The sequence below is a fragment of the Clostridium drakei genome (assembly GCF_000633595.2).
Taxonomy (GTDB): Bacteria; Bacillota; Clostridia; order Clostridiales; family Clostridiaceae; genus Clostridium_AM; species Clostridium_AM drakei.
Window position 1 is genome coordinate 1 of sequence record NZ_JIBU02000055.1, and the last position, 44316, is coordinate 44316.

A 44316-nucleotide genomic window follows, 5' to 3' on the forward strand; every position below is an offset into this window, starting at 1 on the left:
AAAAAATACAATTCCAGTAAAAATAAAATTTTAACTGGAATTTATGTGCTAAATCTCTGTAATTTAATAAGATATATTGACAATAAAATATATAAATGCTACAATGAACATTACATAGTATATCATTTTAATCATATCATATTTAAAACAAAAAGTCAATACTTTTTTGAAAGGAAGTTTTGGAAATGAAAAATTCTATTGATTTATTTCAAAATGAATTATTAGAAAAGCAAGTTTTTAGTGACATAATTCAGTGTAACGAATTTACAAAAGAATATGGATTAAAATTTTCTTGTGAAGATGTTAAAGAAATTATGAACACAAGAAATATAGCACTTGAAAAAAGTGGAAGAATAGAATTCAATGGTCAAATTATAAGCAAAATTATTGAAGCTTTTTGTGATTCACCATATATATCTCAGTATAACTACAGTGATACAATAAATGAACTTGTAGAAATTTTTTATAATTATAAAAATGAAACTTTAGATTGTATAAGTGATGATGAGTTAATAGAAATTATGGAGGACAAATTTGATAATTATTGTCAGGGCTCATTGGAACTTTTAGAAGGAAGGGTATTATATAAAATTGCTGACAATATAAGAAATGGTTTTAAAGATTATACAAATCTTGATAATGAAAAGGATTGATGAACTATGGGTAAAAGTAATAGTATTGAAAAATATGGTTATTTTTTAGGAGAGAACGTTGATGAAGAAAGTTTTTTAAAAGAAATTTTAGCAATTTGTTATAAGAAAAAATTACTAAATGATAACGACTTAAAAAAAGTATATTATGAAAGAATGGAGCTTTTGAAAGAGAAATTAAAATATTACACAAAGGATGAAAGCAGCTCAGTTAGGGTAGAGATAGTTGAAAGCATCTTGAAATGTATTGATTATACTATAAGCATATATTTGAAGAGCTTTAATAATATGGATCTTGTAATAAGAGAAATAAAAAATACTTGTTTATTCGAAATATTGAGTAAAGGACAGGATTTAATTAGTGAAAAAGTATTATATAGCAAGAAGCTATTATGTCAAATTAGCAAAAATAAACTTAAAGTTGATAATTATTCCTATAATGATACTATAGATTATGGAATTCCATTGTTTTTTAAAGAATATAATAGTTTTTTTGCAGCTCATGAAGGTTCTGGGGCAATAGATTATCAGCTTTACATTGATAACATGAACTATACAGGTATTGAATATATATATAATTATTTAGAGACTTTAAGTTTAGAAAATGAGTTTTGTCATAAATTTTATATTAGTGAAATTAATAACTTGTTAAAAGCTTATAGCAAAAACTGTGAATTGTTGTTAATAAATATATTTGAATTGGTGTTCATTAATTCAATAGGAATGATTATTTGTGGCAAACAGCTAAATAGTCTTAATATTACTGGCTTAGATAGGAAATGTATAAAAAATAAGTTAGAAAAATTATCTTTAGAAGAATTAAAATTAGAATTATTAAAGTGTGTAGAAAAATGTTGCAAAATTTTCTGTATTAAAAATGAGGCATTGGTAGCTTATATGAAAAAGTCTGCATTAAAAGCAGCTTTATTGATAAACGAAAGGATAAGAATAAATAAATTAGAATCAATATTCTTATCCTTCGATGAAGATAGTATGGACGAAATGATTCAATATAATGATGGTGAAAGTATGTCAGATTCTAAATTTAAAAAATTAAGTGAAGAAATTAGAGATTGTTCCTTAGTGGAGGATAAAATAAAGTTAATTAAAGATAAGATTAATAGTTTGAAAGATTTATTCGATATATTAAGTGCTGACTGTCTATTTGAAGATGAATATATTATGTATTTTAAAAGTTTATCTCAAATGGAAGTAGTTCTTTTATCAAGATATATATATGATCTAAGTCTTGAAAATGAATATGAAAAGGAATGGTATAGTGAATTTAATAAGTACATTTCTGGATTAAGTGAAAAAGAACAAAATAAAATAAAAAAACTTATGGAGAGAATACAGTTGTAAATAGTAAATGAATAGAAGTTTTTCAAAATGATTCTAACAAAATAAACTATTTGTATAATAAAAAAATGTGAGTATTGGGAATATAAATAAATTCTTATATAATTTGAAATTATTTATATTCCCCAATTGTTAGTCGTGCATATAAAATCACCCTTTGTTTTTTAAATTTAAAATATACTTTTGTACATAATATAGTATTGCCACATTTTATGTTACTATATAACTATAAATTTAAAAAAATTATGATTTTGGTATATTCCATCGTAATGAATAGACTAATAACATTGGAGGATTTGATATTTCCCAATCTATTACTCCATTATTATCAAAACTTTTTTCATATTTATCTAAGGCAATACGACTATCTATAATTGGAAATATTTCAGCATTTGCAGAACCTTCTCTATAGTTTTTGGATATTTTAATTCTTAATCTAAGATATTTTGTTGGTTCTACTATAGTTGAAGATATAACTGGGTTAGCTTTATTTTCATTGTCTCGTAATTCAAAAGTTAAATGAAGGTTTATTATATCACCTTTCTTATAGATTTTGCCAAAATGAACTTCAAATTGTTGAAAAGAGTCTCGTTTGGTTGTCAATATAATTGTATGATCTTTATTAGCACTACTAATCTTAGTTTTATCGCTGCCAGTCCAATTATATTTATCATAGTATCTATCAATGCTTTTACATAGGACTTTAATCTTAATCTGCTTTTGGTATATTATGTGGTGCATATCTATATATTCATAAGAACATTCTTTTTCTAAAAATATATATTTAAAGTCGGTTTTAGTATATACATTATATATAGGACTGTATTTTTTATATAGAAATAATCCAAACAACCCCACAGTTGCTGCAGTAATAATGGCTATCATGATTGAATAAGGTACCAAATAATCAATGTTAGAAACAACAATATGCGTCGCTAACCCTGTTATTCCAGTGAGCACTATGAAGATTAAATACTTAATAATGTCATAAATTCCTTTACTTAAAACACTTTCTAATATTTTTTTAATACTTCCTGGCATTTTACAACCCCCGGAAATGTAGAGCTTTCACCATATAATATTCTTACTAATTTTTAAATATGACATTAGGGTAAAAAAACATATTTTTTAATATCACAGCTACACTATTTAATATTTAAAATTAAGATTATTTAAATGCACCGTATTTTACTAAGATGTTCTCGATTTTTTCATTTTTACAAAGAGCTAGTGGTGTTAAACCTAAATGATTTCTTGAATTTATATCAAAACCCAAATTTAATAATGTTTTTAAAAATTCTTCAAAATGTTCATCAAGGCAACTTACATAGTCATCATGAAGAAGTGTATTTTGATACTTATCTTTTATGTTTATATCGGCTCCATATTTTGTAAGAAGATTCAATAATTCTACAGAATAACTAAAATTGCAGTAAAATACAGGAGTTTTACCAGATATATTGACAGCATTAACTTCAGCATCTTTTTGTAATAGTATAGTTATTATATCAATATGAGGGGTTGCTCTTGCACAAAGTCTATGAAGAGGAGTTTCTAAAAATTTGCTATGATGGCTGTTGATATCAATGCCGCTATTTATTAATAATATAATTGTTTCAAAATAATTATTTTCACAGTTATCAATGGCATAGTGAAGTATACTTTGAAGTTGAAAATCGGAATTATAATTGTTGGATTCATTTATGTAATTCCTTATTTCATCTATGTTTCCTTTTCTGATAGATGAATAAATTGATTTGTTGTTTAAAGAAAATATATTGCTTAATATACCCAAATCGATTACCTCCTAAAAATAAAATAATTTACAATACATAAAAAATTAGTATTTGTAAACTTGTATAGTAATATTTTAACTTAATTATGTTTGTTCAGTATTAAATTTATCTATTGTTGCTTGGATATTGTTAATCAACTTGCTCACATGGTATCCATCAGCTGCTGCATGTGATATTGTAACTGTAAAAGGCATTAACCATTTTTCATTTTCTTTATGATATTTTCCGTATGTTATAATTGGCATTAGTGATGGAGTAGAACCATTACTATATGTGGAATATCCCGTAAAATTTAACCATGGTACACATGATATACAATAAAAGTTTTCAGGTTGATTTGGTTTAATTTTTATGCCTTTAACATTTGAATATTTTTCAATATCATTTTTATAATTATCATAAAATTTATAAAAATCATCTGTATATTCTGACCAAATATCTGAGAAGGTATGATCATCTTCATGAAAAATGGTATAGCTTGGATGGACAATATCATATACAATTAACTGATTATTTTCTCTAAATCTAATGCGAAATTCTGGCATTAAGTTTATGTTATAAGTAACACAATATATAAATGAAGGGTAAAATTTTAGATTATTCTTTTTTAATGATTCTTTAAACAAAGTAACATCAAGATTTGAAGTTATACTATAACCACACTTAATTTGTTCAGTGTAGTACTTAAAGTGATCTTTTCTTTCCCATTTTTCAAAATCAACTATATGAAACATAAATTAATTCCTCCTTAATATAAAATATTAGTTTCTACATATATAATAATTATATCAATACAATATGTTATATGTAAAATTTGATCATTAGGAGGGTGATCATGTTAAGACAAAATTAAAATCAAGTGATTCATTTTGATTTTACATGGAACTTATAGTAATTAGCTCTGAATCTATGTTATCGTTATCTATATTTAATATTGCCATACTTATAGGTAAATTGAATCTTTTAGGACCAGCGCTTCCTGGATTTAAAAATAATACATTATTGTGTTTTACTTTTACTGGTTTGTGAGAATGACCACTTATAACAACATCAATACCTGCTGCTTGTAAATCTATATCTAGCATTTCAATATCATGAAGTACATATATTAGTCTATTTCCCACTTCTACTATTTCTGTTTTGTTTAATTCATATGCAAAATTACTTTTGTCACAATTACCTCGTACGGCAGTGATAGGAGCAATTTTCTTCAGTTTCTTTAATATGTTGGGATCTACTACATCACCAGCATGTATAATTAAATCACATCCTTTTAGAATTTCTAGAACTTCTTCTCTTAAAAGACCGTGGGTATCAGAAATTACTCCAATTTTATATTTCTTCATAAAAATCTCTCCTTAGTGCATTATATTAATTTTTTGTTGGCTTCATATGTTTTACATTATTAAGAAAGTTAAATTTTTATATTAACTTCAAAAATATATATTTAGAAGATTTTACATTTTAAAATATTATACTACATTTATGTTTATATTGAATAGCTAGCAAAATGTTAGAAAATTATAAATGTGTATTTTTAATATCTCATTTAATTAGAAATTTAAAATTTTTTTATTGAAAAAATTCATTTAAGTCATGAAAACAAAAGATTAGAAAATAAACTATTATAATCCAGATGATTTATTTATTGGTTATTATTCCAAAAAAATTTTAAAATGGGTTGTAATAATTATTATCAAGTAGTATAATAAATTATATAAATATTAAAAGTAAATAATAAAAATTACTTGTTAAATATTGCTCGAAATATTTTGAGATAGCGAATATATTTGTTAGATGACTTTTAAGAGGAGGGAATTAAAGGAGTCACCTGAATTTAAGAAGCTTTCATTGATACAGTTCATTATAAGGGAGACATTCATGAAAATGTTTTGATTTTGGGGAGGTATATTTATGTTTTTTAAAACTACAGAGCAGCATGAAAATTTGAGAACAAAAATTAGGCAATTTGCTGAAGAGGAAGTTAAGCCTATTGCATTTGCATTAGATCAGGAAAATAAATTTCCTTCAGAAGTAATTAAAAAGTTAGCTGATATGGGAACACTTGGAATTCCATATGTAAAAGAGTATGGTGGAGCAGGTTTAGATGTAATCAGCTATGCCATTGCTGTTGAGGAACTATCAAGAGTAGATGGTGGTACAGGTGTAATTCTTTCTGCACATACATCTTTAGGCACATATCCAATTTCTGCTTATGGAACAGAAGATCAGAAGCAAAAATATTTAATTCCACTGGCAAAGGGAGAAAAGCTTGGTGCATTTGGGCTTACTGAAGAAAATGCTGGTAGTGATGCTGGTGGTACTGAAACTACTGCTGTTTTAGAAGGTGATTACTATATTCTAAATGGAGAAAAGATATTTATAACCAATGGAGGCGAAGCTGATACTTATATAATTTTTGCAGTTACTACTCCTAATATAGGGACACATGGAATCAGTGCATTTATTGTAGAGAAAGGCTGGGAAGGTTTTAGTTTTGGGCAACATTATGATAAGATGGGTATTCGTTCTTCTGTAACGGCAGAACTTATTTTCAATAATGTTAAGGTTCCTAAGGAAAACCTATTAGGAAAAGAGGGGGATGGCTTCAAGATTGCCATGTCAACCTTAGATGGTGGTCGTATTGGTATAGCAGCGCAAGCTCTTGGTATAGCTCAAGGAGCTTATGAAAATGCATTAGAATATTCAAAAGAAAGAATTCAATTTGGTAAACCTATTTGTAGACAACAAGCTGTTGCTTTTAAATTAGCAGACATGGCTACAAAGCTCAGATCAGCTAGGTTACTTATTTACAGTGCAGCAGAATTAAAGGAAAATCATGAGCACTACAGCATGGAATCTGCTATGGCAAAACAGTATGCTTCAGATGTTTGTCTTGAAATTGTAAATGATGCTCTTCAGATATTTGGAGGAAGTGGTTATCTTAAGGGTATGGAAGTTGAACGTGCTTATAGAGATGCTAAGATTTGTACAATATATGAAGGAACTAATGAAATTCAACGTGTAGTTATTGCAGCCAGTATTCTTGGTAAAATACCCAAAAGCGATCACACGGCTAGAGTCCCACATGAATCTGGTACAGGTTATCGTAAGAAAATTATTTACAAAGATGGGACTGCTGAAGAAAAAGTAAGTGCTCTTGTGGAAGTTCTTAAGAAGGATGGTTATGATTTTACAATTGGAATTCCTACAGATACTCCTATTAGTAAGGCAGAAAGAGTAGTTAGTGCAGGTAGAGGTATAGGTGAAAGAGAAAACATGAAACTCATAGAAGATTTTGCAGTTCAGGCAGGTGCTGCTATAGGTTCTTCACGTCCAGTAGCTGAAACTCTTAAATATGTGCCAATGGATCGTTATGTAGGAATGTCTGGCCAAAAATTCAAGGGAAATCTTTACATTGCTTGTGGAATTTCTGGTGCAAGTCAGCACTTAAAAGGCATAAAAGATGCTAGTACCATTGTTGCTATAAATATAGATGCTAATGCAAAAATTTTCAAGAATGCAGATTACGGTATTGTTGGAGATTTAATGGAGATATTACCTCTTCTTACTGCAGCTCTAGATAATGGAGAAGCAAAGAAAGAGGCTCCACCAATGAAGAAGATGAAGAGAGATGTTCCAAAGAAAGTTGTTCCAACTTGGAAGCATTATGTATGTAATGGATGCGGTTATGAATATGATCCTAGCATTGGTGATCCAGAAGGAGAAATAGTCCCTGGAACCTTGTTTGAAAATATACCTGAAGAATGGACTTGTCCTGCTTGCGGTGAAGAAAAAAATGCTTTTATAGAAGTTTAATATAGATGATATGTTTTATTTTAAAGGAGGATTAATTAATGTATTGTGTTAGAAAAATAACTGAAGATCTTTATTGGGTTGGAGGCAATGATCATCGTCTTGCCTTATTTGAAAATGTTCATCCAATTCCAAGAGGTGTTTCTTATAATTCATATGTACTTTTAGATGAGAAAACAGTACTTTTTGATACAGCTGACTGGTCAATATGTAGACAGTTTATTGAAAATATTAAAGGAGTTTTAGGAAATAGAACTTTGGATTATATGGTAATTAATCATATGGAGCCAGATCATGCAGCATGTATTGAAGAAATTGTTCTTCGTTATCCAGATGTAAAGATAATATGCACTGAAAAAGCATTCATGTTTATGCATCAGTTTGATTTTGATATAGATGATAATGTGATACAAGTTAAAGAAGGAGATACTATGTCCTTTGGAAAACACAATGTTGTATTTGTGTCTGCTCCAATGGTACATTGGCCAGAAGCTATGGTAACTTATGATACTACAAATGGTGTGCTATTTTCAGCTGATGCATTTGGTTCCTTTGGTGCTTTAGATGGTAAATTGTTTAATGATGAAATGAATTTTGACCGTGATTGGATTGATGATGCCAGAAGATATTATACAAACATTGTAGGAAAGTACGGTCCTCAAGTTCAAGCTCTTTTGAAAAAAGCCAGCAGTATTGAAATTAAAACTATTTGCCCGTTACATGGTCCAGTATGGCGTAATGATCTTGGATACTTTTTAGGCAAGTACGATAAATGGAGTCGTTATGAACCAGAAGAAAAGGGTGTAATGATCGTCTATGGAACAATGTATGGAAATACAGAAGCAGCTGCCACAGATTTAGCAACTAGACTAGTGGAAAAAGGAATGACTAATGTAGTTATGTATGATGTTTCAAAAACTCATGTATCTTATTTGATTTCTGAAACCTTTAAATATAGTCATGTAGTACTTGCTTCTGTAACTTATAACTTAAAGATTTATCCACCAATGCTTAATTATATAATGGATATGAAAGCATTAAATCTTCAAAAACGTACTTTTGCTCTTATAGAAAATGGTACTTGGGCGCCTCAATCTGCTAAATTAATGCATGAACTTTTAGATGAAATGAAAGACATGACTATTTTAGATGGTGAGATGACAGTGAATTCGGCATTGAAAGAAAAAGATGTAGATTCTATGGATGGACTTGCTGATAGCATTATAGAGTCAATGAAGTAAAATTTGTTCCATTATTTTAATTAAAAAACTGTGAAATTATAGATATAGCCCTATAATTTCACAGCTTTTTTATTTCTTTAAATATTTTTACAAAGAATTAACATAAAAAATATGTTATTAAAATTTATTCTTAAGATAGCTTAAATCTTTTCTTTATTATCTTATATAAAATTTCTGCAGTACCTTTAACTCCAAACAAACTACTATCAATTATTATATGTTTATGTTCAATATCTTCAAAAGAATATCCAGCATAATGTCTATAATAATTTTCTCTTGCCGTATCAACCTCTGCAATCATACGAACTGCTTCTCCTGGGTTCATTTTTAATATGTTTACGCAGTTATTAAAACGAGACTCCTTAGGAGCATATATGAATACATTTAAGCAGTCTTTATAATCTTTAAGAATGAAGTCTGAACACCTGCCCACAATGATGCATGATTCTTTGTCAGCTAAATTTGATATTATCTTTCGCTGAGTATCAAATATCTTATTTTGTTTATCAAGTGAACTATCTCCCAAGGGAAACAGCATATTAAAAAAATTTGATGTATAGCTTGTTTCTTCATGATCACTAATGGTGGAGACTGGCAGATTTAACTTTTGTGAAGTGGTTTCCACTATATCTCTATCATAATACTCTATGCCAAGTATTGTAGAAAGTTCTCTTGCAATTGGCCTTCCTAAACTTCCAAATTGTCTATTGATCGTTACACAATACTTTTGCATATATTATCATCTCCAACTATTCTTGCAAGGAATGTTCTTGTACGTTGATTTTTTGGATTTGTAAAGATTTCTTCTGGCTTTCCTTCTTCAACAATATACCCATCTGCCATAAAAATTACTCTATCTGAAACTTCCCTAGCAAATTGCATTTCATGGGTTACTACTATCATAGTCATGCCTTCTTTTGCAAGATCACGCATTACTTCAAGAACATCTCCAACAAGTTCAGGGTCCAATGCAGATGTAGGTTCATCGAAAAGCAAAGCTCTAGGTTCCATTGCCAATGCTCTAGCTATGGCAACACGCTGTTGCTGACCACCAGATAATGTGGTAGGCATTACATTTGCCTTTGAAGCTAAACCCACTTTTTCTAGGAGTTCCAGTGCCTTCTTTTCAGCATTATCCTTTGATTTCTTTTTAGTTAAAATTGGTGCAAGAGTAATATTTTTTAGTACAGTTTTCATAGGGAATAAATTGAATCTTTGAAATACCATACCAACTTCTTCTCGATATTTTCGTAAATCATGTTTTTGAGTACAAACATCTTTATCTTCATAATATATAGTTCCACCAGATTGAAGTTCCAATTGATTAATACAACGAAGTAAAGTACTTTTACCTGAACCAGAAGGTCCAATTATACATATGACTTCACCTTCGGTAACATCAACATTAATATCCTTAAGCACTTCCAGATCACCAAAGTTTTTAGACAAATTTTCAATTTTTATCAAACTTTTCATGCTTTAACCCTTCTTTCGATTTGTTTTTGAATAATGATGAGAATTGAGATTATCACCAGATAGAATACTGCGCCTGCACTATAAGCTTGTATGGTATCAAAGGTAACTGCAGCATAATTTTGAATTTGTTTTGTTATTTCGTTTACTACTATTACAGAAAGTATTGCTGTATCCTTAACTGTAATGATAAATTGATTGAATAGGGCTGGTAACATTGATTTAAAAGCAGGGGGAATGACTACATGCCATAGAGTTTGAAAAGGTGTTAGACCAAGGGACACTCCTGCTTCTTTTTGACCTAGATCAATTCCTTCTAAAGAGCCACGCACTATTTCAGCAATAAATGCACCTGAATTTAAAGATATAACTATAATTCCTGCAGCATTGCTTTGAATATCATATCCAGTAATTTTTGGTATGACAAAGTATACATATAATGCTTGAACAATTAGTGGTGTTCCGCGAATAATCCATAAATAAATATTGGCAATAATTTTTACAATTTTATTTTTGCATTGAAGTGCAAAGCCAGATAAACATCCTATTAAAAATCCAAAAAAGATTCCGAATAATGAAACTTCTAATGTTATTTTTAGTCCTTCCAAAAGCATGGGCATAAGAACTTTTAAAAAACCTAAATCCATAATATCATCCTTTCCTAGCACAAAGTCTGCTACAATACTAGTTATAACCATAGAAAAATAAATATTGAAAGCTTCCCTTGATTAATTCGCATTTTACTAATGATTTGCATTTATTGCAATAATCTGAATAATCAAGGGAAGCTGCTTGTATAAAATTTATGATTTATCTTTATTTAGCAGCTTTACACCACTTATCTTCAAGTTTTGTTATTGTACCATCATCACGTAATTTTTTAACTGCTGTATTTAAAATACTCATTAGTTGAGGATTGCTTTTAGCAGCTTTAAATGAAACTGCAACTGCATATTGTGATTGATCCTGTGCAAACCATTTTCCAACCATTTGAAGTTTTGTATCCTTTTTAGTTGATATATAGTATGCAGTACCAGGAGCATCATGAACTACAGCATCTACCTTTCCATCTTCAAGTGATTGAAGAGCTGTTGTAATAGAGTCATGTATTTGAAGACTATTTTGAGGTACATTGGCAGCGGCCAAATATAAATTGCTGGCAGTTCCTTTTTCTACAGCGACCTTGTATTTACCACCTTTAATACTGTCAATTCCAGTTATTTCTTTTGGACTAGTATTTTTATTAGTAATTACTGTTAATCCTGCGTTATAATAAGTATCAGTGAAATTCATTACTTTCTTTCTTTTATCTGTTGCACAAAGAGCAGCTACAACAAAATCTAGTTTACCTTCAGCAACGGATGTAGTTAATGGACTATAGTCCATAGCTTGTAATTTGTCGCCTTCGATTTTAAAGCCTAAAATTTTTTGTAATTCCTTAAGAAAATCCATATCAAATCCTATTAAAGTTTTTCCATCTTTATCATAATAAGAAAATGGAGCATAAGTACCAGAAGTTCCTATTTTAAACGTGTAATCTTTCAAAGCCCCTTGAAGTTTATCGGCACTAATAGTAGTTTGCGTAGAAGTTGTTTCCTGTTTTGAAGAGCTGTTGCCGCATCCAGCTAGCAATACAATAAGAGTTAAGATTGTTAATGTGGAAAATATCTTTTTTGTTAATAATCTTTTCATGTATGATCCCCCCAAAAATTTAGTAATCAGTGATTTATTGTATACAGAATAGCATCTGTTTAACAGTTTGTCAATAAATAATATATATTTTTGAGTTTTTGTTAATTATATAATTTGTTTTTATCAATGTGTTAATTATCGTATTATTCTTTATTTTCAATATGTTAAAATGTTTACAATAAATTCTTTGCATATTCAATAAATTTTTTTGAAGCAGGGGAAAGATATTTTAAAGATTTTACTCCAATACCTAAACTTCGAAATGTATATGGTTCAAGTGGCAATGAAGTAATTAAGTCAGACCAATCTTTTACAATTAAATTTGGAAGTATGCTGATGCCAAGATGATTTGCAACCATGGAAATAATGGTATGATCATCTGTTGAAGAAAAGTGTATACATGGTGTTACCTTTGATTTCCTTAATGCTAGATGTATATCATAATCGATACCTAACCCATGGATTATAAAAGATTGATTTTGGAAATCAGAAATTTCATAAATACCGTTTTTGGGAATTGGAAAATCTTTTGGCAAAATTGCCATAAGTGGATCATCTTTTATGGGGATCCAGTCAAATTCTTGAGAATTTCTCTTACTGCAAAAACCAAAATCTACGGTATTGTTTTCGATCCAGGATTCTATTTCATCAATACCACCTTCTCTTATATTTATATTAATGCTTGAAAAATCTTTTTGAAATTCATATATGATTTTTGGAAGCCAGTTTATAGCAATGCTTGAATACGTACCAATGGTGATGGAACCTGTAACTAGACCATTTATCGCATTTATAGTTTGTTCCAAATGAGAGTTATTTGCTAAAAGCTGTCTTATAAGCGGAAGAATTGTTTTACCGTTATCAGTAAGGGATACTCCCCGTCTTGTTCGTACAAACAAAGAAAAACCAAATTCATTTTCCAATCCCTTTATTATGTGGCTAACTCCAGATTGGGTATAACCAAGTTTATTACCACTTATTGTGAAATTACCACTATCAGCTACATCAGAAAAAAGTTCGTATTTTTTTAAATCCATTTTACATCTCCTCCTTAAGGCTAAGTATCGAATATCTAACTTAGAAATTTAATTTGTATGTGATATAGTCATGAAAATATATAACTGAATATAAATTAAGCTTGTAATTTCAAGCTTCCACGGAATGTTGATTTTACACATTGAAAACGTATATATGATATTTAGGCATGATAAAATGTAATGTCTAAAATGCAAAAATGTAATTTTACTATTTTAAGAATATGTATTATTATAGTCAAAACGAATTAAAAATACAAATATTGAAAAAAAGTTCACATAGGATAATTTTGTAAAAATGATAAATGAAGTGTAAAGCTATAGCTTTTGATGAACATCATAATTGAATTATCAGCAGTTACTTTGATTAAGGAGGCAGTCTATTAAATTTTACAATTACTGCAAACTAGGAGGTGGTTAATCATAGTAAATACAGTTAAAGAAGAGACTATCCCTATTTAATAAAACTGCTATGATATAAAACAAAATGAAAAAGGTTCAGAATATTAAGTCTTATGGATGAATTGCTAAAATGAATTATTAGAAAATTGTTATTATGAACCATAATTATATTCAAAATGAATTTTTTATGACAAAAATGTTTTGATAAATATTATTAAAACATGTATAGAACATTTCATCAATGTAATTGCAAAAATTTTTAAATTAAGAAAATTTATAGATAAAGGGGAGTATGAATATGAAATTAAAAGATAAGAATTTAACTGAAAAGGATGTAAAGGCATTAGTAAAAAAATATATGATTGATACGTATGAACGTTATGATTTTGTTTGTGAACGTGCAAAGGGTATGTATCTTTATAATGCTAAAGGAGAAAAATATCTTGATTTCTATGGTGGTATTGCTGTAAATAGTGCAGGAAACTGTAATGAAAAAGTTGTTGCTGCAATAAAAGAACAAGTTGAAGATGTAATCCACACCTTCAATTATCCATATACTGTTCCTCAAGCACTTTTAGCAGAAAAAATTTGTAAAACTATTGGTATGGATAAAATATTTTATCAAAATTCAGGAACAGAAGCTAATGAAGCAATGATTAAAATGGCTAGAAAATATGGGGTAGAGAAGTATGGTAAAAACAAATACCATATTATAACAGCAAAAAACAGCTTTCACGGAAGAACCTATGGTGCCTTAACAGCTACAGGACAACCTGATAATGCTTGCCAAATTGGACTTAAGCCAATGCTTCCAGGGTTCTCATATGCGGACTTTAATGATTTGGAATCCTTTAAAGCATTAGTGACAGAAGATACTATTGCAATTATGATTGAACCAGTTCAGGGTGAAGGTGGAGTTATTCCAGCTACTCAAGAATTTATGGATGGTATTAAAGCTCTTTGTGATGAGAAAGGTTTGCTGCTTTTATTAGATGAAGTTCAAACAGGATGGTGTAGAACAGGTAGTATTATGGCATATATGGATTATGGTGTAAAACCGGATATAGTTTCTATGGCAAAAGCTATGGGTGGAGGAATGCCAATTTCAGCTATTTGTGCAACTAAGGAAGTGGCTAAGGCTTTTACTATAGGATCTCATGGAACAACTTATGGTGGTAATCCAGTATGTTGTTCAGCTTCACTTGCTCAAATCAATGAGCTGTTAGATAAGCATTTGGCACAAAATGCTAAAAAAATAGGTAACTACTTTATGGATAAATTAAAGACACTTCCATATATTAAAGATGTTCGTGGTAAAGGACTACTTGTAGGTGTTGAATTTGATGAACCTGTAGGTAAAGATATAAAACATGGATGTTTAGATAGAAAGATGTTGGTTACTTTAATTGGAGATTCTGTAATTCGTATGGTTCCACCACTTATTGCAACTAAAGAACACTGTGATAAAGCATATGAAATTTTGAAAGCATCTGTAGAAGCAGCATACAGAACACTTCAACTTAAAAATGTAGTTTAGAAAAAATATTCAATAGATTTTTATTACTAGTTTTTTATTGACAAATTAAGTTGAAAAACTTATACTTACAAGGGTACAAAAGTTCAAATAAAATTAAATATGAATTGTTAGGTGAGGCTCCTATATTAGATACATGCTACTGCCCAAAAATATCGAGAGATGCCAATGGGTCAACAGGTATTACCGAATTAAGGTTTTACTTAATGTAGCTGAGTTTAACTCAAAGCTATATAGTGCTAAAACTCAACGAAGGATGTTTATAAGAATATTCGTTTATTCGTCTTCAGAGTTTTTTTTGAGAGCCTTTTTTTAAGGCTCTTTTATTTTGTATAGAAGTTTTATATTTTTTATGAAAATTATGACATGAAGTATTTAATTGAATCTAATTTAGAGTTCATTTTGTAATATGAAAGGCGGCGGTAATTGTAATGAGTATTGAGGATGGTGATAATTATTGATTAACGAGTAAAGATTAAGGAGAGTGATTAGAATGAAGTTAGAAAAGACAGTTGTAAATAGAAAGCTTGGAGTACTTGATGTAATTATATTTTTAGTTATTATATCAATATTATATTTGGCAATTGCTCCAGGAATAAAAGGGAATGTAAGTACTAGTGGAATACAGGTTTCAACAGATGTAAGCAATCTTCCAATATATGTATTGAAATCAGTTGGTAGAATGACAGGAGCTTATATTTTATCAGTTATATTTACTCTTATATATGGATATATAGCTGCACATAATGAAAAAGCTGAGAAGGTAATGGTGCCAATATTGGATATTCTTCAATCTATACCAGTATTATCATTTTTACCAGCAGTAGTTTTGGGACTCATAGCAGTATTCCCTAGCCATAATATAGGTTTGGAATTATCTTCTATTATATTGATATTTACTGGACAAGCATGGAATATGACCTTTAGTTTTTATCATTCTATAAAAATATTGCCTAAAGATTTAGAAGAAGCTTCAGGAGTTTTTGGATTAAATAAATGGCAGAAATTTAAAAAGCTAGAAGTACCTTTTGCTGTTATTGGGTTAGTTTGGAATAGTATGATGTCTTGGTCAGGTGGATGGTTCTTTCTTATGGCTTGTGAGATGTTTACATTAAAAGGTAAGGATTTTAGACTTGAAGGTATTGGATCTTTTTTACAAACCGCTGCAACTCAAGGAGACAAGAAAGCGTTACTTTGGGGAATAGCTGCATTAATATTTGTTATTGTGATTTTAGATCAATTAGTTTGGAAACCAGTAACTGTTTGGGCAGATAAGTTTAAAATGGAGCTTACTGAATCTGGCGAAGCACCTCATTCATTTGTACTTACACTTTTGAGAAGATCAGTGATTATTGAGTTTTTAATTAAAAAAATATATGAACCTATTGCAGAAAATTTAAATGATGCTGTAGACAGGTTTGTTGTGAAGCTTGGTAGTAAAGAAAAAATTGAAGAAAAAGGTATAGGTTTTATAATCAGATTGATAGTAAGAATATTGATTTATGGAATACTTTTATATTCAGGCTTTAATGCATTTAAATTATTAATGCAGCTTTCAAAAAATGAATGGGGAAGAATACTTCCTTCTGTAGGGTATTCATTTTTAAGGGTTGTTGCAGCACAAGTTATAGCATTAATATGGACAGTACCTGTAGGAGTAGCTATAGGCATGAATAAAAAAGTAGCAAATGTTTTACAACCTATTATTCAAGTTGTAGCATCAATTCCAGCAACTGCACTTTTTCCTGTGATTTTGATATACTTTATGAATAAACTTGGTGGACTTAATATTGCATCAGTGATTTTAATGCTAATGGGAACTCAGTGGTACATACTATTTAATGTGATTGCAGGAGCAATGGCTATTCCGGAGGATTTAAAAGCTGCAACTAAAACTTTTGGTATTAATGGATGGAAAAAGTGGAAAGTTCTTATACTTCCTTCTATATTTCCTTATCTTTTAACTGGAATGGTAACAGCTACAGGTGGATGCTGGAATGCAAGTATTGTATCTGAATATGTTAACTTTGGTGGAAAAACTATGTCTACTATAGGACTTGGAGCCCTTATATCAGAGGCTACAGAAAAAGGAAATTATCCTCTTTTACTTATAGCTACTATTATTATGTGTATTGTAGTAGTTGGGGTCAATAAAACATTGTGGAAGAGATTATATGTACTATCAGAAGAAAAATTTAAAATAGAATTGTAAAGGGGCGGAAACATGAAAAGTGTAAAAGAATTTATAAAGGTTAAAGGAATTACAAAATATTTTGGTGGCTCAGATAAGCCTACCTTAGAAGATATAAATTTAACTATAAATGAAGGTGAATTTATAGCAATATTAGGTCCTTCGGGATCAGGAAAATCAACACTACTTAGAACCATAACAGGATTAGTGAAGTCAGACAGTGGTGAAGTAATTTTCGATGGTAAGAAGGTAACTGGAGTAAATCCCTATGCTTCTATAGTTTTTCAAACCTTTGCACTCTATCCATGGCTTACTGTTGGTGAAAATGTAGAGCTAGGTCTTAAGGCTAAGGGATTTCCAAAAGATTATACAAAAAGGAAAGCTGAAGAGCTTATAAGCCTTATAGGTCTAGATGGATTTGAAGAGGCATATCCAAAGGAGCTTTCAGGAGGAATGAGACAAAGAGTAGGATTTGCTAGAGCCTTAGCAGTGGAACCGAAGTTGCTATGTTTGGATGAACCTTTTTCAGCATTAGACTTTTTAACTGCCGAAAATTTAAGAACGGAATTAGTTGAATTGTGGCAGGAAAAAAGAATGCCTATAAAAAGTATAATAATGATTACTCATGGCATTGAAGAAGCAGTGCTTATGTCGGATAAAATTGTAATGCTCAGCAGAAATCCTGCACACATAATTGCGGAGATTAAAGTAGATCTTCCTCATCCAAGGAACAGAAAATCACCTGAATTTGAAAAAATAGTTGATAGTGTTTATAAGCTATTAATCAAAGGCAAAAGTGAGGATAGTGAGGAAAAGAAATTAAGTAAAAGTGTGAGTATAGGTAAAGAAAAGGAAGAAAACGGAGAAAAGCTTATTCAGATTCCTGATGCTCATGTTGGTGTGATGTCAGGTTTACTTGAACTTATAGATGATAACAGTGGTAAGATGGATATATATCAATTAGGAGGAGACTTAATGATGGAAATAGATGATCTTCTTCCTAATATAGAAGGCATATCTATACTTAATTTTGCAGAGGTAAAAGAAGGTGATATTTTTATAACTGATCTTGGAAAAGAATTTGTGGAGCTAGATAAAGATGAAAGTAAAGAGTTGTTTAAAAAGCAGCTAGAAGGTATATCCACGTTTAAATTAATAATGAATGTGCTAAATAATAAAAAAAATCATAAAATGAAGGAAGAATTTTTTAAAGAGTTATTTAAACAGCATTTTTCACATCATGAAATTGAAGGAATGATGGATATTATAATTGATTGGGGAAGATATGCTGAATTATTTACTTATGACCATGATTCAGAAGAGCTTTACTTGGATTTGGAAGAAAAACAAGTACTCTAAATATTTTTGAAGGTTCCATGGCAAAATGGTATAATTATCTAAATGATAGTATAAATTTTGTATTTCATATGATATTAATGAAGTGGAGGAGCCAAAATGAAAAATTTTGTAACAGTTGATTGGTTAAAGGAACATATTGAAGATACCAATTTAATAGTTGTAGATTGTAGAGGAGATCTGCTTGATGAAAATTATGGCAGGAAGGTGTATGGACAAGGACATTTAAAAGGAGCTAAGTTTATAAATCTTAGTAATCAGCTATCTTCTGCTGCGAATGAACATGGAGGAAGGAATCCTTTGCCTGGAATTAATGATTTTAAAAATACAATTGAAGGCTTGGGAATAAATAATGGTACTGTAGTAGTAGCTTATGATGAATATAAAATTGCAAGTGCTGCAAGATTTTGCTGGATGTTAAGACATATGGGTCATGAATCTAATTATGTTTTAGATGGTGGAATAGGTAAATGGATAAGTAATGGAAATGATGTTTCAACAGATGTTTTAGAAGTATCAAAAAAAGGTGATTTCAAAATAGGTATAAATGAAAATTTAAAAACTAATATGGAACATGTAAATGAAGTAAAATTAAATCCTGAAGTTTTCATAATAGATTCAAGAACAGAAATAAGATATAGCGGGAAAAATGAACCAATAGATAAAATAGCAGGACATATAAATGGAGCTGTAAATTATTATTGGAAGGACAATTTAAATGATGATAATACAATTAAAGATATATCATATTTAAAGAAAAGATTTAAAAGTTCATTTGGCAAAAAAGAAGTTATAGTATATTGTGGTTCTGGTATAGATGCTGCTTTTAACTTTTTAACATTAGATGAAATTGGTGTAAAAGCAAAACTTTATGTTGGAAGCTGGAGTGATTGGATAACTTATAAGGAAAATATTTAGGAGATAAAAAATGAGAAAAAAGTTATGTATAATATTTTTAATTTTCATTTGTTTAAGCATTATAGGATTCAAATTTTGGGCTCAAAAAAGTGGATTTTACAATAAAAATTCAGAAGGAGTACAAACTAAAAGTACAACTAATGAAAAAAAACGAGAAACGATTAATGAAAAATTACAGAAAGAAATTGCAGTAATCAATTCAGATAAGGATAAAAGTGTTATAAAAAATCGTGAAGCTATAGTACTTGGTGCAAGAAAGGAAGCAGAAAAGAAAGTAAAATATAAAAGTGAATATTATGTAGGTGGATATCCTCCAGATAATGAAGGAGTATGTACTGATTTGGTATGGAGAGCTTTCAAGAATGCGGGTTATAATTTAAAAGATATGGTAGATGAGGATATAAGAAATCATCCTGGTGATTATAAGAGAATTGAAGGAAAACCAGATCCTAATATAGATTTTAGAAGGGTTCCTAATCTTTATGTTTATTTTAAAAAATATGCTCAAAATATTACTACTGAGTTGAAGCCTAATGATGTAGATAATTTAAAGGAATGGCAACCAGGAGATATTTTAACCTTTGACAAAAGTGAACATATAGCTATAGTTTCTGATAAGAGAAGGGCAGATGGTATTCCGTACATAATACATAGTGCACCATCTTATGCTAGAGAAGGTGATGAAATCATGTATTGGATGCCAAAAATAACAGGCCATTTTAGGTTTTCAAAATAAAGCTTGCAATTTATATAAGTCACACTAATAAAAAATATAATTTGAAAAATCAGTTGGTAAAAGGATAGAAACCAGAGTATCTAATTTATATTATAGGTAATCTGGTTTCTGTTTTTATTTTATTAATAATGGAATAAAAGTTAAAATTCAAACTTCCACTGCACCTTTATGTGGCATTATGCTTATATCAAGTCCAAATTTTATATGTGTGAAAATTGAGTAACTATTTATTATTTGTCTTCTCTTTTCTATTTGGATTCAGGAACGATAATTATGTCCTTTGTATATTTATTTAATACTTCACAGCCGTCTTCAGTTGTGATAACAAGATCTTCAATACGAACGCCTATTCCTTCTTCTGGAAGATAAATTCCTGGTTCAACAGAGAAACATTGTCCTGGTTTGATAATGTCTTCATTTACGGAAGAAACATCACCAAACTCATGATCTTCTAAGCCGCAGGAATGTCCAGTTCTGTGTGTGAAATACTTTCCGTATCCTTTTTCTTCAATGTAGTTTCTTGCAGCTAAATCTACGTCACACATTCTGTTTCCAGGTTTTGCAGCAGCAATACCTCTTAAGTTTGCTTCTAGGACAATGTCATAGATTTCTTTTTGTCTTTCGGAAATTTCACCGATAAATACAGTTCTTGTTAAATCAGATGCGTAGTTCTTGTACATTCCTCCAATATCAAGTATAACACAGTCTCCATATTTTCCTTTTGAATCATCTGTTATATGGTGTGGATCTGCTCCACCCTTAGCATATGCTGTAATTGGATCAAAAGATACTTCATTAATACCATGTTTTTTGTAAATTTCACGAACTTTAGCATTTAATTCTTTTTCAGATAAACCTTTTCCTACCCATGGAATTAATTCATCTACTACAAGGTCATTCAATCTTGAAGATTCTCTTAGGAGAGCAATTTCATCTTCATCTTTAATCATTCTTACATAGTCAACTATTAATGAACCGTTTACAAATTTACTTCCGGCACCAAGTTCTTGTAATCTTAATAAGAATTTAGATGGCCATACCTTATCAATACCTATAACTTTATCTTTTTCTACAAATTTAGATAAGATTTCAACTCCATCCTGAATATCGTTGTACCATACGAGTTCTACACCAAGATCTTTTTCTTGTGGGAACAATTCATTAATAACCATTTTATGGTTTCCGTTAACATTTAAGTACAATGCTAATAATCTTTCTCCTGGAATAATCCATTTTCCTGTTAAATAGAAAATAGATGTTGGATCAGAGATAATCATTTGTGAAATTTCATTTTCTTCCATTGATTTTAATATTCTATTTAGTTTTTTTGTATCCATAGTTATTTCCTCCTAAAATTAAGGTGCTAAATACCACTGGGATATTTTTAGTCATTATAATCAATGACTTGTTAGCAACTACGCTTGTAATTCTCCACTTTTATTATGTGATTCTTCATCGTTTACAACTAAACTGTTCAACTTTTTATCTAATGACCAAAGAATAATACCGGCTACAATAGCAATAGCTGCAATTACAAAGTATGCAGATGAAAATTTGAATTTTAATGTAAATTCATATACCCATCCGTAAGATTTTCCTGCAAAGAACACAGCAAGTACCCAAATACTCATCATACTTGTCAATAATTTAGGTGGAGAGAATTTAGTGATAAATGAGTTTCCAAGTGGTGAGAATACCATTTCACCAAGAGATAATACGATACCAAATGCAATAATCCAAGCGAGTGGTGCAAGGTGTCCGCCTCTTGTAACATCTGCCATTGCAAAGATCACATAAGATAAACCTAATAATAACATACCTAAAGCAGTTTTCTTAAACATACTTAAATCACCTTTAGGTCTTTTTGCTAATTTTGTCCACAATCCACCAAGGACTGGTCCTAATGTGATACACATAAATGCATTTAATGAATCGAACCAAGCTGTTGGAACTTTAAAGTTACCTATCATCCAGTTAGCAACAGCATTATCTCCACCCCAGTAGTAATATACAGGCATGTATGCTAAGTACCAAAATACCCAAAATATTACAGAAAAGAAAGATACTAAAACGATAGCAGCAACTCTTTTCTTTTCTATTGTTGTAAGAGGTTTTGATTCTTCTTGTTTCTTTTGTTTTGTTTCTTTATGTTCGTCGATTTTGAATGGCTTTTTACCTGTTTCGCCTAAGAATCTCCATCCAAAAATGAACCAAACAGCGTCAATGAACATCATTATGGCACAAATTAAGAAACAAAAAGCGCATCCTTTAGTTCCTTGAAGTATACCAATAATTGTTGTACCGAAGAAAGAACCAAAGTTAACGAAAGAGTATTGAATAGAAAATGCAGCGTCTAATTGTCTTGGATCATCGAAAAGTCTGCCTGTAATAGCATTTGTTTGACATTTGAATAAACCTGTACCGATAGAAACCAAAATAATCATTAAGTAAACCATAGCAGCGCTTGAAGCTTGCCACCCTACTAGGTAACCTACACCCATCAAAATCATTCCGATTGGAGCAAGGTATCTAGCACCTATAAAACGATCAGAGATAATTCCCCCGATTAATGGTGCAGCATAAGTAAATGCAACTAAGTTTGCAGTCATTTTTGCTCCATCAGCAGGTGTAAGACCAAGTCCTCCCTTTGCTACAGTAGTAACTACGAATAGTGCGATTAACCATTTTGCTGAGTAGAATGCAAATCTTTCTAATGAGAAAGCCAATGAGCATACGTAAAAGCCAAATGGTCTTTTGTTAGTGTTTTCCATTTTTTATCCCTCCCATAAAAATTAAATAATATATGCATTAAAAACTATGTTAGCATCTTCATCAAAAAGATGTATAATAGTTTCAAATACCATATTTTTGAAAATATTATTGTTTATGCAGTGTTCATAATTAAACTGTTTTCTTTATAGTGCTAGGCAAAAAATAATGTAAGAATACGTTTTCAACTAATCATGTTTAAATTATATATCAAATTCAGATTATTTTATATAGTTTTACAGTAAAAATTTCAGTATAATCGTAAAAAATTTAACCAATATGAAAAATATTTATGAAATAAGCATTGACTCTCCACCAACAGGAGAATATATACTTATTAAATGAATGAAAAATAACTAGTAATTATGCTAGTTATTTTATTTTAAATGTCCAAAAGATACATTAAGAAAGAGGGATTATTTTATGCATATTCATTTAAAAGGACTTAGACAAAATAATTTAAAAAATATATCTATAAGTATTCCTAAGGAAAAGATTGTGGTATTTACAGGTGTTTCGGGATCAGGAAAATCAAGCATTGTATTTGACACAATTGCAGCAGAATCCCAAAGACAGATGAATGAAACTTATTCGGCATTTATAAGAGGTAGACTTCCTAAGTATGAAAAACCTCATATAGATTATATAGATAACCTTACAGCATCAGTTATTGTAGATCAAACAAGGCTTGGGGGAAATGCACGTTCAACAATTGGAACAATTTCAGATTTATATGCAAGTTTACGATTGCTTTTTTCAAGAATAGGAATGCCAAAGGTTGGAACTGCATCATATTTTTCTTTTAATGATCCCAAGGGTATGTGTAAAAAATGTGGGGGAATTGGTAAAGTTGCTGCAATTGATATGGAAGCCATGCTAGATAAGAGCAAGACATGGATGGAGGGCTGTGTAAAGGATTCTTTGTATGCACCTGGAAGTTGGTATTGGAAGCAGTACAAGGAATCAGGAATATTTGATATGGAAAAGCCTCTTAGTGAATATTCAAAGGAGGAATATAATCTTTTAATATATGGTTCAAGAGATGGAAAAAGTGAACAGGAATATCCAAAAATCGAGGGATTATATAATCATTATACTCGTTTATATTTAAAAAGAGATACCAGCAATATGAGTAAACATACAAAAAAGAAGTCAGAAAATCTTATAAAAGAAGAACTATGTCCAGCTTGTATGGGAAAACGACTTAATGAAGAAGTTTTAAATTGTAAAATAAAAGGATATTCTATTGCAGATATGTGTGAAATGGAATTTGTAGAGCTTTTAAGAGTACTTAAAACTGTTGATGATAAAAGAACGATTACAATAGTACAATCCATATGTGATGGTTTGAAAAGAATGATAGATATAGGATTACCTTATCTTCATTTAAATAGAGAATCTTCTACCTTATCAGGAGGTGAAGCTCAGCGTGTTAAGTTAGTTAGATATATGGGAAGTAGTCTTACAGGAATGACATATATATTTGATGAACCAAGTACAGGACTTCATCCAAGGGATGTAAATAGAATGAACCAGCTTCTTATAAAATTGAGAGATAAGGGAAACACAGTGCTTGTAGTAGAACATGACAAAGATGTGATTTCCATTGCAGATGAAATAATTGATGTAGGTCCATGTGCTGGAAAAGAAGGTGGAAACATTGTATTTCAAGGAAGTTATAAAGAATTATTAAAGGCAGATACGTTGACTTCAAAAGCCATGAAAATAAATGTACCCCTTAAGGAAAAAGTTAGGAAGGTGCAGGGATATTTTTTTATTGAAAATGCAAAATTATACAATCTTAAAAATATAAATGTTAATATCCCAAAGAATGTAATGACTGTGGTAACAGGTGTTGCAGGGTCTGGAAAAAGCACTTTAATATCTAAAGTATTTGCTGAAACATATGAGGAAAATGTAGTGAAGGTAGATCAAGGACCAATAACAGCCACAAATCGTTCTACACCAGCTACATTTTTGGGTTTCTTTGATGAAATTCGAAAGCTATTTGCAAGTGAAAATGGAGTGGATGAAGGGTTATTTAGTTTTAATTCAAAGGGTGCATGTCTAGTTTGCAAAGGTAAAGGTGTTATTGTAACTGAGTTAGTATTTATGGATCCTGTTATAACAGAATGTGAAGCATGTAATGGGAGCAGATATAGTGAGGAAGCTTTATCCTATAGATACAAGGGAAAGAATATAGTAGAGGTACTATCTATGACAGTGGAGGAAGCACTAATATTTTTTGAAGATAAAAAGATAAGAAAGACTTTACAGGCAATGAAAGAGGTAGGGCTATCATATATGACATTAGGACAGCCATTACAAACTTTATCTGGTGGTGAAAGGCAGCGTATGAAGCTAGCAAAGTATATAAACAATAAAGGTAACATTTATATACTAGATGAACCAACTACAGGTTTGCATATCTCGGACATTAATAAACTGTTGAAGCTTTTTCAAAAAATGGTTGATAGAGGGAATACAGTTATTATCATTGAACATAATCTTGAAGTGATGAAACAAGCTGATTGGATTATTGATATAGGACCAGATGGTGGCAAAAATGGTGGTCAGGTAGTATTTGAAGGAACTCCAAAAGAGATGTTAGAGAAAAGTAATACAATTACTGCTAAGTGTTTAAGAAAAGAAATAGTTGGTTAAAAATAAGCAGATTTGAATTTTATTCAAATCTGCTATATTTTTGAAGGTTAATTACCTGTAGTTCCACTTGATCCTGTGCTAGATGTTTTTGGAGCTGTGTTCTCAGTTGATCCTCCAGTTGAGGCCTTTGAACCTGTATTTCCACTTGAATCACCAGTAGATGCCTTTGAATCTGTATTTTGGGTTGATCCTTCAGTAGATGCCTTTGAATCTGTATTTTTACTTGTCCCTTCCGTTGATGTCTTTGAACCTGTGTTTCCACTTGAATTAGTAGATGCCTTTAAATCTGCATTCTTAGTTGCTTCATTATTAGATGCCTTTAAATTTGTATTTTCAGTTGATTTTTCATTAGATGTCTTTGAGTTCATATTTTCAGTTGATCTCCCATTAGATGCTTTTGAATTTGCATTTTTATTTGATACTCCAGATGAATTTTTAGTATCAGTAGATTGAGGATGAACCATAGTTTTTTCTTTAGAATTTGCTGCATTATTAGGTGTTACCTTAAAGTAAGATTTTGCCAAAACTCCAACAAATACAAGTAAAGCAATAGAAACAACAACTAGTATTCCTTTTTTACCTTTACTAGTTTTTTTACTTTTATAAGATATTTTTTCATTTTCTTTGTTTAAGCTTCTATCATTAATTAATGATCTATCCATAATCATGGTAAAGTCATTATTTTCATTAGAAACCATGGATTCAGTTTTTTTCGATGCATTAGACATTAAAGCACTTATATTTTTAGGTATAGTAAACAATGTATATAATAAGCCATTTTGCTTTAAAGATTCTATTTGTTTAAATTTTTCGGGTGACCTGAGTATAATAGTAGGCTTAATCATTTTATATTCATTATCGGAATATACTGTAACCGAAAATTTATCATCCTTGCTTAAAAAGGGAATATTAATATCCAAAGTGTTATTATTTATTGAAGAATCGAATTTTAAACCCTTTGTTATCTTTGCATTTGTAAATCTTAAATTGGCTTGAGAACTTTGTATATATAGTGTTAAATCATGAATTGTCTTATTAGATACATTGCTAACATTAACAACATATGCACAAAGTTTTTTACTATTAATTCTCACAGGCATAGAACTTTTTATAGCACACAATATTCTAGGTGCCAAGTTTTTATAATACTCTAACAGTAAACCAGATATAAATGATATTATTATAGTTATAATTGCAGTTTTTATAATGTTTGTCATATTAATTTCGCTTCCTTACTTTTTAATTACCTACTAAATTATAAGGTAGATATATATTTGTGTCAAACTTAAAAATTACTTATAATATGTGTAAAAATTTACTTTAATCATAATAAAATTGTTTTGCATATTTGATAAAGTCATCAATAATAAGTGGTTTACTAAAATAATATCCCTGTAATTCATCACAGCCTTCTTCAAGTAGTTTGTTAATTTGATCTTTTGTTTCTACGCCTTCTGCAACTGTCTTTAGATTAAGGGTTTTTGCCATAGAAATAATATTTGAGGTCAAATTTTTATGATTTGTACTTAGAATATCATCTATAAAGGATTTATCAATTTTTAAATAATCTACGGGTAAACGGCTTAAATAGCTTAGAGAAGAAAAACCTGTACCAAAGTCATCTATTGAAATTTCAATTCCTAATTTCTTTATTTCTAGTAAGCTTTGAATTGCACTTTCAGTATCCTGTAATAAAAAACTTTCTGTTATTTCAATTATTAAATTAATATTTTTAGAATTATTTTCTTTGAAAAGCTTTTTTATTTTCGAAACTAAGTTGCCATTTTCAAATTGTTTTGATGAAATATTAATTGATAATTTTATGTTAAGCCCATTGTTTTTTAGTATTTTATCAATTCTAAAAATTTCTTCCAATATCCAATTGCCGATAGGTATTATCATTCTATTAGTTTCAGATACAGGAATGAATTTATCAGGTGTAAATATTTTACCATCTATTGTTTTCCATCGAATAAGTGCCTCAGCACCAATTATTTTAAATTTATTTTCAACAAAAATAATTTGTGGTTGAAGATATAAATTGAATTCATCATTATCAAGAGCTTTATTAAGTTTTATTTGCATTTCAAGAATTTCATGATTTTTTCTTTCAATTTCATCTGAAGAAAATGAATATTTTCCTTTTCCAGATTCCTTTGAATCATACATGGCTGCATCTGCCTTTCTTACTAATCCTTCAACAGTTGATTCATCATATGGGGCTAATGCGATTCCTATACTTACTCCTAAAGTTATTTCGCGTCCAAGTAAATTATAAGGAAGCAATATTTTTTCAATAATAGATTCTGCTACAATTTTTACATCTTCATGATTGTTTACATTTTCAAGAATTACAGTGAACTCATCACCTCCTAATCTTGATACGGTATCAGATTTACTAATACTAGATTCAATTCGAGTTGCAACTTCTTTGAGAAGTAAATCTCCAGCTGCATGACCTAATGAATCATTAATAACTTTAAATCCATCTAAATCCATGAAAAGTAAAGCTACTGCTTTTTTATTATTAGTTGCCCTTGTAAGCGCACTTTCAAGTCTTTCATAAAATAAAGTTCTATTTGGTATTCCAGTTAATAAATCATAATAGGCAAGATTTTGAAGTTTATCTTCTGTCTTTTTTATTTTACTGATATCCGTAGAAATAGCAATATAATTTTCTATCATACCACCTTGTTTCTTTAAACATGTTATTGACATCCATTTTGGATATAATTCACCATTCTTTTTTTTATTCCAAATTTCACCTTTCCAATAACCATTTGTGAGTAAATCATTCCACATATCCAAATAGAAACTTTTATTATGATGTCCAGATTTAAGTATTCTCGGATTTTTGCCAATTAACTCATCTTCTTTATATCCTGATATTTTTTCAAAAGAATTGTTTACTTTGATAATATTTCCTGAACTATCTGTTATTAACACACCTTCCATTGTAGTACTGATTATTCTATCTGAAATTGATAATTTTTCATTTAAGCGTTTGAGACTATTAGTGTATTCTTGTATATTTGTTACATCATGAAACATAAATAATCTTCCAATTTGTGATTTGTTTGTATCCAAAATAGGAGATTTATACATTGTAAAATAAAAAGTTTTGTTATCAAAATTAAGGCAAATAGTAGATTCGTTTTTGGGATCATTTGATGCATCAACCCGTTTTATATCTGGTAAAAAATCTAATAGTTCATGAATCTTTATTCCTATAAAATTTATTTCTTGTTTGTTATTAATTTTTTTGCTTTTATGTTTGAAAAACGTTATGAATTCAATAGCTGCTGGATTGATATCTACTATTTTGTTAGAAGAATCCACAACAATAATAAAGTCTTTAATATTTTCTACTAAAAGGTCTCTAGCAATTGGTACTACTATTGACTTAGGCATATGAAATGCCCCCCAATATAGTATAATTAAGGTTAATAATATACAAATTGAAGTGGTATCCATAAAAAATGATTCAAATCTAGAACTAATAAACAAAAAATTCATTGAAATAGATATAAGTGTGCCTATAAAAATCAATGCACTTTGCCTACGGTATAGTTTTGGAGATTTTATTGCTATCATTATAAGGACATAGCATCCAATCAAAATGCTTGAATAGGAATAAATTGTATGAATATAAAAACCAATATTTGGAGAAAATGAAAGTATAGGAATACCTTTGGTATAAGACACTCTTGCATTTGATATAAATTTATATGGTATTTTGTTAGAAATCAACGATAGTAATGATAATATTGGTACAATAAAAACTAATAATGAGTAGTAAATATTTTTTTGATTTTTGCTAACATACTCTTTTATTATTAAAAGGTAAAGTGGAGAAGCAAGTATAACACTTATAAGTTTTGCTTTCTGAAATAGTATTGCAATTTCATTTATTCTAATATAATAGCTAAGAATTTCCATCAAAATCCAAAAAGAAACAAGTATGGTACATTTAATTAACAACGCTGCAATATTAACATTTCTTACCCTATATAAAAAAACTAATAAAATTATAGAAATTATAAAACTTACATCGAATAAAACTTCATACATTGTTGCACTCCCCTAAACTAATTCAATTACTGTTCATCAATAATTTAAAGTCATATTATGTATAATTTCAACATTTTTGTACAATTTATACTTATAAATATGCTATATTTTGTGTAATCATTTAATATATATAATTATAACAAATATGAAGTATTAATTAAATTGTCAATTAAAATATAAATTTCTAAGTTTATATTTACATTTCTATAAAGCATACAAGCTATGTATTAAATGCTATTTTCTGAATTATTATAAAGATAGATATATTTGAAGATATTTAAAAACAGAAGGTAAAAGCTTAGATTAATAAAAAAATCCTACGGTTTAAAGAGTCGTAGGATTTTTATTATAGTAAAACAGTAAAGCAAATTGACTTCCCATCATCACTTTTAACATAAATTTTTCCATGATGAGCTTCCACAATGGATTTTGAAATGGAAAGGCCTATTCCATATCCGCCGCTTTCTCTTGATCTTGAGGAATCTGCACGATAGAATCTGTCAAATAATTTATTTAAATTTTCTTTATCAATTTCATCAGCTGTGTTATATATTTCAAGTTTTGATCCTTTTTTTGTACAGGATAAAGAAATTTTGATGATTCCTTTTTCATTAGAATATTTCATAGCATTGTCAACAAGGGTAGAAATGAGTTGATTAATACTGTTTTCGTCTCCATGTAATTTTATTCCTGGCTTAATATCCATTATAAGCTTTTTTTCATGTGTTTCAGCAATAGTTTTAAATGGGCTTGTTATTTTAAAAACTGAATCGCTTAAATCAAAATCAGTAAATACTAATTTAATGTTCCCTTCATCCATTTTTGAAAGTGTCAGTAGATTTTTTACGAGCTTATCAAGACGAGTAATTTGATTTCGAGTGCTTGTAATCCACTCATTTTTACCTACAGTTAATTCAAGAACATCTGCATTAGCTGAAATAATAGCAAGTGGCGTCTTAATTTCATGTCCTGCATCTGTAATAAACTGCTTTTGTTTTTCAATGTTTTCAATAATAGGATTAATAGCTTTTTTAGAAAGAATAGACACAAGAATGAATACGAGCAAAAGAGTTATTAGTGCAACTCCACAAGAAGTTAGTAAAAATAAAGTAGCCATTTGGATTTGACTTCTACAATCCATGAATACAAGCATATAACCATCTGGAGTGGAGACTACTGAGTATTTATAGATATCTTTATAACCATTATCCTTATTGATGCTTAGTATTTTTTTAGTATATGCTGCTGCATCATCTGAGGAGACAGCGGCAATATGACTTGTATCAATTTCCCGTATACTTTTGTCTTTATTAAGTTTCACTACAAAATATCGTGTTTCAAATGGAGTTTCTTCATTCATTTCAAAACCAAAATGCAGATCATTAACTGGAAGCTTTCCTTTTTTATATGTTGGAAACCTTCCTTGATTTTCTGAAAGAATTTTAAGAGCACCATTTATTTTACGGTCTATCTGATAAAGATTAGTTGTATTAATGGAACCAAGAAGAATTACCATAACCAAAGCTAATGAACCCATTGTAATCATAATAAATTTTCTCTGTAATTTTTTTATCATTTAATTTCCTCCAATTTATATCCAACACCTCTTCCTGCCTTGATTTTTATATTAGCATTTAAGGATGCTAATTTTTTTCGCAGATAAGAAATGTATACCCATACTACATTGATTTCAGCTTCAGCATCATATCCCCAAATTCTTTCCATAAACTGTTCTGTAGAAATTAAACATTTTGGATTGCTCATTAACATTTCAAGCATTTGAAATTCCTTATTACCAAGTCTTAGTGAGGATTTTTTATTTGATAGCTCATAGTTTTCCTTATTAAGACTGATGTTACCAATTTTAATTAAGTTTGGTGTGAATTCTGATTTTCGCCTGGTCATAGCACGAACTCTAGCCAGTAATTCTCCCATAGCAAAAGGTTTACTTAAATAATCATCTGCGCCTGCATCTAGTCCAACAATTCTATCCTCAATTTCAGCCTTTGCAGTAAGCATCAAAATAGGTGTATGTATTCCTTTTTTTCTTAAGTTTTCTAGTGTTTCAAGTCCGTTCATTTTTGGCATCATAATATCTAAGATAATTACATCGTAATTTTGAGACAAGCCGTATTCTAATGCATCAGCTCCATTATATACAGCATCTACTGAATAATTGTTATGTTTTAAAATGGCAACTAAAGCATTTGACAATTCCTTTTCATCTTCAGCAAGTAAGATTCTCATATGTATCCTCTCCATTTTTATGTTGTATTTCTTTTATCATATCTGAAATAGTCTGCAAATTCAAATCTGTTGAGGCAATTTCGTCTGCACATCGTTTTAATTCTTCAGCGATCATTTTTTCATTGGGAATATTTTTTTTGTATTTTAACTGATGCTCTAAACTTGCCCAACAATCCATTGCAATAGTACGTATTTGAATTTCACAGTATACCATTTCAATTCGATTTTCCAGATGCAATGGTACCTGTAAGATCATGTGATAACTACGATAGCCATTGGGTTTAGGATTGCGAATATAATCTTTTTCTTTAATAACCTTGATATCCTGTTGGTTTTTCAACATATTTACAATCCAATAGATATCATCTAAAAATGGGCAAATGACGCGGATTCCAGCTGCATCATAAATTTCCTTTAAAGCACTATCCACTGTAACAGGTAAATTTTTTCGCCTCAATTTATCTTTCATGCTACTAGCTGATTTAATTCTGGCCTTGCAATGTTCAATAGGATCCTTACATTTTTGTGCTGCTTTATATTTTCGAATGATATCTAATCTAGAAAGGACTTCAATAATTGCCCCTTCTAATAGTATATAAGATTCTTTATAGAATTCATGCTCTGGTGACAGTGTTTCATATTTTATATCATAATTCTGTTGTTGCATTAGGTATTCCTCCTTGAAGAAATAATTGTTTTTAACTCCTACTATAAAATATACTATTGCAACCTTAAATATACTTTAAAAAATTGAAAAAAGGTATTGAAAGAATAATAATGCTTTGATATAATAAGTGCATAGTAAATCGAGTACAGTGTTTTATAAGGATTCTGAAAAGGTTTGCGGATTATAAAAAGTAAATATTAACATTTGCGTGTTACTGATTCGATCAGGCATGAGCAAAGGTTGTTTTAGATTATATTTGTATCTATTTATACTAGTCAGATAGATACAATATGTCTCTAATCACCTTAGCTCATGCTTTTTGTGTTTTGTAGAACGATGGAATTAGTTAATTGGTCAAATCAAGCTTTATAATGAAAAAAATTACAGTTGATGTAAAAATAGAAAATAAAGGAGGACAATTATATGTCTAAAAAAGGTAGTGTTTTTGGTAAGTTACAACAAATTGGTAAAGCGTTAATGCTTCCAGTTGCAATATTGCCAGCTGCAGGTATCTTGCTTGCATTTGGTAACATGTTTCAAAATCCGGCTTTCTTAAGTCATGCAGCATTTTTAAATAACCATGCATTCCAAACTTTTGCTAAAGTTATGGAGCAATCAGGAGATATTATTTTTGGCAATCTTTCATTACTATTTGCAGTAGGTGTTGCAGTAGGGCTTGCAGGTGGAGAAGGTGTTGCAGGACTTGCAGCAATCGTTGGTTTCTTAATAATGAACAAGACTTTAGGAATAGTAGCAGGAGTTACTCCTGAAGTATTAGCTGGTAAGAGTCCAGCATATGCATCAATTTTAGGTATTCCATCATTGCAAACAGGTGTATTTGGTGGTATCCTAATTGGAATTGTAGCAGCGCAGCTTTATAAGAAATTCTACAATATAGAGTTGCCTTCATATTTAGGGTTCTTTGCAGGAAAAAGATTTGTTCCAATTGTAACTGCAGTAACATCAATATTTTTAGGAATTATGCTTGTATTTATATGGCCACCAATCCAATATGGGTTAAATACATTTTCACACAACATGATTGATGCAAATCCTACATTGGCGGCATTTGTATTTGGAGTTATTGAAAGATCATTAATACCATTTGGATTACACCATATATTCTATAATCCATTCTGGTATCAATTTGGAGAATATGCAAGTAAAGCAACTGGTCAAATTGTAAGAGGAGACCAAACAATATTCATGGCTCAATTAAAAGATTTTACTCAATTTGGTATGCTTAGCAATGGTGGTACACATTTTACAGCAGGTACATTTATGGTAGGTAAATTCCCATTCATGATGTTTGGGTTGCCAGCAGCAGCACTTGCAATGTATCATGAAGCAAAACCAGGAAAGAAGCTTATTGCAGGTGGTATACTCGCATCAGCAGCATTAACTTCATTCTTAACTGGTATAACAGAACCAATAGAATTCTCATTTTTATTTGTTGCACCAGCATTGTTTGCAATACATGCTGTATTTGCAGGTTTATCATTTATGACAATGCAATTATTAAATGTTAAAATAGGTATGACATTCTCTGGTGGTTTAATAGACTATATTCTATTTGGAGTTATACCAAATAGAACAGCATGGTGGTTAGTAATACCAGTAGGTTTGGTTTTTGCAGCAATCTATTACTTTGGATTTAGGTTTGCTATAAGGAAATGGGATCTTAAGACTCCCGGACGTGAAGATGATGTTGAAGAAGAAGTAACAAATGATGTTCAAAAGTCAGAATTGCCAGCAGCAATATTAAAAGCGCTAGGCGGAAAAGAAAATATAACTAATTTAGATGCATGTATAACTCGTTTAAGAGTAAGTGTTAGTGATATTAAAAATGTAGATAAGGCTGAACTTAAGAAATTAGGAGCAGCTGGCGTTATGGAAGTTGGAAATAATATTCAAGCCATATTTGGAGGAAAATCTGACCAGTTAAAGACTCAAATTAAAGATATTATGGATGGAAAAGTTCCTGTAGTTGAAAAAGATTCGATTAAAAAAGAAGTAGCAGTAACAAATTCAAATGATAAAACTTTTATAGCTCCACTAGATGGAAAGATATTGCCTATAACAGAAGTTCCAGACGAAGTTTTTTCACAGAAAATGATGGGCGATGGATTTGCTATAGAACCAGCAAATGGTGAGGTTGTATCACCTGTAAATGGAGTAATAACAACTGTTTTTCCGACAAAACATGCTATTGGAATAACTGCAGCTAATGGAGATGAAATATTAATTCACTTTGGCATAGATACAGTGAATTTAAAAGGTGAAGGACTAGAAGCTTTAGTAGAACAAGGAGCTGAAGTTAAAGCAGGTCAACCTATATTAAAGGCTAACTTAGATTTAATAAAAGATAAAGTTCCAACACTAATTACTCCAATTGTTTTCACAAATTTAGCTGAAGGTCAAACAGTTTCAGTTAAAGCTGGAAGTCAAATAAAACGTGGACAAAATGATATAGTAACTATTAAATAGTAGGTTTAAAAAGTCAGTGTATATTAAAAATGTATACTGGCTTTTTTAGTTGTAATTCTAAGTGTAGTTTTTGTTAGCTAAATAACTATTCATTGAATGATACAGCTTTATATGAAAATTAAATTATACTTATAAGAAAATGTAATAAATCATATTATGTCGATAATATTTTTAAATTTGCTTTTAATAGTATCAGTGTATAAAATGTAATTAGTTGATTTATGGCGAATTATGAATAAATTAAAAGAATTTCCTCAATTTATATCACAAAAGATGTCATTTCTATGTAATTTGTACAAGTAAAATAAAAGGCAATGATGATAATTATTCAAAGGAGGGTTTTTTTTGAATGAAAATTTTATCAATTTGATAGACTTGAGAAAATCATATTACACCAAAAGTGGGAAAATAGATGTGTTAAAAGGTATTGACCTACAAATTAAAAAGGGAGATATTTATGGAATTATTGGGTTTAGTGGTGCTGGAAAATCAACATTGATAAGATGCATCAATAGATTGGAAGAGCCAGATAGTGGACAGATTATAATAGGAGGCAAGGACATTATAAATCTTTCTAAAAGAGATTTAAATGAAGAAAGAAAAAAAATAGGGATGATATTTCAAACATTTAATTTATTTGATTCAAAAACAGTATTTGAGAATATTGAATATCCATTAAAATCATCGCTTAAAAATAATAAACTACAAAGAAAAGAAAGAGTCCTTGAGTTAATTGAACTAGTGGGATTAACTGAGAAAGCATATGATTATCCTTCACAGTTATCTGGAGGTCAAAAACAAAGAGTTGGTATTGCTAGAGCATTAGCAAATAACCCAAATGTATTGTTGAGTGATGAAGCAACATCTGCATTAGATCCTCAAACAACACTATCTATTTTAGATTTATTAAAAGATATAAATAAAAAATTTGGGATAACTATTCTGATGATTTCTCATGAAGTAGAAGTTATAAAATATGCATGTAACCATTTGGCGGTTATTGAAAGTGGAACTATTAAAGAAAAGGGAAATATATTGACAGTTTTTCAAGATCCTAAAAGTGAAACAGGAAAGATATTCACAGAAGTGGAACAGAAACTTAAAGAGGAGTGGATTTCGAGAGGAGGAGCTTACTAATGACATTTTATACTAATACATTTCAAGAAATAATCATAAGTGCCTTTAGTGCAGCAACTTGGAAATTATTATTTCCAGCTTTAATTTCAACTTTATATATGGTTGGAATAGCAACAATTCTTACTTTAATTGTAGGGATGGTTTTAGGATCTGTTTTGGTAATGACAGATAAAAATGGTTTAACGCCACTACCTGTTTTTAATAAAGTTTTAGGAGCAGTTATTAATGCACTTCGATCACTTCCATCTATGATTATGATTATTATTACACTTCCTTTAGCGAGATTGATTACGGGTAAAGGGTATGGTGCTAATGCATGTATTATAGCACTCGCAATCAGCTGTATTCCTATGTATGCTCGATTAGTAGAAAATAGTCTTTTGGAAATAGAAAAAGGTAAAATTGAAGCAGCAAAATCTATGGGAATTGGAAATTTCAAAATACTATGCACAGTAATAATTCCGGAGTCATTACCAGCAATTGTGAGAAGCTTTACAATTGCAGTTATTGCTATTATTTCTATGACTGCCTTAGCAGGAAGTTTTGGAGCAGGTGGTATTGGAAATATTGCCATTCAATATGGTTTTAACAGATTTAGATACGACATTTTAATTGCAACAGTTTTCACATTAATTGTATTTGCGCAAATAGTTCAGATGGTAGGAGATTTTGGTGCAAAGTTAATCTTAAGAAAACGTCATTTACTTTAACAAAATTTCATACTATTTGAATCTAATAAAAATTAATAAATAAAAAAGAGGGGGACAAGAATTATGAGAAAAAGAATATTTGGAATAATGTTGAGTGTAACATTATTGACTGTACTATTTGCAGGATGTAGTAGTCAGGAGAAAAAAACAGAATCATCTAGTAGCAACAAAACAGATGTAGTAACATTAAAATGTTTAGCTGATACTACTCCTCATGCTGAAATTTTAGAATATGCACAAAAGGAGTTGGAAAAGAAAGGTGTTAAGTTAAACATTGTTTCAAAACAATGGGATAAAACATGGAATGAACAAGTTGAAAATGGAACAGTTGATTTTCATTATGATGCATACGTTCCATATTTAGATGAATGGAATAAGAAAAATAATGGACATCTTGTTAGTGCAGGAGCAATCCACATGGAGCCATTGGTTATGTGTTCTGATAAATATAAAAGTATAAAAGATTTACCAGATAATGCTACAATAGCTATCAAAGAAGATGTTACTAACCAATATAGATGCTTGAAGTTGTTAGAGCAAGCAGGCTTGATAAAATTATCTAGTAAAATTACAATGTCTAATGCAGATGTTTCAATGATAGAGAAGTATAATAAGCCTTTAAAAATTGTAGCAATTGATGCAGATGTTATTCTAAATACACGTAGTGACTTTGCTGCATATATAACAAACACTAATAGATTACTTGAAGCTAAACTTGATCCCAATAATTATCTCGCAAGAGAAAAAGCAGAAAATTCAGTTTTTGGTAATGTTATTTGTGTAAAAAAAGGGAATGAAAGTAAAGAAGCTATTAAAAAATTAGTATCCGTTCTTCAGTCAGAAGATATGAAAAAATTTATTAAAGATAAATATAAGGGTGCAGTGTTACCTGCATTTTAATTAGAGAAAGGAAGGTTTTGTATGAAATATGAATCATTAGCAATACATGGAGGTAGGAAAGATAAAACAGATATTAAAGGTGTAAATTACCCTGTGTATTTATCTTCTACTTTTATACAAGAAAAGTTAGGCGATTTTGGCGAATTCATGTACAGCCGTTCCAATAATCCAACAAGAAATAATGTTGAAGCTCTTGCGGCACAGTTAGAAGGAGCAAAATATGGTTTAGCAATGGCAAGTGGAATGGCAGCTACAGCTTTAGTATTTTCATTATTAAAACCAGGAGAAAAAGTATTAATAAATAGTAATGTTTATGGTGGTACCTGGAGTTATGTGTTAAAAGTTTTTGATGAAAGAAATATTGATTATGAAATAGTAACTAATTTTAATACATATGATTTTAATAAAGCTGATGAAAAAGTAAGTACAATTTTTATTGAAACTCCTTCAAATCCTTTATTGGATGTTACTGATATACAAGTAGTATCTAGTAAAGCCAAAGCAAAGGGAATGCGCGTAATCGTTGACAATACATTTATGACATCATATTTACAAAAGCCATTAGAATTAGGAGCAGATATTGTTGTGTATTCAGCTACAAAATATTACGCAGGCCATTCTGATATTATAGCAGGACTAGTAGTGGTTAATGATGATGACATTTATAGTGAGTTGAAATTTCATCAAAAGGTATTAGGTGCAATTTTGAGTCCATTTGATTCTTTTTTATTAACACGTGGAATAAAAACTTTACCTATTCGAATGGATAGACATTTAGAAAATACAATGAAAGTAGCTCAATATTTTGTAAATTCTGGTGCTGCTGAAAAGGTATATTATACAGGGCTTGAAACGCATGAAGGATATCAAATTCAAAAGAAACAAGCAAAAGGTGATGGTGCAGTATTATCAGTTGCATTGAAAAAAGAATATGATTGTACCATATTTTGTAATGAATTAGAATTCTTTGATTTAGCAGTTAGCCTTGGTGGTGTTGAATCTTTGGTATGTCATCCTGCATCTATGACACATGAGTCATATTCAAAAGAATTACAAGATCAAATTGGTATTAGTGAAAATTTATTAAGATTTTCAGTAGGAATTGAAAACATTGATGATTTATTAATGGACATTCAGCAAGCACTTGACAAATCAAGAAAATAAAAAATTTCATACGATGTAAAATAAAGAGGGATTGTTGTATTAAGAAGCTTAAGTGGAATATATTGTGAAGCTTATTCTTAGTATAACAGTCCTTTTAAATTATTTGATTCAATAAAGCAGCAAATTCAGATTTATTTTTGTGTTATCCCAATCAATGTATTTTATTGAAGCTTGTAAAACATATAACTTGAATAGAGTAATGGAAGAATGTTATATTTATCATACACAAAATAAATGAAAAGGGGAGTATTATTATGAATCTTATAGAAAATGTTTTAAAAGAATTTTCGCCAATTATTTTAGATGGTGCATTAGCTACAGAACTTGAAAATAGAGGATGTAACATCAATGATTCCTTATGGTCTGCTAAAATACTTGCCGAAGATCCCAAAATGATAGAAAAAGTTCATTATGATTATTTTTGTGCTGGTGCCGATTGTGCTATTACTTCAAGTTATCAGGCTTCTATTGAAGGCTTTATTAAAAAAGGATTTTCAAAGGATGAAGCAATATCACTTATTAAAAGGTCAGTTACAATTGCTAAAAAAGCAAGAGATGATTTTTGGGAAGAAGCTTCTAATAGAATAAATAGGCCATTTCCATTGATAGCTGGATCAATAGGACCTTATGGAGCTTATCTTGCAGATGGGTCTGAATATCGTGGATATAGTGACATTGATGAAGAAAATTTGATTAATTTTCATAGACCAAGAATGGAGATTTTAGTAGAAGAACAAGTGGACATACTAGCTTGTGAAACATTACCTAGTCTTTTAGAAGCAAAAGCTATTGTCAAATTACTTAAAGAATTTCCTGAAATGTATTGTTGGGTAAGCTTTAGCTGTAAAAATGCTTTAGAAATAAGTGATGGAACTCCAATTTCTGAGTGTGCAAAATTCTTAAATAGTTGTGAACAAGTTGCTGCAATTGGAGTAAACTGTACTGCACCTCAATATGTGCAATCCTTAATTGAAAAAATTAAAAAGAATTCTAATAAACCTGTGGTGGTCTATCCAAATTCAGGCGAAGAATATGATGCTAACTCCAAAACATGGCAGGGTAATTCATCTTGCGAATCCTATAGTTGTAATGCTAAAGTTTGGTTTGATAGGGGAGCTAGTCTTATTGGTGGCTGCTGTAGAACTACTCCAGAGGATATTAAAGCTATTGCTAAATGGGCTAGATAGTTATATTGAAGAGTAAAATGCTTATAATGAATTAGCAGTGAACTAGGGATTGGTTAGAATATGCTAGCCAATCCCTTTTATAAGTAAAATTATTTAATACAATCTAGAGCTTGTGAAATATCAGAAATTAAATCTTCTTTATCTTCAATTCCGCAGCTTATACGAATTAATTCTGCTGGAACGCCAGCTTCCTTTAATTGTTCGTCATTCATCTGACGGTGTGTGCTTGTTGCAGGATTTAGACAACAGGTGCGAGCATCTGCTACATGTGTTTCAATGGCTGCAAGCTTAAGATTTTTCATAAATATTTTAGCTGCTTCACCACCACCTTTTAAACCAAAGGAAACAACACCACAAGAGCCATTTGGCAGATATTTTTTTGCAACTTCATAGTATTTATCACTTGGTAGGCCACAGTAGTTAACATAGGCAACCTTTGGATGCTTTTCAAGGAATTCTGCAACAGATTGACCGTTTTCGCAATGACGTGGCATACGTACATGAAGGCTTTCTAGTCCTAAATTTAAGATGAATGCATTTTGTGGTGATTGAATAGAACCAAGATCACGCATTAACTGGGCAGTACATTTGGTAATGAAGGCTCCTTCTTTGCCGAATTTTTCAGCATAGGTAATGCCATGGTAGCTGTCATCTGGTGTACAAAGTCCAGGAAATTTATCAGCATGAGCCATCCAATCAAAATTACCAGAATCCACAACGGCTCCACCTAGTGCAGCACCATGACCATCCATGTATTTCGTAGTGGAGTGGGTAACAATGTCAGCACCCCATTCAAAAGGACGGCAGTTAATAGGAGTTGCAAAAGTATTATCCACAATAAGTGGAACACTATGAGCATGAGCAGCATTTGCAAATTTTTCAATATCTAATACAGTAAGAGCAGGATTAGCAATTGTTTCACCAAAAACTGCCTTTGTATTAGGTTTGAAAGCAGCATTCAATTCTTCTTCTGTGCAGTCAGGAGAAACGAATGTAGCAGTAACACCCATTTTAGCCATAGTTATGGAAATTAGATTGAAAGTACCTCCGTAAATGCTGGAAGAAGCAACGATATGATCTCCACAGTTACAGATATTAAAAAGAGCAAAGAAATTGGCAGCTTGCCCTGAAGAAGTTAACATTGCAGCAGTCCCGCCTTCCATATCAGCAATCTTGGCAGCTACATAGTCATTTGTTGGATTTTGAAGCCTGCTATAGAAATAGCCAGTAGCTTCTAGGTCGAACAATTTTCCCATGTCTTCACTGGTATCATATTTAAAGGTTGTACTTTGAATAATAGGAATCTGGCGTGGTTCTCCGTTACCTGGTCTATAACCGGCTTGTACACATTTTGTATTAATTTTATAATTTTTCATTTTATTACGTCCTTTCTGAAAATAATAATATAATTATTATAATTTTAATATTTTATCAATTCAAGGGGGAATTAGTATAAAAATTAATAAAGATGTAGTGAATATAGTTTTGTTAAATTCATTTGCTTAAGATATTGACGTAGAATTTTAAATAGTGTAAACTTATTTTAATAATTCGATATTTATCAAAGTGTTAGGAGCAATTATGGATACAAAAGAGTTAGCAAGGATATTTAAAGCTCTTTCTAATGAAAATAGATTGGAATTATATTTTCAAATAGTAAGAAGTGCTGAAAAAAGTTTTGATACAAATTGTGAATGCTTTATAAATGATGTTATTAGTAAATTAAATATAGGTGCACCTACTATTTCCCATCATTTAAAGGAATTAAGCAATGCAAATTTAATCTTTACAGAGAAAAAGGGTAAATTTTTAGTTGCAAGGGCAAATGAAGAATTGTTAAATGAAATTTGTAGTATATTAACAATTAAAAGAGATGAAAAAAAATAAATCTCTTTTATTTTTAAATGACATTTTGATAGTTGTCGAAATATAAAAGTAATTTGTTTCAATTCAAGAACTATAAATAAAAAAGATATATTAGTACTAATATAGAACTTAGAAGAGTTATTTTATAAAAAAAGGATAAAATAAATAATTATATTTGAATGTTCAATGATGAAAATTTATAAGGAGAGATTTTTTATGAAAAATGTATATTTTAAGGCTGTAGATTCATATTTAAAAACACAAGATATAAATGAAGCAGCAAAGATGCTTTTGGATCGTTTAGTAGATGACGAAGGTATCACACTAGAAAAGTATATACCACTAAAGGTCCATTTTGGTGAAAAGGGCAATAAAACATATATAGAATCTAAAAATTTTGAAGGCATATTAGAATATTTTAAGGAAAGAGAAATAGAAAGTGCTTATATGGAGACAAATGTTCTTTATAGAGGAGAGAGAACTACATCAAAGAATCATATTAAGCTTGCTGAAGAACATGGATTTACTCAATTACCTATTGTAATTGCAGATGGTGACCATGGAGAAAATTATGAAGAGGTAGAGATAAATAAAAAGAATTTTAAAAAGTGTAAAGTAGGTGCGGAAATTGCAAAACAAAAACAAGTTATGATTATAAGTCACTTTAAAGGACATGCTTTAGCTGGTTTTGGAGGAGCAATTAAGCAGCTGGGCATGGGATGTGCTTCAAGAGGTGGAAAGCTTGCTCAACATGCTAATTCCATACCTAAAATAAGTTATTTTAAATGTAAAGGCTGTGGAGCATGTGCTAAAAATTGTCCTGAAAAAGCAATCACAATGGCACCAAAGGCTAAGATCAATAAAGATAAATGTGTCGGCTGTGCTGCTTGTATGACAACTTGTAATTTTGCAGCAGTTTCAAATAGTTGGCTAGCATCACTTTCAAAAAGTTTTAATGAAAGACTTGCTGAATATGCTTATGCAGCTGCAAAGGATAAGAATAATATTTACATAACTTTTGCATTTAATATAACAAAAAATTGTGATTGTGATGGTCACAGTATGAAACCTGTGGCAAAGGATGTAGGAGTATTTGCATCTACAGATCCTGTTGCTATAGATCAGGCTTGTCTTGATGTACTTGACAAAGTTAATGGGAGATGTGTATTCAGAAGGGGCAAATATACTCTTGATTATGCAGAAAAGATAGGCTTGGGAAACAGAAAATATGAACTTGTAGAAATAGAATAATAACATTTAGTCATAATATAAAAGTATCCTGTAAGAGTAGACACAATTTTATTTTTGTGCCTATCTGCAGGATAGATTTTTATCTTAAATATGGGATAAAGTAATTAATTTATACATGTCCATATATTAACAGTTTTTAATTTTCTGTATTAATTCCTGTGCAACTTTCTGTCCTGAAATTAACATACCTCCAAAAATTGGACCCATTCTCTGACCACCAAAAGTTGCATTAGCAGCCATACCAGATACATAAAGACCAGGGTAAACTTCACGAGTATTTTTAATTACTTGTTCCTCGCCACGATCTGCCCACATTGGTTTTTCTCCTTCTAAAGTTCCATTAGGAGTGTTCAAAACATTTCCCATTCTGGTTACTAATTTATTGACAACTGATGCATCGTGTCCAGTAGCATCAAGAACATACTTTGATTCTATCATTATAGGATCAATTGGCATTCTTGTTTTTTCAACAGCAGTCCAATTAATAACTAGACCTGAAATACATTTATCTTTAACTATTACGTCTTCTACTGAAATTGAATTTAATATTCTAGCTCCAGATTGTGATGCACTCAAAGTAAGGGCAGAAACACATTCAATTGAATCAGCCGTATAGTAATTTTCTTCATATTTTTTGTATCCAATATTAAATTCATCAAGTATGCTTTTAGCACTTTCTTGGATGACGATCTGATTCATCATCATACCGCCACCCCACATGCCGCCGCCAATACTCAAGTTGCGCTCTAGAAGGGTTGTTTTAATTCCAGCTTTAGCAAGATAACTTGCACCTACTAAGCCTGAAGGACCTCCTCCAACAATGATTACATCTGAGTGTAAAATATCTTCTAGCTTATCTTTGTAAGTATCAATAATGGCCTTTGAAATTTTTGTGTCTTCTAAATACATTTTTTGTTACTCCTTTACTATATAAATTTATTAGTCGCTTGCGGAATTCCGCAAGCGTTGATTCGCCTAACTTTTTAGCCGTTAGGCTT

At 30.2% G+C, this 44316-nt stretch carries 36 protein-coding genes and 1 riboswitch; of the genes, 18 read left to right on the forward strand and 18 right to left on the reverse strand.

The window, feature by feature from the left end; all coding sequences use genetic code 11:
* Nucleotides 1-185: 185 nt before the first annotated feature.
* On the forward strand, nucleotides 186-653 hold the full coding sequence (locus EG57_RS0221990; RefSeq protein ID WP_032079246.1) for a DUF6323 family protein: 468 nt from the start codon (nucleotides 186-188) through the stop codon (nucleotides 651-653).
* 6 nt (nucleotides 654-659) lie between these two features.
* Nucleotides 660-2012: a DUF6179 domain-containing protein gene (locus EG57_RS0221995; protein WP_032079247.1), complete on the forward strand. Its 1353-nt coding sequence runs from the start codon at nucleotides 660-662 to the stop codon at nucleotides 2010-2012.
* A 240-nt stretch (nucleotides 2013-2252) separates the two neighbouring features.
* On the opposite strand, the gene EG57_RS0222000 is transcribed toward EG57_RS0221995, so the two are convergent.
* From EG57_RS0222000 to EG57_RS0222015, 4 genes are all read right to left on the reverse strand, one after another.
* On the reverse strand, nucleotides 2253-3050 hold the full coding sequence (locus EG57_RS0222000) for a hypothetical protein (RefSeq protein ID WP_032079248.1): 798 nt from the start codon (nucleotides 3048-3050) through the stop codon (nucleotides 2253-2255).
* Between the two features lie 127 nt (nucleotides 3051-3177).
* On the reverse strand, nucleotides 3178-3804 hold the full coding sequence (locus EG57_RS0222005; protein WP_052038049.1) for an ankyrin repeat domain-containing protein: 627 nt from the start codon (nucleotides 3802-3804) through the stop codon (nucleotides 3178-3180).
* 84 nt (nucleotides 3805-3888) lie between these two features.
* Entirely contained in the window at nucleotides 3889-4539 is a 651-nt protein-coding gene (locus tag EG57_RS0222010) for a chloramphenicol acetyltransferase (protein WP_032079249.1), read from the reverse strand.
* A 141-nt stretch (nucleotides 4540-4680) separates the two neighbouring features.
* Nucleotides 4681-5151, reverse strand: a complete 471-nt coding sequence (locus EG57_RS0222015) for a metallophosphoesterase family protein (RefSeq protein ID WP_032079250.1) — start codon at nucleotides 5149-5151, stop codon at nucleotides 4681-4683.
* A 568-nt stretch (nucleotides 5152-5719) separates the two neighbouring features.
* Here EG57_RS0222015 and EG57_RS26070 point away from each other — a divergent pair.
* Together EG57_RS26070 and EG57_RS0222025 are read left to right on the forward strand one after the other, a co-directional pair.
* Nucleotides 5720-7624, forward strand: coding sequence for an acyl-CoA dehydrogenase family protein (locus EG57_RS26070; RefSeq protein ID WP_084572298.1), 1905 nt, complete (start codon nucleotides 5720-5722; stop codon nucleotides 7622-7624).
* Between the two features lie 38 nt (nucleotides 7625-7662).
* Nucleotides 7663-8862 carry an FprA family A-type flavoprotein gene (locus tag EG57_RS0222025; RefSeq protein WP_032079251.1) on the forward strand — a complete coding sequence of 400 codons (1200 nt, stop codon included), beginning with the start codon at nucleotides 7663-7665 and terminating at the stop codon, nucleotides 8860-8862.
* A 130-nt stretch (nucleotides 8863-8992) separates the two neighbouring features.
* On the opposite strand, the gene EG57_RS0222030 is transcribed toward EG57_RS0222025, so the two are convergent.
* From EG57_RS0222030 to EG57_RS0222050, 5 genes are all read right to left on the reverse strand, one after another.
* Complete coding sequence (locus EG57_RS0222030; protein WP_032079252.1) at nucleotides 8993-9595, reverse strand: cytidylate kinase-like family protein; 603 nt, start codon at nucleotides 9593-9595, stop codon at nucleotides 8993-8995.
* The gene (locus EG57_RS0222035) at nucleotides 9577-10338 is read right to left on the reverse strand and encodes an amino acid ABC transporter ATP-binding protein (RefSeq protein ID WP_032079253.1); all 762 of its coding nucleotides are present in this window, start codon (nucleotides 10336-10338) and stop codon (nucleotides 9577-9579) included. The genes EG57_RS0222030 and EG57_RS0222035 overlap by 19 nt, the downstream gene beginning before the upstream one ends.
* Nucleotides 10335-10982, reverse strand: coding sequence for an amino acid ABC transporter permease (locus EG57_RS0222040; RefSeq protein ID WP_032079277.1), 648 nt, complete (start codon nucleotides 10980-10982; stop codon nucleotides 10335-10337). Before EG57_RS0222040 ends, EG57_RS0222035 begins: the two co-directional genes overlap by 4 nt.
* Before the next feature lie 169 nt (nucleotides 10983-11151).
* Nucleotides 11152-12027, reverse strand: coding sequence for a substrate-binding periplasmic protein (locus EG57_RS0222045; protein ID WP_032079254.1), 876 nt, complete (start codon nucleotides 12025-12027; stop codon nucleotides 11152-11154).
* Between the two features lie 173 nt (nucleotides 12028-12200).
* The gene (locus tag EG57_RS0222050) at nucleotides 12201-13064 is read right to left on the reverse strand and encodes a LysR family transcriptional regulator (RefSeq protein ID WP_032079255.1); all 864 of its coding nucleotides are present in this window, start codon (nucleotides 13062-13064) and stop codon (nucleotides 12201-12203) included.
* Between the two features lie 697 nt (nucleotides 13065-13761).
* Here EG57_RS0222050 and EG57_RS0222055 point away from each other — a divergent pair.
* From EG57_RS0222055 to EG57_RS0222075, 5 genes are all read left to right on the forward strand, one after another.
* A complete protein-coding gene (locus EG57_RS0222055) occupies nucleotides 13762-15000 on the forward strand; it encodes an aspartate aminotransferase family protein (protein ID WP_032079256.1) in 1239 nt (412 codons plus the stop codon).
* 96 nt (nucleotides 15001-15096) lie between these two features.
* Nucleotides 15097-15262: riboswitch (M-box (ykoK) riboswitch) on the forward strand.
* A gap of 228 nt (nucleotides 15263-15490) precedes the next feature.
* Complete coding sequence (locus tag EG57_RS0222060; RefSeq protein WP_032079257.1) at nucleotides 15491-17209, forward strand: ABC transporter permease; 1719 nt, start codon at nucleotides 15491-15493, stop codon at nucleotides 17207-17209.
* A 12-nt stretch (nucleotides 17210-17221) separates the two neighbouring features.
* A complete protein-coding gene (locus tag EG57_RS0222065; protein WP_032079258.1) occupies nucleotides 17222-18547 on the forward strand; it encodes an ABC transporter ATP-binding protein in 1326 nt (441 codons plus the stop codon).
* Between the two features lie 96 nt (nucleotides 18548-18643).
* Complete coding sequence (locus EG57_RS0222070) at nucleotides 18644-19462, forward strand: sulfurtransferase (RefSeq protein WP_032079259.1); 819 nt, start codon at nucleotides 18644-18646, stop codon at nucleotides 19460-19462.
* Nucleotides 19463-19472: 10 nt separating this feature from the next.
* On the forward strand, nucleotides 19473-20198 hold the full coding sequence (locus EG57_RS0222075; RefSeq protein ID WP_032079260.1) for a DUF1287 domain-containing protein: 726 nt from the start codon (nucleotides 19473-19475) through the stop codon (nucleotides 20196-20198).
* Nucleotides 20199-20446: 248 nt separating this feature from the next.
* Here EG57_RS0222075 and EG57_RS0222080 read toward each other — a convergent pair whose 3' ends face one another.
* Entirely contained in the window at nucleotides 20447-21535 is a 1089-nt protein-coding gene (locus EG57_RS0222080) for a M24 family metallopeptidase (protein ID WP_032079261.1), read from the reverse strand.
* Between the two features lie 78 nt (nucleotides 21536-21613).
* Nucleotides 21614-22969 carry a peptide MFS transporter gene (locus EG57_RS0222085; protein WP_032079262.1) on the reverse strand — a complete coding sequence of 452 codons (1356 nt, stop codon included), beginning with the start codon at nucleotides 22967-22969 and terminating at the stop codon, nucleotides 21614-21616.
* Nucleotides 22970-23390: 421 nt separating this feature from the next.
* Here EG57_RS0222085 and EG57_RS0222090 point away from each other — a divergent pair, with 421 nt between their 5' ends.
* On the forward strand, nucleotides 23391-25631 hold the full coding sequence (locus EG57_RS0222090) for an ATP-binding cassette domain-containing protein (RefSeq protein ID WP_032079263.1): 2241 nt from the start codon (nucleotides 23391-23393) through the stop codon (nucleotides 25629-25631).
* A gap of 47 nt (nucleotides 25632-25678) precedes the next feature.
* Here EG57_RS0222090 and EG57_RS0222095 read toward each other — a convergent pair whose 3' ends face one another.
* The 5 genes from EG57_RS0222095 to EG57_RS0222115 all read right to left on the reverse strand — a co-directional run bounded on the left by EG57_RS0222095 (nucleotide 25679) and on the right by EG57_RS0222115 (nucleotide 32616).
* The gene (locus EG57_RS0222095; RefSeq protein ID WP_032079264.1) at nucleotides 25679-26848 is read right to left on the reverse strand and encodes a dermokine domain-containing protein; all 1170 of its coding nucleotides are present in this window, start codon (nucleotides 26846-26848) and stop codon (nucleotides 25679-25681) included.
* 103 nt (nucleotides 26849-26951) lie between these two features.
* Complete coding sequence (locus tag EG57_RS0222100) at nucleotides 26952-29702, reverse strand: EAL domain-containing protein (protein ID WP_032079265.1); 2751 nt, start codon at nucleotides 29700-29702, stop codon at nucleotides 26952-26954.
* 346 nt (nucleotides 29703-30048) lie between these two features.
* On the reverse strand, nucleotides 30049-31278 hold the full coding sequence (locus tag EG57_RS0222105; protein ID WP_032079266.1) for a sensor histidine kinase: 1230 nt from the start codon (nucleotides 31276-31278) through the stop codon (nucleotides 30049-30051).
* Nucleotides 31275-31949 carry a response regulator transcription factor gene (locus EG57_RS0222110; protein WP_108849467.1) on the reverse strand — a complete coding sequence of 225 codons (675 nt, stop codon included), beginning with the start codon at nucleotides 31947-31949 and terminating at the stop codon, nucleotides 31275-31277. Before EG57_RS0222110 ends, EG57_RS0222105 begins: the two co-directional genes overlap by 4 nt.
* Nucleotides 31930-32616 (reverse strand): GTP pyrophosphokinase, encoded by a 687-nt coding sequence (locus EG57_RS0222115; protein WP_029161866.1) that lies wholly within the window; start codon nucleotides 32614-32616, stop codon nucleotides 31930-31932. Before EG57_RS0222115 ends, EG57_RS0222110 begins: the two co-directional genes overlap by 20 nt.
* A 423-nt stretch (nucleotides 32617-33039) precedes the next feature.
* Here EG57_RS0222115 and ptsG point away from each other — a divergent pair, with 423 nt between their 5' ends.
* The 6 genes from ptsG to mmuM all read left to right on the forward strand — a co-directional run bounded on the left by ptsG (nucleotide 33040) and on the right by mmuM (nucleotide 40201).
* On the forward strand, nucleotides 33040-35103 hold the full coding sequence (gene ptsG, locus EG57_RS0222120) for a glucose-specific PTS transporter subunit IIBC (RefSeq protein WP_032079268.1): 2064 nt from the start codon (nucleotides 33040-33042) through the stop codon (nucleotides 35101-35103).
* Nucleotides 35104-35448: 345 nt separating this feature from the next.
* Nucleotides 35449-36240: a methionine ABC transporter ATP-binding protein gene (locus EG57_RS0222125; RefSeq protein WP_032079269.1), complete on the forward strand. Its 792-nt coding sequence runs from the start codon at nucleotides 35449-35451 to the stop codon at nucleotides 36238-36240.
* Nucleotides 36240-36950, forward strand: a complete 711-nt coding sequence (locus EG57_RS0222130; protein WP_032079270.1) for a methionine ABC transporter permease — start codon at nucleotides 36240-36242, stop codon at nucleotides 36948-36950. Before EG57_RS0222125 ends, EG57_RS0222130 begins: the two co-directional genes overlap by 1 nt.
* A 63-nt stretch (nucleotides 36951-37013) precedes the next feature.
* A complete protein-coding gene (locus EG57_RS0222135; protein WP_032079271.1) occupies nucleotides 37014-37850 on the forward strand; it encodes a MetQ/NlpA family ABC transporter substrate-binding protein in 837 nt (278 codons plus the stop codon).
* Between the two features lie 21 nt (nucleotides 37851-37871).
* Nucleotides 37872-39014: a trans-sulfuration enzyme family protein gene (locus EG57_RS0222140; protein WP_032079272.1), complete on the forward strand. Its 1143-nt coding sequence runs from the start codon at nucleotides 37872-37874 to the stop codon at nucleotides 39012-39014.
* Between the two features lie 254 nt (nucleotides 39015-39268).
* On the forward strand, nucleotides 39269-40201 hold the full coding sequence (gene mmuM, locus EG57_RS0222145) for a homocysteine S-methyltransferase (protein WP_032079273.1): 933 nt from the start codon (nucleotides 39269-39271) through the stop codon (nucleotides 40199-40201).
* Nucleotides 40202-40290: 89 nt separating this feature from the next.
* Here mmuM and EG57_RS0222150 read toward each other — a convergent pair whose 3' ends face one another.
* Complete coding sequence (locus EG57_RS0222150) at nucleotides 40291-41577, reverse strand: O-acetylhomoserine aminocarboxypropyltransferase/cysteine synthase family protein (protein WP_032079274.1); 1287 nt, start codon at nucleotides 41575-41577, stop codon at nucleotides 40291-40293.
* 205 nt (nucleotides 41578-41782) lie between these two features.
* Between EG57_RS0222150 and EG57_RS0222155 the strand changes: the two genes are divergently transcribed.
* Nucleotides 41783-42088, forward strand: coding sequence for an ArsR/SmtB family transcription factor (locus EG57_RS0222155; protein WP_007064143.1), 306 nt, complete (start codon nucleotides 41783-41785; stop codon nucleotides 42086-42088).
* 195 nt (nucleotides 42089-42283) lie between these two features.
* On the forward strand, nucleotides 42284-43318 hold the full coding sequence (locus EG57_RS26075; RefSeq protein ID WP_200880600.1) for a DUF362 domain-containing protein: 1035 nt from the start codon (nucleotides 42284-42286) through the stop codon (nucleotides 43316-43318).
* Nucleotides 43319-43444: 126 nt separating this feature from the next.
* On the opposite strand, the gene EG57_RS0222165 is transcribed toward EG57_RS26075, so the two are convergent.
* Nucleotides 43445-44227: a sulfide-dependent adenosine diphosphate thiazole synthase gene (locus EG57_RS0222165; RefSeq protein WP_029161874.1), complete on the reverse strand. Its 783-nt coding sequence runs from the start codon at nucleotides 44225-44227 to the stop codon at nucleotides 43445-43447.
* Nucleotides 44228-44316 lie beyond the last annotated feature (89 nt).

Bases quoted from the DNA above. Each gene is read 5' to 3' on its own strand.
- EG57_RS0221990 (WP_032079246.1), top strand. From the start codon at position 186: ATGAAAAATTCTATTGATTTATTTCAAAATGAATTATTAGAAAAGCAA.
- EG57_RS0221995 (WP_032079247.1), top strand. From the start codon at position 660: ATGGGTAAAAGTAATAGTATTGAAAAATATGGTTATTTTTTAGGAGAG.
- EG57_RS0222000 (WP_032079248.1), bottom strand. From the start codon at position 3,050: ATGCCAGGAAGTATTAAAAAAATATTAGAAAGTGTTTTAAGTAAAGGA.
- EG57_RS0222010 (WP_032079249.1), bottom strand. From the start codon at position 4,539: ATGTTTCATATAGTTGATTTTGAAAAATGGGAAAGAAAAGATCACTTT.
- EG57_RS0222015 (WP_032079250.1), bottom strand. From the start codon at position 5,151: ATGAAGAAATATAAAATTGGAGTAATTTCTGATACCCACGGTCTTTTA.
- EG57_RS26070 (WP_084572298.1), top strand. From the start codon at position 5,720: ATGTTTTTTAAAACTACAGAGCAGCATGAAAATTTGAGAACAAAAATT.
- EG57_RS0222025 (WP_032079251.1), top strand. From the start codon at position 7,663: ATGTATTGTGTTAGAAAAATAACTGAAGATCTTTATTGGGTTGGAGGC.
- EG57_RS0222030 (WP_032079252.1), bottom strand. From the start codon at position 9,595: ATGCAAAAGTATTGTGTAACGATCAATAGACAATTTGGAAGTTTAGGA.
- EG57_RS0222035 (WP_032079253.1), bottom strand. From the start codon at position 10,338: ATGAAAAGTTTGATAAAAATTGAAAATTTGTCTAAAAACTTTGGTGAT.
- EG57_RS0222040 (WP_032079277.1), bottom strand. From the start codon at position 10,982: ATGGATTTAGGTTTTTTAAAAGTTCTTATGCCCATGCTTTTGGAAGGA.
- EG57_RS0222045 (WP_032079254.1), bottom strand. From the start codon at position 12,027: ATGAAAAGATTATTAACAAAAAAGATATTTTCCACATTAACAATCTTA.
- EG57_RS0222050 (WP_032079255.1), bottom strand. From the start codon at position 13,064: ATGGATTTAAAAAAATACGAACTTTTTTCTGATGTAGCTGATAGTGGT.
- EG57_RS0222055 (WP_032079256.1), top strand. From the start codon at position 13,762: ATGAAATTAAAAGATAAGAATTTAACTGAAAAGGATGTAAAGGCATTA.
- EG57_RS0222060 (WP_032079257.1), top strand. From the start codon at position 15,491: ATGAAGTTAGAAAAGACAGTTGTAAATAGAAAGCTTGGAGTACTTGAT.
- EG57_RS0222065 (WP_032079258.1), top strand. From the start codon at position 17,222: ATGAAAAGTGTAAAAGAATTTATAAAGGTTAAAGGAATTACAAAATAT.
- EG57_RS0222070 (WP_032079259.1), top strand. From the start codon at position 18,644: ATGAAAAATTTTGTAACAGTTGATTGGTTAAAGGAACATATTGAAGAT.
- EG57_RS0222075 (WP_032079260.1), top strand. From the start codon at position 19,473: ATGAGAAAAAAGTTATGTATAATATTTTTAATTTTCATTTGTTTAAGC.
- EG57_RS0222080 (WP_032079261.1), bottom strand. From the start codon at position 21,535: ATGGATACAAAAAAACTAAATAGAATATTAAAATCAATGGAAGAAAAT.
- EG57_RS0222085 (WP_032079262.1), bottom strand. From the start codon at position 22,969: ATGGAAAACACTAACAAAAGACCATTTGGCTTTTACGTATGCTCATTG.
- EG57_RS0222090 (WP_032079263.1), top strand. From the start codon at position 23,391: ATGCATATTCATTTAAAAGGACTTAGACAAAATAATTTAAAAAATATA.
- EG57_RS0222095 (WP_032079264.1), bottom strand. From the start codon at position 26,848: ATGACAAACATTATAAAAACTGCAATTATAACTATAATAATATCATTT.
- EG57_RS0222100 (WP_032079265.1), bottom strand. From the start codon at position 29,702: ATGTATGAAGTTTTATTCGATGTAAGTTTTATAATTTCTATAATTTTA.
- EG57_RS0222105 (WP_032079266.1), bottom strand. From the start codon at position 31,278: ATGATAAAAAAATTACAGAGAAAATTTATTATGATTACAATGGGTTCA.
- EG57_RS0222110 (WP_108849467.1), bottom strand. From the start codon at position 31,949: ATGAGAATCTTACTTGCTGAAGATGAAAAGGAATTGTCAAATGCTTTA.
- EG57_RS0222115 (WP_029161866.1), bottom strand. From the start codon at position 32,616: ATGCAACAACAGAATTATGATATAAAATATGAAACACTGTCACCAGAG.
- ptsG (WP_032079268.1), top strand. From the start codon at position 33,040: ATGTCTAAAAAAGGTAGTGTTTTTGGTAAGTTACAACAAATTGGTAAA.
- EG57_RS0222130 (WP_032079270.1), top strand. From the start codon at position 36,240: ATGACATTTTATACTAATACATTTCAAGAAATAATCATAAGTGCCTTT.
- EG57_RS0222135 (WP_032079271.1), top strand. From the start codon at position 37,014: ATGAGAAAAAGAATATTTGGAATAATGTTGAGTGTAACATTATTGACT.
- EG57_RS0222140 (WP_032079272.1), top strand. From the start codon at position 37,872: ATGAAATATGAATCATTAGCAATACATGGAGGTAGGAAAGATAAAACA.
- mmuM (WP_032079273.1), top strand. From the start codon at position 39,269: ATGAATCTTATAGAAAATGTTTTAAAAGAATTTTCGCCAATTATTTTA.
- EG57_RS0222150 (WP_032079274.1), bottom strand. From the start codon at position 41,577: ATGAAAAATTATAAAATTAATACAAAATGTGTACAAGCCGGTTATAGA.
- EG57_RS0222155 (WP_007064143.1), top strand. From the start codon at position 41,783: ATGGATACAAAAGAGTTAGCAAGGATATTTAAAGCTCTTTCTAATGAA.
- EG57_RS26075 (WP_200880600.1), top strand. From the start codon at position 42,284: ATGAAAAATGTATATTTTAAGGCTGTAGATTCATATTTAAAAACACAA.
- EG57_RS0222165 (WP_029161874.1), bottom strand. From the start codon at position 44,227: ATGTATTTAGAAGACACAAAAATTTCAAAGGCCATTATTGATACTTAC.